Origin of the sequence: Lactococcus cremoris subsp. cremoris NBRC 100676 (assembly GCF_001591705.1) — a bacterium.
Taxonomy (GTDB): Bacteria; Bacillota; Bacilli; order Lactobacillales; family Streptococcaceae; genus Lactococcus; species Lactococcus cremoris.
Map to the genome: position 1 here is coordinate 1 of NZ_BCVK01000001.1, position 57,671 is coordinate 57,671.

Sequence of the window (57,671 nt, forward strand, 5' to 3'; positions counted from 1 at the left end):
GTAAAGATTTCACTGACTACTCTGTCAGTAAGTTCTGAAAGAACCGACATATCTGTCAGTTCGACTTTTTTAGCCGCTTTAGTCAAAGCATCAAAAATTTTCTCACTGTTAAATTTCACTGAGCGTCCGTCACGCTTTATCACATTAATTTCTTCTAGTGTTACATCTTGATATTTTATTTCACTTTTCATATTAACCATCCTCTTCAATTACATCATCTATTTTATCAAATTCTCGGAAATGACACAATATATAGAATAAATTATGTAATGACACACAATATCTTGTGTTGCTTGCTTTCATTCAGCTTTTTCTTATTATTTGACAAAATATAAGTTTTTTGTATCACAATTGTAATGTTTTTGTTTTAAATCAGATTTTTTAGATTAAAGGCAAAAAGTTTTTACAAATATAAATCCTTAACGAAAAAACGTTTACAAACCGCCACCAAATTGACATCTTTTTTTAGCTTGAGGCGTGGTAGAATAAAGATAGTACTTATTATATTTTGTAATCTTTAGAAAGGTAATTATTTATGCCAGTATCACGTGTTAAAGTTAAAAATAGACATTTAAAAAAGAAAACTAAAAAACCACTCGCTTTTTATAAACCAACCACAAAATTTGTTGGCGCTGTTCTTATTGCCGGAACATTGACAACCACACATGAACTTCTTCTGCAACAGACAAGTCCAATGGTTCAAGCAGCAACTAACTCATCAGAGGCTTTTATTGAAAGTATTGCCGCATCAGCAAAACCTGTGGCAGATGCTAATGGCTTATATCCTTCGGTCATGATTGCCCAAGCTATTTTGGAAAGCAACTGGGGCTCAAGTCAGCTTTCACGAGCACCTTATTATAATTTATTTGGTATTCAAGGCACTTATCAAGGAAAGAGTGTCGTATTTAAAACTCAAGAGTATCTCAATGGTAAATGGGTGACTAAAGATATGCCCTTTAGGGTCTATCCTTCCTTTAATCAAAGTTTTCAAGACAATGCTTATGTCCTAAAAACAACAAACTTTGGGAATGGTCCCTATTACGCTAAGGCTTGGCGGGCTAATGCTGCCACCTATCAAGACGCTACTGCTGCTTTGACGGGCAAATATGCTACCGACCCAAGTTATGGCGCTTCACTAAATCGCATTATTTCTCAATATAATTTGACTCGTTTTGACGGAGCTTCTTCAGCTGGAAATACTAATTCTGGTGGCTCGACAACCACAAATACGAATAATAATTCTGGAACCAATAGCAGTTCAACTACTTATACCGTCAAATCTGGTGATACTCTTTGGGAAATTTCACAAAGATATGGAATTAGTGTCGCTCAAATTCAAAGTGCGAATAATCTTAAAAGTACCATTATCTACATTGGTCAAAAACTTTTACTGACAGGTTCAGCTTCTTCTACAAATTCAGGTGGTTCAAACAATTCCGCAAGCACTACTCCAACCACTTCTGTGACACCTGCAAAGCCAGCTTCACAAACATCTGTTAAGGTTAAGTCCGGAGATACCCTTTGGGCGCTATCAGTAAAATATAAAACTAGTATTGCTCAATTGAAAAGTTGGAATCATTTAAGTTCTGATACCATTTATATTGGTCAAAATCTTATTGTTTCACAATCTGCTGCTACTTCAAATCCTTCGACAGGTTCAGGCTCAACTGCTACCAATAACTCAAACTCGACTTCTTCTAACTCAAATGCCTCAATTCATAAGGTCGTTAAAGGAGATACTCTCTGGGGACTTTCGCAAAAATCTGGCAGCCCAATTGCTTCAATCAAGGCTTGGAATCATTTATCTAGCGATACTATTTTAATTGGTCAGTATCTGCGAATAAAATAAATTATTATTAATGAACTTTTAGCTAATAAAAAAAAGAATGAAATTCAATTCATTCTTTTTTTAATTCTTGTAAAACCGCTTGAAGATGGATAGAACGGGTCGGTTCTGACATTCCAACAGTCATTTCCCAAGGAGTTGTTTCTTTTTCAAGAGCCAATTCAAGAAAAACACGTTGAAATGAAGTTAATTCTTCACAGTTCGTTAAATAGTCAATCTCTTTTTTAGAGAGCAAAATTTTGTCACGTTGAATCACTTTGTTTAGGTAGCGAACCCAAAGTTCTAAATTCCATTTGGACTTTTGGGCAGCCTGCAAGAGATATTCAATCCACGTCATTGTAATAACCTCAGTATTTTTGGATTTTTTCGTAAATAATTTTTTAAAGCTTCTTCACCATAAGCCAAACTATAAGCTTCTAAAATAACCGCTGGGTCTGCCGATCCATCAGTATACTTAAAACGTTCTAAAAGGATATCCGGACTTTCAATTTTCAATTTCTTCATCAATTTTGCAATGTCTGGCACATCTTTGGTACGTCCGACTTGAATTTTATCAATCAAAATCGCTTCCAGTGGTGAGAGCCCAACAGTCAAATGACTTCCTTCAAAAATAATTGTTTCATCTGTTTTTGAATGAGACATAACTTCCCCAACTGCTTGACTCAGCCAAGGTTCATTAGCAGTTCCCACATGATATTCTTCACCAATTTCTTCAATGATTTTATCTATTTTTTCAGTAGTCTCATAAAAAGCATCAATATCCTCTGTCGCCTTCATTCCATAGTATTCAAGCACAAAACCGCCAACACAGTGTAAATGAAGTTGCAAATTCTCTTCTGAAAGTTTTTCATTCAAGCGGGAAAATAATTGATGATAATTCAAATTTTTAACCTCTCTCACACTTCCAAATTTTTGTCATTTCTCTTTCCATTATCAATGATAGATAAGAATTTGTCAAGTTGAAATTGCTGACAGAATCAGTAATTTTGTTGCAACTTATGCATTTATAATTTCTATTTGACAAGAAGACATTGTTTCAAGAGCAGCCAAGTGTTTTTCTGGTGAAACGCCCGCACAACAAGAAGCATCGACTGTCAACTTCACTTCGGGAGCATAGGCTTTGATTAACAAGGCATTAGAAACCACACAAATATCCGTACAAATTCCGATGAGTTCAACCTCATCAAAGTTTTCATCACGGATAAATTCCGCTAAACTTCTTGAACCAAAAGTTGTTTTTTCAAAAATTTTAGCAAAGCCAACTTGTGCTTCTTTGCGAATTTCCCAACCATAAGTCCCATTTTGACAGTGAAGAACCGGCAAATTCTTTCCTTCTTGTGTTGATAAATAATCTTCAAAATGCGTGTCTTGCGTGGCAAACCGATTTTCTTTAGGATAGTGAGAAAGTTTTTCAATGACATTAGGAAGAATAGCTTGCGCCTCTTTTGTTCCCAAACTTCCATCAATAAAATCATTTTGAAAATCAACTAAAACAAGTGCTTTTTTCATCTTTTCTCCTTGGTATTTGATAATTTTTTCTTATTATGACCGAGCATTATTCTTCGCAAGGTGAGCGTGGATCGACTAGGCAGTCTAGCGTTTTATAGTTAGAGATAATTATAGCAAAAATCTAAAAAATCTGTCAGCAAAATTCTACTGACAGACCTTTTTTAATTTACTGACCAAATTCTCTGCTGTCTTGTAAGAAAGGTAAACAATCTGTCAGTAAAATATTTCATTATTATTCTTTAGAAATCAACTTCATCAGGATTTTTAGCCAATCCGGCTTTACCATGAAGACTGTCAATAAAAGCAATATCTTCAATACTTAAATCAAAATCAAAGATTTCTGCATTTTCTTTAATTCTAGCAGGGGTTACTGATTTAGGAAGTGGGAGGTATCCTTTATGAAGTGACCAACGAAGTACCACTTGGGCAATTGTTTTATTATATTTATTTGCCAAATCAGCAAGTTCTGCAACTTCAAAGATTTTACCAGTTCCAAGCGGGCTATAAGCCTCAGTCAAGATATTATTGTCCACATTAAAACTTACAATTTCTTCTTGTTGGTCACTTGGATTGACCATGATTTGGTTAACTGCTGATTTGATTTCAGCAAATTTCAACAAAGGTTTCAAATGACGTGGATGGAAGTTTGAAACACCAATCGCACGAGTTTTCCCAGCTTTTAATCCTGCTTCCATTGCTTTCCAAACAGCGAGATTGCGTTTTTAAAAGTCAGGACGAAAAGCCTTTGGATTTGGCCAATGAATGAGATATAAATCGACATAATCAAGCCCCAATTTTTCCAATGACTCGTCCAATGCTTTTGCTGCATCTTCTGTCGTTCCTACGCCCCAAAGTTTAGTAGTAATGAAAAGTTCTTCACGTGGAATTCCTGAGTCAGCAATTGCTTTACCAACGGATTCTTCATTTTTTAAGCAGCCGCTGTATCGATATGACGATAGCCTGCTTCAAGGGCAGCTTTTACTGCATTATAAGCTTCTTCTCCACTTGCTGATTGCCAAGTCCCAAAACCAACTTTTGGGATTTTAATGCCATTGTTTAATGTGTAAGTGTCTGTTAATGTCATATTTTTTCTCCTTAGTAATTTTAAAAATACATGAGTTCGTCACCAATCAAAACTCTTTTTTACTTCTTAAATTCTTTCAATGGGAAACCAAAGTTCTAACTCCTCTGGATTTTCAGCTGAAATCGAATGATGCTCCTGTACGGCTCCAACTAGTTCCAAATCCTGTTGAGCCATGAAGTTTTCTATCTCTGAATATACTTTGTGCATTTCATAAGTTGCTGTTTCAACAACTAAATACCGAAAGCTTGGAAAGGTCCATTTTGTCCAATTTTCAGGAGTTTTCGTAGTATTTTCAACTTCAGCACCTGCCAGATAAAGTCCACCATCGGACCAAGCGCTAAAAGTTCGTGCCTCATCAGACATGGCTCCCCACACGGCAAGAGGTTGTTTAACTAAATGAGCAATTTCGTCAAAAGCATTTGTAGCTTGCTGCCAGAGCGGCGGAATCCAAATGTCAGCTTCTTGCGATTTACCTAAGCCTTCTTTTCCGATAACCGAGAAAGATGACTTTTCAACTTCTCTGATGTTCACTTCCCCTCCTCACTCTTTTGAAAGTATCGTATAATACTTCCTTAACTAGGACTACAAACGCTTTACTGAAAACGCTATAAAGTCATTTTACCACTTTATAATAAAAATAAAAAAATATTTCGCTTAAAAAATGATAGAATAGAATTAGAATTTAAAATAAAGGAGGAGATACGACAAGGCTGACTTTTATCGGCTGAGTTTTGTATCATATATTTTATGGCTGAAGTAGAATCTTAATGTCTTCAAAGCTTAGATATCAATGCTTCCCTAAATTACCAGTTAAAAAAGCACAATAAAAAGCACAAATCAAGAGCGAAATAGGTAACAAAAATCAGTCCAAACTACAGATGGACTGATTTTTTTCTTTTTAACTTATATTCTTCAATCTAAATTTTTTATAATCATCTTTATCACTTAGATACTTTAAATAATCAATCTCAACTGAAAATAAAAATTAATTTTTATTGATAAAATATTTACTTATAGATAGAAAATTTGGGAAAAGTTTTATTGTTATATTAATTAATTATTTAGTTCCTTTTAATTGATTAAAAATTATTGCTCTTAGTAAATCATCTAATAAACAACAGGTAACTAAAAATATCCAATTCAATCTGCTATATTCAGAATAATCAAAAGTATAGTTTGTCATGTATTTTTGTGCAAATTTTTCTGCCTTATCATTAACTGCTTTAAAATCACCATGCGCAATTTTATTTCGTATTTGTCTTAAAATCATTGCGACATCTGTGGAATCATCACCATAATTTTTTTCTAGATAGGGAATTAATAAGTGATCAATATTAGTTTTTTGATTAGAAGCTACTAGTAATAATTCTAATAATGAGAAAACTTTCAAAAAGTGATTTTTATTATAACTATTATCTTGGTATATACTATTTATAATATAATCTAATTTATAATAATCATTTTCTGAATTTAAGATACCATCTATACGCTTTCCCATTTTTTGCAGTTCAATTATATAATCATCTTTGGATTTCCAATTATTAAATTTAGAATCAATTCGAAAATTTAAATTTCTAAGTATTCTGGTATGTTCTAATGGATTCATATTACTTGTGTAAATACAATTCATATGAATACCATTTTGGACTCCCTGATTTACAAAATTACTAAAATACATTACTTTTTCTGCATAATCTTCTTCGCAAAAGCGTCCTTCAAAACAATTTGTTGTCCAATCAAAGAATGGCATATCTTCATCATCATAATCAAAAAATAAACATACCATATTATCGGCTAAATAATCTAAGCATTTTTCGATTGTTTCCAAGCCATGATCTGGACATTGTTTTATATTTGTTTCAATAATTCTCTTTAGCGAAGCTACTGTATATTCACTTTGAAAACTGTCCCCATACCTTCGCAAATTATCTTCAATATCAACTTTTTGTTGCCGAATTTCCTGCATCATATCTTCAACGATTCCCTCTTTCCAATCACTGGGGACATTAGATATATATAATTTTAACTTATCCGATATTTTTGTTTTTGCTATTTTTCCATAAACATCAATAACTAGCAATTAAATTTTCTCCTCTTAACTATAGGTTGGAGGAAGGCGCATCACGCACGATTCTCACTTAGATTAATACTGGGTCATACTATTTATATAAATTCTTTTCTTCTTTGTAAACATTAATTTCTTCTAATAGCAGACTTTTTTACCATATATTCCCTCCCCTTAGATGTCAGATTAATAAATTCTGCTGTTCCCCCTTGAGTAGTTCTAGCCTCATAATATTTTATGAGGCCTAACGCTGAGTATTGAATTTTAATCGTATGAAACTGATTATCATTCAATTTTATATATCTGCCCATATAATCTTTGAGTGCGTACTCCAGTTCACTTTTTGATTTTCTACAATTTAATGTTACAGTTAATCTAGGAGCCCATAATAAAAACATTTTATCCCATGTGATACTTTTTTCTATGTTTCTATCATGATAAATAGGAGACATACTCTTGGATTTTTCAGAATATGTCGCCTGAATAATCACTTCTTCCCCTTCAAATGCTAGGTCTGACTCAAATGTATCTTGCATAGAATTTATTTTTTGGCTAAGCATATTACTCTTTTTTATCAATTGTTTATTTTCGATAGATAGTTCATTAACCTGTGTAAGTAATGCTGTATTAACTTCTGAATCATTCGCCCTAACCCAGCCAACCATATCATATTCATCCAAAAAATCCACTAAAGTTGAATGAACAGCTAGCATAATATCTTTTGGATCACTCACCATGCGAACAATTCTAGACAGGACAAGTTCTTTAAATTCCTTGTACTTGTCTATGTTATCTTGTTCATAAATTTTATCTACACCAAGTGTAGATTTTTTTTCTTTTAAAAAGTCATCGGTTAAAACTACAGAGAAAATAGGAATTCCTTTGCTAATTGCGTATTCATATTCAAGACGTGTGTAACTTTTTTGAGATTTTTCCTCTACACTGCCATACCTACCACCAAGAATCAACATATATACATCAGAGTTATCTATCCATTTATATATAGTATCTAATTGAGTCTCATTTCCAGCTCTAAAAAGTTCCATTCCTGCAGGTATATGTCCAGAATCTAAAACCGCTTGAACAGATGACTGACGTTCATCAATTAAATCAATATATGTTGATGAAATGAAAATTTGAAGTTTTTTTTACCAAGATACCATCTCTCCTTTATTTATGCTAATTTTATCATAGCGTTAAGCAACAAACAATATATTATTTTTTATGTTGATTATGCTTTTGTTTTAATCGCTGATTAATCAGTGGATTTCTCTGTGTTAATATATCAATCGATCTCAGAACTACCATATAGGTTCACGGTAGTTACTGCATCTGAAATAGGATTCTCCAATTCTTCTTCTGATTCATAATAAAAATTTTTTATTTTGACTTCATCAAGCAAAACAGCAAATACCATCTGCTCACTATATAATAGAGTTTAAGTTATAACAACATAAAAAAAGTTGATTTGCCATTGACAAGACATTACTCAACTTTTCTCTCACCTACATATTCCAATGTTCCAAAAGCCATTAACGCATTAGGAATACTTTATTTTAATTCCTTAATCTCTATAACGCAAAAAAATTATATATATAAAATTATGTGTAGCCTTTTTCATTACTATCAATCAATCAATCAATCAATTAATTAATTTACCTTCTCAATAAGAGAAACAAGCTGTAAAATAGGATTCTTCTGCTCATGATCTTATATTTTGTAACTTCATTTGCTATCACCCCAATAATCTTGAAAATATATTTCATCCTCTTTTTTACAAAACAATCATAGATAATATCATTTTTTCGCTTCATTATGATTATTGAATTGCTCTACGATAGCGATGAGTTGAAAAAACAACTGCATTTGTTCATCTGTTAATCCCCCCATCTCTAATGGCATCTTATCAGATATCCCCAAAAGATAATCTGCAGATATATTCAGAGTATCACATAGCTTTCCAAATATTTCTAAAGATGGATAGGCACTCCCCTGTTCATATGATGCAACTGTTCTTGTCTTCACTCCCACCTTTTCGGCAAGCCCCTTTTGAGTTAAATTTTTACTTTTCCTAGCTGCTTTTAACTTATCGCCTAAATACTCAATATTCATTTTTTTCGTCCTTTTTTAAAGATTATCAAATATAGGTATTTTGTAAATGACAATACGCTCATTTAAAATGTTGTTTTTTGGTTTTTTTGGTATAATAAATAGCACAAAGAACATTTTTAATGTTAATTTAGGAGGATAATTTGAAAAAACTAAGTCTTGCTCTAACCTTTGGGATGAGTTTAATATTGCTAATTGGATGTACTTCAGAAAAAAATCCCACTTCTAAGAATCATGAAACCATACAAACGTCTTCTTCCACGACATCAAGTCCGACTATTGATGAAATAAAAGGAGGTAAAGAAAACAGCTATGATTTTGTAGATTTTTGGGGGATTGACTACAAAGCGCCTCAGAATATCAATGGTATTGTTGGGTATTACGAGTTACCCGACTCTCCTGAAACTCCCATTAAAATTTACTCTGACGGTCGATATACTCGTATTTTACGTGCATCTCAAGCACCTATAGATGAAGCAGCTCACTCATCAAAAATAGAGTTTTATTTTGATGAAAATAATAAAGTTCAAACAAACCCCTTCTATACCAACAATGGCGAATATAACACCCTTTCTCAAGGAAGAATTGTGGAAAAAAATGGAATCTATTTCTTAGTCCCATTATCCTACTCAAGTGAGTTATACCTTAACGATAAAGCTGAAGCAACTTATGTCTTTACCGACGCTCAACAAAATAAAGATGAAATGAGTAGTATTCTCAAAGACACCTCTAAATTCAGTGAATACAGTTTCATTAAAAATGGATTATTCTTCAACTCTGCTAATGGAGAAACAGATGAAGCTGGCATAAAAAAAACAGGCAATCCTGATTTAGAAAATCTTCTTGACAGTAAGCCTCTATTACTTCATAACAAGCCATTTCCCATAGCTACTATAAATCAACTTTACTCAAGGAGGAACAATATCAATGTGAGTGATTTAGTTGCTCTAACACCAAAGGAACTTGATTCTATTGACTTTGATAAAATATCTAGAGACACAAAAGAAAAATTAAAATTTGGTTTTAAATATTCTACTTCTGTCGTTGATAAAATTTTTGTAACTGATGGCGATTATATTTATGATGTTTCACAAGATCAGCTAGGAATGCATGCTGAGCGTCAAACAGTTATTCCAAAATAAGTATTACTTACATAAAAAAACAGATAGAATTAAATTCTATCTGTTTTTCAATTTTTATTACCCCTTAAAGATGACTTTTACTCATGTAAATACCATTTCCCAACGCACTGATAACCTAACATTCTAAATTCAGCCTCTCTCCTATTAGCTAAGCTGATAGCCAGAGAGACGAGGGAATATCCTGTGTCATTCTTTCTCAAATTTAGCAGATAAATATCCTACCAATCAAAGTATCCAGTGGCACATCCAGTTTATTTATTATTTAAAAATTCTTTTTTAATAGGAATTCTAAGGTGTTTAGGGAGAATTTGATTAAGTTCTTCATCTGTAAAAAATTGTTCTTCTTCAGTTTTTAAAGCTTTTTGAGCCATAGCATAACTATCTGCATCTGTTTTAGGCGAAGTTTTATAAACATTGTGAGTGTCATCTTGTAACATATCTCTTGTGGCTATTATTTGATCAATTGTCATATCATCCATATCTGTCAAAAGAGAAATATACTTTTCCCTAATTAACCAAAGATCATTAGCAGCAATTTGATGCTCTTTTGACAAAGTATCCAACTCAAAATTCTTCAAATAGATATTCAATCCTAATGATAATACAGAAGCTAGACCAGTCACAAATTTTAGAAATCCTTCATTGAAAATAAATGTAGATAAAAATCCACCAGTAGTAATCGCTGAAAGAGCAATTTGACAACTTTTCATTCTATTATTTTTCAAAATTAGTTTATCAACAGCCTTTAAATGAGTAGTATTGGAATAAACTATTCGTCCATAAGCTTCTCTTAGTTGTGCTCTAAGTTTTTCTTTTTGTTCTGGGCAGCTCATGAAAATCCTCCTTATTATTTAAGAGTTTATTTTATTTAATACCTTACCGAGACATTCGAAACTGTCTGTCGTATCAACAAGTTGACCACTACCAGGAGCGTGTAATGTTAAGAAGTTTACCCCATACATAACCTTATTATTATAATAGTTTAATAGAATTTGTTCATAACTCTCAGAGTTTGAAATACTGGTTCCTTTTTCTACATACCTCCAATTATTCATAGCGGCGTATACAAAACTATCTATTACTATTCCTGATAATTTATAACTTTTATAATAAGTGTCTCTGATATATCGGAGGTGTCTACATGTAGCAATGAGTAATCCATTACTTTGAGATTGACTATTTTTTGACTTCATAGCCTCTTGTTCTGCTTTAGGATTTGTAGATTGCCAAGATCCTCCCATATTTGAATTAGGATATATATAACTTGTTTCTTTTGTCCAATAATTTTCCTCTTTAAACGCAGGTAGTAACTCGAATTGAATACCATCATGAAAATTGATTTTTATAATTTGACCATCTGCTCTTACATCACTCATTGGGTAGGATTTTTTAATAGCAGTTCTGACCGCTTGTAGTAACCTAGAGGGTCCATTACCAGATATAGTTTGAAATCTATTATACTCACTTATAGGGAGTTCAACTAATATATCAATATCACTTGTATTGATGGCAGTTCGTCTTCCATATGAGCCAACATAAAAACTGTGTAAAGTGTCACTTTCTGATTGCCAAAACTCGCGGTTAATAGCTCTAGTAACGATACGGTACCTTTTTGAAATTGTTTGTCTTGTATCTAAGGTAATGGCACCAGAGTGACGAGCGACTGAATAATTCATACTTTTTCCCCCAAAATAGTTTTACTTTTATATTAATTATACCATATCAAAAAAAATGGAATGTTTTTAATAAATTGAGAGTCTTTTGAGCTTTTACAAATCTAGTAAATTGTCATTTTAAATTCCTAGATGTTTTAACTAAAACACCTCTATCGAAAAATAAACCTATGGATGAAATTAAGGTAAGTCACTTCATTTTTGCTAACTCGCTATTAAATAGCGGCAGAATTTCTATAAAAAGGAATATCATAAATAACACTAGTTAGATAAAATATTTTTCTGCAGATTTTTAATTTGTAAGATAGACTGGGGTGCCTAGGAGTAACTATGAGGCAATAATTATAGATGTAGTAGCTACTCAACAAACAGCAAACTGTCCCATACTTTTAGCGCAAAAAGTCCCTGGGACAGAAAAGAAACAAAAAAAGCCAAGCGCTAGATAGCCGGCGCCCGGGTTCAAACTGGCACGATCGTGAGATCACTGGATTTTGAGTCCAGTTGTGTCCTAACATTCTATATTTCTCGAAAAGAAAAGTAGCATAAATTACTATTTTTTACCGAATATCTTTTCTACTATTGAGGGCACTAATAAATCATCAAAGAACGCTAATAAATCGCAATAGGGCAAATCAATATTACTTCTAAGTTTTTCAACCGCATACCTTTTTACTTTTTCTTTTAATTCTTGGTTATTATTCAGAAGAGCTAAATTGGCAAAATCTATAACCTCACTGGACTCTTTATCTGACAAATTTTCAAAAGAATAGTCTGAATGAAACCACTTGAATACACTTGGAACCGTTAAAAATAAAGCCAGCCCTTTCGCTATTTCTTCAACATCCTCTACACTATGATTATCTGGGGAATACAAAAATTTAAATTTAAAATAAGGAAACTTTATGCCTTTCCCATTTTCAAGAAGAGAAACAAGCTCATCTAGCTGTTCTTTCTGCTCTTCAACGAAGCATCTATTTTCACTTACTTCTTTTAACAGATCCACATGCTCTTTTTTAAATATCCGACTTAACAATGTTTCATCTTTTCTAATTATGTAATCAACCTGTTGATCACTCATATCAAGATAAGAAGCTAAATTTGGCAAATTTTTATAAGCCTCCTCATTTGGAATAATTTCACGTACTACTTTCAGATTATGGAATTCTCTAAAAAATTCAGTTACTACATTTTCTTGTACTTCCTCGGTCAAGCTATTTTCCATATCATCTTTTAATTGCTTGATAACCAAAGACTTACCACAGTAGAAAAACAGAACCTGAGTAAAAAATTCTAGGGTTTCGTAATAGAGAAAATCTTCATCTTTTTTTCTTAATTTTTCATCTATGTCTGGTAAAAACATACCTTCAAGTTGCCATTTTGGAAATTCATAGCCTAAAAATGCCATCTTACCATTCAAATGTAATAGCTTCTTCAATTTAGATAAGTTTTCTTCTGTTGGAAAGTCTTTTCCAATTTTCCAGTTTCTGATTTGAGTTTTGCTTACTTTTAATTCCTGTGCAAGCCAAAATTCCGCAATAGATGAAATGAAAGAAATCCCCTCAAGTTCTTCATAGTCTTCTTCATGTGGAAGATTGTTATAAAATTGCTCAGCGCGTTCTCTCGTCCAGTTTTCACAAAGTAAAGCTTTAACATTTTTCTCTGAGTTATTATCAATAAAATCAATCAATAAATTAAAGTTTAAAACAAACATGGATTGATACTGTTTTTTTATTTTTCGCTCAATCTGTCTTTTATGATCAAGATTAAAGCCACTCCTGCTATTAAAGTTTATGTATGAATCAAACAGTCCAAAATCCAATGATGGTTTTAAAAATCGGAGCGCTTCTTGATTATCTGCATGATCTGACAGAATAGTTGCTTCCTTATTATTATTTCTTGGCATTTCTTGTAAAACTTCTTCCGTATATCTATAAAAATTTTCAAGTGGCTCCCTATATTCTTTTTTTAGGGGGAAATTAAAGTCATTTTCTGTAAGGACTTCCAAAGTAAAATTCCTCAATTTTAACAAGTTGTCTTGATTGGGCTTACTCTCTCCATTTCTCCACTTCGATAGATTAAGCTTCGCTATTCCTGTTCTTTCATGAATCTTATTGTAGGTAAATCCCATTTTACTCAAAATATTCAAAAGTTCATTTATAAAATTATCCATCTACTTTTTGCTCCTTTTTTCACAAAGATATTGTTTCTTCCATTTTGCCTTTTTGTTGATTTTATATTTTGAGATGATAAGTATATCAAGAAATAGTAAGTCTTGATAAATTCTAAAAGTCCAAAAATGGTGGCGCCATCAAAACGGACGGATTGAAACACAGAAGAAGCGAATAAATGTTTGCCAATTCTGATTTTCTCCAAAGTTTTGACACCTTTTATCAAAATTAGAGATTGTTTCTTTCCTTCCTTTTGGCGGAAAGAAGCCCAATGAGTAAAATTGAAGAACGTCATGATAAAGAACTCATCGAAGCGATCAATCGCGGAAATTTGAAAGCTTTAGAAAATAAATATCATGATTTACTAAAAAACGCAACAGTTGACGATGCCAAAGCTTTAGAAAAGCTTTACGAAGAAATTGTTGAAGCCGCACAAAATATTAATACCAAAGCTTCAGAAGCATTAGATAAAAAAATTGAAGCTAATCATCAGCGTAAGCTTCGCTATCATCATATCCTCAGTACCAATTACAAAGTCGGAGCAACAAAATCGAACGAGCTAGAAGAGTTTCTAACCAGTAGTGATTTAAACCCAGAAGAAGCTCTGATGGCTAAGGAAAAGCAGATTGAGCGTAAATATAAATTAGAAACCGCTTTGCAAACTCTGAACCCCATAGATTCAATTATCTTTACAACCTATCAAGAGTCTGGATTTTATCCCTCTCACCAAAATTGGAAAGAATTATCTGAGACCCTCCTTACCAAAGGGATTCAAATGAGTGATAAAACGGTTAAAAAACACTTTACAAAAACATTTATACAGCTTCAATCACTTATGAAATAGAGCTAAAGCCAATTAAGAATCTCTTCTTAATTGGCTTTTTATATTATCGGTCACATTTTCCTTTTATTTTAATTTTACCACAAAGAGTTTAGTAAAAATATTTTGTAGTAAGCTCTTTTATAAAAAACTCCGAAATTTCGATTTATTTCTCCTGATAGATAGAAAGGTAATAAATCCAGCTCAGGATATAAATCGAGCAGTCATACACTACTATTTAGATTCTAGAAAGGAATCCTACACATGAAATTTAATACACGTCGTCAAACTGGTTACTCATCATCACTCGCTCATTCCATCATAGATAAGAGCAAGCCTGTTCATTCTATATCTGATTCACTTACTCCCCAACAAAAATTTGAAGATAAGAAGCCGACGGGAGAAATTATCGCTTATAAAGCATGGTTTACACAGGTTGGTTTACCTCCTTTTGAGATCAAATTTTCTAATGAAGTTCAACTTCCACCATATTTGTCAGTAGTGGAGTTTATTAACCTTCAAGCTGTGGAAGTATCTTATAATGTCTATTTCAAGGCAGATGGAATAAAAGAGGTCAAATAATGACAGACTCACAACTCAATCTCTACATTCTCCAAAGCTTAAACATGGCCCTCGGATCACAAATGCAAGGGGAAACAAGCTATACTAATTCTTTCGATGTCAAGATAAAGAAAGAGGGATTTTATTTTATCCCTCGCCTGCCAGCAGGCTACATCATTGATGACGAATTATATCAGAAGATTTTTCTAATCGCCAGTGCATCTCTTTATCCACGCTACACTTTGTTAAAGCAAACCTCTGCTTATTTTGTCCCACTTAATACAGATGATATTCACATTCAACGTGCCTTGTTCTTTCCTTGGAAAATAGGAATTTCAAAACGGCTCATTATTTCAAATTTAGAACAATTCACATCTTCACAAAGTGGAACAAGAATCCCTCTCATGGAAAATCTCACCATTGATTTTGATAAGGTAACCAGTATTGCCATCGCGGGGAACTCTGGAAGTGGAAAATCTTATGCTTTAACATACTTCCTAACGATGCTCAAACCTATCTCAGATTTGATTTTAATTGACCCAAAATTCGATACTCCCTCTCGCTGGGCAAAGCTCAATGATGTGAAAGTAATACATCCTGCAATGAACCGCAGTAAATCCGACTTTGTTTCTGAAATCAATGAAGCACTTGCCAAAAGTTTGAATCTCATCAATCAACGTCAAGCAATTCTTTACGAGAATCCCGAACATCAGTTCACTCATTTAACAATTGTTATCGATGAAGTTCTCGCTATTTCTGAGGGTGTGAATAAAGCAATTAAGGAGTCCTTCTTCTCACTACTTTCTCAAATTGCCTTGCTTGGTAGAGCTACAAAAGTTCATATGTTACTTGTCAGTCAGCGCTTTGACTATCACTCAATACCTATAAGTGTACGTGAGCAGTTAAACGTACTTATGCAAATCGGTAACATCAATAGTAAGACCGTTCAATTCTTATTTCCTGATTTGAATCCCGAAGGTATTGTTATCCCCAATGGGAAAGGTACAGGCCTCATTCAAGTCATTGATAATGAGCACCCCTACCAGGTATTGCCTCTTTTGATTCCCACCTATTATACTAGAAAAGGTATCTTATGAAAAAATCGTACTTCATCAAAACATTCAATTTTAACTTAAATCTGTTTATGTACTCAATTTTGGGATTATTCCTTGTTTTATTATCTGGAGTATTCGCTTCAAAAATGGGAACTTTACGAAATTTTTCTCCATTGAGCAAGATTCCTGATTATTTTGACAAACTTCATAATTCAATTGTCATGGCAACCGTCCCCTTGGTTCTTTTACTTATGTTTTCTATAGTATTTGAAATCATCTCACGTTTGAAAAAAGATGCATTATCAAATTATCTCAAATCTATCATCGAAACCTTCAGCTTAAGACGGTTTGCCTTACAAAGCGAACACATTGACAAAACACTTCCTGAACCACAGTCAAAAATAACTGTTAATCCAATTTATCATGATTTTAACCGAGCAGTAAAAAAATCAGTGGTAGATATTACAGAAAATCAAGTGCTTGTGTTTTTCAAAATTCCACACTCACAGCAAGCTCAAAAAATCCTAAAAGAAATGGAAGAGTTATTGAGAGAAGAAATTTCAAGTCGTAATCCTGATTACATCTTCTCAACACCCGAACGTATTAAAAACCAGCTTTGGTTTACCGGTACTAAAAGATAATCTAAGTGGTGCTCGCCTTGCAACGCAAGAGGTGAAGCACCACTTTTATATTATCCTATATTATTGAACTAATGGGGTGACTACGACCCCCATTAGTTCAATAATCAATAATCACATCAATGAGATAAAAACTCCGAAAATCTCGATAAATTCTCCTGATAGATAGAAAGGTAATAAAATATGACTAAAAAAATCAAAAAAGAACAGCGTACCAATAAATGGGCGTTTCTCATCTATCAGGAATCTGCGCCTAAAGATTATCTCAACATACTTGAAGAGCTACATGTTCCTTTCATTCTCAGTCCATGGCATGACAAAGACGTCAATCGCTCAACTGGTGAGTTCAAAAAGTCTCACAAACACGGTGCACTGTTCTTTGAAACCTTGAAAAGTTATAGTCAAGTCTCAGAACTTTTACAAGATAGATTAAACAGCCCATCACATGTAGAGGTAGTCATGAGCCCAAAAGGTATGTTTGATTACTTCACACACGCAGAGAATCCAGATAAAACACCCTACAACATCGAGGATATTGAATCTGGGGCAGGATTTGAATTAGACAAATTTCTTTGCGAGCAAGCTTCTGGCGAGTTCCTAAATGAAGTCATTGACCTTATTGAGAAAAATAACATTACAGAGTTTGAAGAGTTGATTTATTTTGCAAGAGTAAACAACTACTTACTATTAAGTTTAGTAATAGATAAAACCTATTTCTTTGCAAAATTTCTTGACTCTCGTCGTTATAATCCAAGACGAAAAGCTCCAAAAGATATCACAGATAAAGAGGATGAGGAGAATAATAATTGATAAAAAAATTTATGACTAAAGATGAGATTTCTGAATACTTTTCTGTTAATAAAGGAACGCTTGGGAATGATTTAACTGCTATGCGACGTTTGTCTAAGTTTTCTAACTATATTATCAACCCAACAGTAAAACGTGTTCTAATTGACCCAGTAGGCTACGAGAAATATCTCCGTTGGAAACAAGAACAACGTTAAAATCGACCAAGGCGGAATATGGTATAATAAGAATACCTATTTCGCCTTTTACTTATGAAAGGTTAGACAAAATGTATAATAAAAAATTACCAAACGGAAAGGTTAAATTTTTCGATACTTATAAATCTTTAAATGGAGAACGCAAGCAAGTAACTATAACATTAGAAACCGCTAGCGCACAAAGTCAAAGACAAGCTAAAAGTTTAATTGCTCAAAGGATTGAGAAAAAACTTACCGCTGAACGTGAAGCACTTGATATTCTTCATAATGCCACTGTATCCCAAGTTTTTGAGGTTTACTGGAATATAAGAAAACAAGAAATCGCTGAGAGTTATGCTTTATGTGAAAAACAAAAGTTTGATACATTTTTAAATGATTTTGATTTTGGAAACAAAAGGATCAAATCAGTCACCAGTATTGAACTTCAAAAATTTGTGAATTTCTTTGATAAGCCACATACTAGAAGAGAGTTCAAACGTCACTTAATACAATTCTTTGACTTTGCTTTTGCTATGCGATATATTGATGTAAATGAAGCACAACGTATTAGAATACCAAAAGTTAAACAAACTATTGAGCAAAAAGAAAAACATGATTTGAAATTCTTTACAGTTAAAGAATTTAATGAATTTGTAAAGTCAGCAAAATGTTATATACAGAATTTACGCTCTTCTTATCATCGAGAAATGGGGATTAGGCGTCTACTCTTATTACAATTTATCTTTTTAACTGGTTGTAGATATGGGGAAGCGGCAGCACTTGAATGGAAAAACGTAGACATTCTAATGCGTGATGTTTATATTCGCCAAAGTTGGCAAATTAATCTTGGAAAAGTTGGTCCAACCAAAAACATTCAATCTGTTCGTCATATTGCAATAGATGAACGGACTGCGGAAATCTTGGAAGAGATGAGAACGAAATCAGATTGTAGTTTCGTATTTCCAACTATCCATAAGCAACCTTTTCCAAATAGCGCACTAAATAAGTTCATGAAAAAAGTCGGAGATTACGGTGGAATGGCAAAGAATCCCAAGTACTTCTCAACCCATATGTTGCGACATTCTCACATCACCCTTCTTGTTCTTGCAGGCGTTCCACAAAAAGTAATTATGGATAGAGTTGGACATTCTAGCCCACGAACTACAAGTGAGATTTATACACACTTAATTTCATCTCAAAAACAACAAGCTGTAAAGGTTTTAAATGATTTACCCCGAATTGCCTAAAGTATATTTTAGGCACAACAAAAAGCACAACTTTTCAGTTAAAAATGATGATTTTTAATGAAATAGAAAAACAACAAAAATGCTTATGAAGCTTGATATTATAAGCTTTATGAAGTATAATGAAAGATAAAGAAATGGAGAATTTTAAATGGCTGAAGTAGAATCTTTTCAATTAGATCACACAAAAGTACTTGCCCCTTACGTACGCTTAATTGGTAGCGAAACTGGACCGAAAGGTGATGTTATTACTAACTTTGACGTTCGTTTTGTACAACCTAATGCCAATGCCATTGGTATGGCTGCTTTACATACTATCGAGCATAGTATGGCAAGTTTGATTCGCGATAGAATCGATGGTATGATTGACTTTTCACCATTTGGTTGTCAAACTGGTTTCCACATGATTATGTGGGGTGAACATAGTTCCGAAGAAATTGCGAAAGTGATTAAATCTTCTCTAGAAGAGCTTTCAAGTGATGAATTTGGTTGGGACAATGTTCCTGGTGTTGCGGAAAAAGAATGCGGAAACTACCGTAATCACTCACTTTTCGGTGCTAAAGAATGGTCTAAGAAAATCCTCGCTGAAGGAATTTCAACTGACCCTTACGAACGTAAAGTCATTTAAAATTCGCTCACTTACCGCACGAAGTAATTTTAAACTATCAACGTTTTTAGATTACAACACTTAATCATTTCCTTTTGTAAGGAATTTAATAGGTTAATTTTTACTGACAGTTCTGTCAGTAAATTTTCGTACGTCAAATCTACTTAGAAAGGAACTGAATTCAGTGAGTAATTTACTTGCTGAATCGTATTTAATCTTATGGGAAAATATCAACTTGATAATAAGGGACAGAAATCTGTCGGTAAATTTCATGAAAAAAACTCAACGGTAGGCGGAAAAGGCATCAATACCAAAAATGCTACTCAGGCTAAAATCGAAGCCCTCCGTGCCAAAATGGAGAATAAAAAATATGACAAAAAAGCTTAATATTGCTTATGTTGGTTTTGGTAAATCAACTAATCGCTATCATATCCCTTACGTGAAAGAACGTGAGAATATTGTGATTAAACGAATTGTCAATCGGACTTTAGGAAAACGTCCGGAACAAGCTGAATTAGAAGCGACTGGAACTTTATTTTCAACTGATGTCGCTGATATTATCAATGATGACCTGATTGATTTAGTCGTTATCGTTACACCAGCTTTTGCTCATTATGACTACGCTAAGCAATTGCTATTAGCAGGGAAAAACGTGCTCTGTGATAAGCCTCTTGTGGAAACTTTAGAACAAGCCAAAGAGTTGGTAGATATCGCTAAAGAAAAAAATCTTTTCTTCATGCCTTTCCAAAATCGCCGCTTTGATAGTGATTTCTTGACTGTCAAAAAAGTGATTGAGCAAGGTTATTTAGGTGATTTAGTGGACATTACCGTCAATATGGATCATTTCAGACCTAATGATGCTAGTCAAGGTGGAAATTTTGATGGCGCTTGGTATGGTCACGGCGTTCATTTAGTAGACCAAATGGTATCGCTTTTTGGAACTCCCGAAGAAGTTCAATACGACATTCGTGCGACCAGAGATTATGACAGTGTTGATGATTACTTTTCTGTCAATCTCATGTATCCAAACTTAAGAGCAACCGTCGCTGCTACCGAAGTTGCTGCGATGCCCCACCCCAAATGGATTGTTTATGGAACAAAAGGAACTTTCATCAAAATGGATGTTGACCAACAAGAAAATGATTTAAAAGTTGGCATGTTCCCAGGTGATGAAGGTTTTGGCCAAGATAGTCCTACTGATTTTGGTAAGCTTACTTATTTCAATCAAAATGGTGACCGGATTGTGAAACATATCCCAACTGTTGCCGGTGATTATGGAAGAGTTTATGATTCTGCTTATGAAGCAATCATCAATGGCGCTGACAAGTTAGTTTCTGATGAGCAAATGCTAGCTGTTATCAAAACTTTGGAAAATGGTTTTTCTAAATAATAAAAAAAAGACTGATCAACTGATGAGTCTTTTTTTGCTGACAACTTATTTTTTCTTCGTGGTTTTTTGTAATTTACTGACCAAACCTTTAAATTGCCCTTCAAAAGTAAGAACATTATTGAAAATATCCTCACCATCATTGAGCATTTTGACGGTCACCCAACCCAAGGCTTCAGTAATTGTTGTGGCTACTGTCGCATTAATTGCTCCACCTGCAATTGTTCCTACTGCTGGTACAAATTTCAAGACATTTCCTACGAGGCTGCGTCCCAGACCAACGACTACTAATTCCTTTGTGACTCCCTTCGCCAAAGCTTCTGACCAAGAAGCCCCAAATATTTTATAAAGTCGCATCATCATGGTCAGTTGAATCGGAACAAGCAAGACGGCATCCGAAAAAGGAATGGGTGAAAAGCCAACAATCGCTGCTGTCAAAGTTGCAAAATGAATCGTTTCATGACATTTTCTTCGTGTTTGACTGTCCACTCCGACTAAAAACTCATCAAAAAGCTGATCAAATTTTTGAGAATTATTAGCCAAAAACTGTTCGGCCTTGGCCTTTGAAACCACAAATGAAGATTTTATTATTTTAGCAGAACGAGCTGGCATATTTTTGAGAACTTGATTGAAAAATTCATCAAAGCCTTCATTTTTTGCTATTTTATCTTCCTTTGTTCTATCCTTTAATTTCTTATCTGATTTTCTAATCATCTACGCTCCTTTCAGCCTATTTTTAACTCATTATAACAAAATAGTCTCTTAATACACGAAAAAATCAATCAAAAATTTGATTGATTTCTTTTATTTTGCAAATTGTGAATTGTACAAACTTGCATAAAGTCCTTCTTGTTTTAGTAGACTTTCATGATTGCCTGTTTCTACAATATTTCCCTTGTCCATGACCAAAATCTGATTAGCATCACGAATGGTCGATAAACGGTGCGCCACAACAAAACTTGTCCGCCCGATTCATTGCCGATTGAATCAAGCGCTCAGTCCTTGTATCTACGCTAGAGGTTGCCTCGTCCAGAATTAATATCTCGGGATTTGCCACAAAAGCACGCGCAATGGTTAACAGCTGTCTTTGTCCCTGAGAAATATTTGTAGCCGTTTCATTTAAGACGGTTTGATAACCTTGAGGTAAAGTCGTGATAAACTCATCAGCATGGGCCATTTTAGCGGCCTGAATCACTTCATCATCTGTTGATTCAAGACGTCCATAACGCAAATTATCCATGATTGTTCCTGAAAATAGCCATGTTTCTTGCAAGACCATTGCCATTCGACTTCGCAATTGTTCTCGTTTTGTTTCCCGAATGTCTTTACCTTCAAGTAAAATCTTCCCTGAGCTCACATCGTAAAAACGTTCTAGCAAATTAATCATAGTTGTTTTCCCAGCACCGGTTGGTCCGACAATGGCAACCATCTGACCGACTTCAACTGAAAAATTAACATCTGTCATGAGTGTTTGATTTTCATTGTAAGAAAATGCCACTTGTTCAAAATGAATAAAATCAGTCCTTTCAGCAGTTTCAAAGTTACTGACAGAATTTTTGGGTCTTTCGTCAGTCCTTTTTTTCTTGCTGTCAGTAACTTTTTCAATGTCCGTTATCCGCTCAGTCATTTCTTTTTCATCTAATACTTCAAAAATACGCTCAGCCGATGCGACTGTTGCTTGAATGGTATTAAGCATGTTAGAAATATTCGTAATGGGTTGCGCAAATTGATTGGTATATTGCAACATGGCTTGAACATCTCCGAGATTGACTGACCCTGAAATCACTTTAAGCCCACCAATCACTGCCATGGCTAAATAATCCAAATTATTGATAAAACGCATGGTTGGGTAAATCAAAGTAGACACAAATTGTGCTTTCCATGCGGATTTATAAAAATCATCATTTCTTCTAGCAAATTCTTTTTCAGCTGCTGCTTCATGATTAAAAGTTTTAATGACCGTGTGCCCTGAGTAATTTTCCTCAATTTGATCATTTAATAAGCCCAAATTCTTTTGTTGTTCAGAAAAGAATTTTTGCGATAAAGGAGCGACAATTCTGACAGTAATCATTACTAAAGGAACTGTGATAAAGGCAACTAATGCCAACTGCCAAGAAATCGTCAGCATGAAGTAGATGGTTCCTACAAATTGCAGGATACTTGTAATCAGTTGAATCAATGTTTGGTTTAAAGTCCCCGAAATATTGTCCATATCATTAATCATTCGACTCATGATATCGCCATTATTATGACTATCATAATAAGAAATGGGCAACTTTTTCATTTTATTTTTAAATTCGCGGCGCAAAGTATAAACCGTTCGCTGTGAAATTCGAGTCATGATGCTTTGTTGCAAGACTCCAGAAACAAATGAAATTAGATAAATGACCAAGACATAAAGCAAAATAGATTCAACTTTTGCCATGTCAATTCGAATAGCTTGATGATTTTTTAGACTTTTTGTCACTCCATCAAAAATCACCGTTGTCGCCGTCCCTAAGATTTTAGGGGCTTGAACTGATAAGATGACTGACAGACCAGCAATTACCCTTGAAAATATCAACCCCCACAAATCGCGACGCATATATTTAAAAAGACGAATAATGGTCGGAAAGAAATTTTCAGCTCGCCGTCCTTTTTGGAAACGGTCAGCTCCCTTCCCCCCACGATTAAGATAATTTCCTCTCATCATTGGACTGGGCCTCCTTTGTCAGTTGAATTTGTAATCGAAAGACCCATTTTCACCAAATCCTCATCTGAGAGTTGTGATTGCATGGTTTCTTGATATTGCGGACATGATTTGGCCAGACTTTCATGTGTTCCAAGACCCACGGCAAGTCCATTCTCCAAAACTAAAATTTTGTCAGCTGACATGACTGTGGCAATCCTTTGGGCGACAATCACTTTGATTTTATCATGATGTTTTTCTGACTTGTTAATCGCCTCGCGAAGTTTCCGGTCTGTAGCGAAATCTAAAGCAGAAAATGAGTCATCAAAGAGATAAATTTCAGCCTCCTTAATCAATGTTCGAGCAATGGCAATTCTTTGTTTTTGGCCACCAGAAAAGTTGGCACCATTTTGTTCCACTGCCATCTCAAGACCACCTTGTTCTCGAATAAAATCTGCAGCTTGAGCAATTTCTAAAGCTTGCCACATTTCTTCATCAGTGGCATCACTTTTCCCAAATTGTAGATTAGAACGCAGGCTTCCAGAAAAAAGAACTGCTTTTTGTTGAGTTAAGGCGACCTTCTCATGCAAATCATGTTTAGACATTTGCCGAATATCAATCCCATTTATATTGACACTTCCACTTGTTGGGTCAATCAATCTAGCAATCAAATTCAAAATCGTTGATTTCCCAGAACCTGTCCCACCAATAATCGCTAAAGTTTGACCAGCTTTCACATTTACTGACAAATCTGACAGTGCTTGTCTTTTAGCCTCATCAAATTTGAATGAAACCTGATGAAGTGCTAAAGAATTACTGACAGACTCATTTAGCTCCTTATTAACTTGCTCATCCGTGATTTTGTCTTGTCTTTCTAAAATTTCTCGAACGCGGACAGCCGAAACTTGAGCTCGGGGCACCATAACAGCGACTGCCGACAATTGCATAAAGGACATCAAAATCTGTGATGCATAAGTCAAAAAGGCAACCAATGAGCCCATTTCCATCATATCTTTACCGATGAGTTGTGCACCAAACCAGACAATTCCGATATTTGTAAAACTCAAAATAACGGTCATGATTGGCATTAACATGGCAATGGTGGTTAATACTACTCGGCTAGTATGCGTCAAATCTCGATTTGCTTCATCGAATTTATCAATTTCATATTGGTCTCGCCTAAAAGCACGAATCACCCGTACTCCAGTTAGTCCTTGTTGAAAGATGAGATTAATCTTATCAACTTTTGTTTGCATTGAACGAAAGCGGGGCATGGCAATTGCGATATTTATCACCACAGCCAAAGTCAAAATAGGCAAAGAAATTAAAAAAACAAGCATCAAATCATGTGATAATTTCCAAGCCATAAAGATTGAACCAATCAACATCATCGGTGCCATAAGCATCATCCGAAGCATCGTCTGAAAAACATTTTGCAGTTGAGTCACGTCATTTGTTGTTCGGGTGATTAAAGTTGCATCACCAAAATCTTGAAAATTACGCTCATCCATAAATAATACTTTATTAAATAAGTCACGACGTAATTTCATCCCCAAACCTTGCGATTGTTTGGAAGCAAAATAAACATTCCCAATCGCTGAAATCCAGCTAGCAAGGGCAACGATTAGCATTATTAAACCCATAAACCAGATATATTTCATATCTGATTGACCGATTCCTTTATTAATAATGTCCGCTGTAATTGTTGGCAACCAAAGATTAGTCACCACTTGAATGACAAGCAAAAAAAGTGCCCAAAAAACAGGCCAAAAATTCAAATAGCGTCGGCCGATTGTTAGCATGCTTTCTCCTTTTTTAGCGAAACTACATTTAGTAGTTTTTCTTTATTTTTATTAGTTCTCATCGTCAATATTATATTATTTTTATTTCAAAAATTACGAAAGAAAAAATCACTGACAGAAATTATCCAATCTCTTGCTGATATTTTTTAGAAATTATCATTTGTCTACTAAGGCTTGTGATTAATCCTATATTCGTCTCTAAAATAAAAAAGCACTCTATCATCATGAGTGCTTTTTTATAACGAACTTTCCTAAGCAATGGTTACCGCAGGGTAGGCTTCAACATATTCCTCGCCCTGAGCTCCACGATAAGTAACAATCCTTTTCTCAAAATTAGCTTCATAGTCAATCACACCAGCCTCCCAAGTTGCACTTAAAAACTCAGGAAAAGTCGTTTTACCCGCTTGGTCAGCTCGTAAAGCTTTAATCAAGGCTTCCCTATCAAAAGTTGCAACTTCCTGAAAGCCGGTAAGCATTGGCGCATTAGTCAGGCTAATTACTCCAGCAACCGTCCAAAAAGTGCTCTGTCCCGCTGGTAAGGTCCAGACGTTTTTCAAAACACCAGCTTCTCTCAAACATTCGGCAAGATATGGAAAACCGCCCACTTTTGGACGAATGGTCTCAGCTTTTTTCATGGCTCCTTCTACAAGTTCTATTGCATTCATTTTTTCACCTCATTTCGCTTATTTGATGATTAATTATAACAAAGTTCAAAGAAAAAAATGCTGACAGAATTTATCAGCATTCATATTTTTTCATAAATAATGGGATTTCTTCAATCAATCGACTGGGTAAGACCACATAAGCTTTTTTAGCTAAATGACTTGCTATTAAACTGTGTAAATAGGTTGCAGCAGCTACTGTTTCTCTTGTTTCTCCATGAAATTGGGCCAAAAATCCGCCAATCATTCCAGCCAACGTATCACCCATTCCTCCCGTTGCTTGAGCTGGGAGACCTATTTTTAAAATAAAGTTCTCTTGATTTGGACTGAAAATTCGCGTTTCTGAGGATTTTGAAACGATAATTGCTCCTTCTTGATTAACAAAATCTTGAAGAGCTTCTTTAGTTTGCTGACCAATTTTCAAACTAGAAAGTCGTTCTAACTCCATTTCATGCGGTGTGAAAATCGTATTTTGCGGATAAGGCAAGCTTAACTGTTCTTTAGCAAAAAGAGTCAGTGCTGAACCATCAATGACCAACTTTTGTTTTTCTGTCAGTAAATTCAAAAATTCTGTCAGTAAATCAAGTCTCTCTAAACCCAGTCCTGGACCAATGACAATGACGTCAGCAGATTTTGCTACTTCTCTTAGAGCTGACAAATCATCAAAATCAATTGTCATTGCTTCTGGGAGTCTTGCATGTAAAGCGCCATGGTTCTCTTTAGCCAATGCTACAGAAACTAAACCAGCTCCAGAATAAACTGCACTTGTCGTTGCCAAAATAGCCGCGCCGCCATATTGAGCATTTCCACCAATCACTAATAAACGTCCATAAGTTCCTTTATAAGAATCTTTTTTACGTTTTTTAATCAATTTTCTTAAAATCTCATCAGTCAATTCAATCATACTGCTATTTTACCGCATTTCGTGTTAAAATTAAACCATGACAAAATCAGCAAAAACATTTGACGTTATCGTTGTTGGTGCAGGCCCGTCAGGAATGATGGCCGCCATTTCAGCAGCAGAAAATGGAGCAAAAGTTGCTCTTATTGATAAAAATAAAAAAGTCGGAAAAAAATTATTAATGACCGGTGGCGGGCGCTGTAATGTGACCAATAGTCGCTCTGTTGATGAAATATTAGCAAATGTTCCTGGTAATGGACGCTTTCTTCATTCGGCCTTTTCTCAGTTTTCTAATCTTGATATTATTAACTTTTTTGAAAGTAATGGTGTTAAATTAAAAGAAGAAGACCATGGACGCATGTTCCCTCTAACTGACAAATCTAAAACAATCGTTGATGCGCTCTTCAACAAAATTTTAAGCCTTCATGTTTCTTATTTTCCAAGTCAAGCTGTCAGCCAACTTATCATTGAGAATGGGGCCATCGTTGGACTAGAAACTGATAGTGAAAGCTATTTAAGTCCAACAATCGTTCTCTCTACGGGTGGTCGTGCCTATCCTTCCACAGGTTCAACCGGCGATGGTTATCGCTTAGCCCGCTCAGCGGGACATACGATTTCGCAACTTTATGCTACCGAAGCTGCGCTACTCTCTGATGAATCTTTCATTTTAGATAAAAGCCTTCAAGGAATTTCTTTACGTGAAATCAAGCTGTCAGTCGTTAATGCTAAAGGAAAAACAGTGATTTCTCATCAACATGACTTGCTCTTCACTCATTTTGGTTTGTCTGGTCCGGCTGCTTTACGCTGTTCAAGTTTCATTAACCAACTTCTTGAAAAAGGTGAAACTCCTGTCATGGTCAGCTTAGACCAATTCCCAGATAAATCGGCTGGGTTTTTAAAAAATGAACTGACCAAGCTAGCTTCAAGTGATAAATCAATTAAAAATGCCTTCTCTGGGCTAACCCAAGAACGCATGCTTCTCTTTATTCTTGAAAAAGCTGGCATTAATCCTGCCTTACCAGCCAAATCTTTATCTGAACAACAAATCGAAAAACTCGTTCAACTGTTTAAAAACTGGCAAATCATAATAAATAAAACTCTCCCAATTGAGAAGTCATTTGTCACTGGTGGCGGTGTTTCTTTGAAAGAAGTGAATCCTAAAAGTATGGAAAGCAAAAAAACACAAGGCTTATTTATGACTGGGGAACTGCTAGACATTAATGGATATACTGGTGGTTATAATATTACTTGTGCCTTTGTCACAGGTTTTGTCGCTGGAAAACATGCCGCCGAAATTGCTTCTTATTTCCAATAAAAAATCAGCCCTAGTTCATACTTGCACAATTAATCTAGAAATGGTACTATATTAAAGTACTGTTTTGCGGTGGTGGCGGAATTGGCAGACGCGCAGGATTAAGGATCCTGTCGGGAATTTTCTTGGTGCGGGTTCAAGTCCCGCCCACCGCACTAATATTAACTCAGCTAAGGCTGAGTTTTTTTATTGCCTTTTTATAGAAAATAAGGAGTACCAAGAAAGGTACTCCTTTTAATAATCTTCATAATGCTCAAAAAGCACCTCTAAATCTGCTATTTCACTTAGCAAAGTTTGCCCAACATTAGTATCTTTGACCCGCTTTCGTTCGTCAACTTCCGCCACTAAACGTTTCAAGCTAATAATATCTGTTCCTTTTTCGACCGCTGCTTTGACTGTCGAAAAAGGTTGGTGAGCAACCAATTGAATGCCAAAACTATTGTAAAGAAGAGTATACCCAGCGATACCTGTTTCTTTTTGATAGGCTTTAGCAAAACCTCCATCAATCACAATCAACTTTCCATCTGCCTTGATTGGATTCTCGCCATTTTTTTCCTTAATTGGAGTGTGACCATTAACCAAATGTCCATTTTCATCTAAACCAAAGTTTTCTAAGATTTTTGTAATGATTTTAGGTTGTTCACGTAATTGATAATATGGATTTTTCTTTTCTACATGAGTGGATTTATCCTTGATATAATAACGTTCAAAGGTTGTCATTGCTGTTTTGCCAAACAAGGAAGAACATTCTCCCACCCATAAGTACCACATCAAATCTGTTGCTAAATCCTCTGATTCTTCAGGATGAGCAAGACATTTTCTAACCTCACTGTCAAAAAAATCAAGTAAATCTCGTCCAGCATAAGCCTTCTTATCAATCGTAAATGATTTAAAATCTCCATTTTCATGTAAGGGAAGGCAACCATGAATCAATAGATTGCCATTGTAAGAAAGATACATGGCCCCTTTTTCTTGCAAGAATCCAACATGGCGCTTGAGCTTATCTGAAGTTTTAAAATTATTTAACAAGTGAGCAATTATTTTTTCTTCTTCCTCAGTTAGACTTGCGGGCTGTTCAGGATTAATTATAGGCGCCTGAAAATCAATTAAATCCTAAGTTTCACCTGCTAATTCTATTTTATTTTGTGAGAAATCAATAAAATGGAGGAGGTCCCGATGTTCAAGTTGGAAATCTGGCCGTCTTTCAATTAGTTGACTTTCTAACTTAAATTGTAAAATAGCCGTGGCTTGCTGTAATTTATTAAGGAGTACTTTTTCATCAGCTGACAAGCGAACCCCATCAACTAATCGTGGACGAAATGCCTCACTTGGTTCATAATAACGTTCAGCATATTCTAAAATAGCACGCAAATTAATCCCATAAGATTCTTCAAGAATATCTAAATTCCCGTAACGGGCACAAATTCTTATCACATTCATCATGGCCAAAGGTGAGCCACTAAAAGCCGCCATCCACACAATATCATGATTGCCCCACTGAACATCAACTGAGGGCATGTTTATCAAACGATCAATAATTTTGTCTGGATATGGTCCGCGATCATAAATATCCCCAACAACATGTAGATGGTCGACCGTCAATCTGCGAATTGTATCTGCAAGTGCAACAATTAAGCGAGTAAGTTCTCCCAGATTTTGTAGTTGCGAAAGAATTGAATCAAAATAGTCCTGTTTGTCAGTCGTCGAATCCACTTCATTGATTAACTCTTCTAAGATGTAGCGAAATTTTTCTGGAAAAGCTTTACGAACTTTTGAACGCGTATATTTTTGTCCAACAAATTTAACTGTTTTCAATAGATAGACTAGGTTTAGACGGCAATAGTGCTCAAAAAGCTTTTTATCTTGAAGTTGACATTCAGAGTCTAGTTTTTCTTGTGGATAATAAATCAAGGTTGCCACTGATGAAATTTCTGCTGACGAAAATTGTGGAAAACAATCCCGTAATTTTTCTTTGATACTGCCGGAACCATTTCTTAGGACATGATTAAAAGCATCATATTCACCATGCACATCACTCATAAAATGCTCTGTTGCTTTTGGTAATTCACAAATTGCACTCAAATTAATAATTTCTGTAAGTACAGCCTCCTTTGAAGAAAGCTGCTTTTTTAATAACTGATAATATTTTTTATCCATAATAAAAATAAAATAGGTTTCTATCCCTATCTCACCAATCTGCTTTCTATTTAAAAAAATGAGAATAATTAAGCTTATGCTTGCATTTTATCATATAGAAAGCAGATAGTAAAGCGCTCACATTTTTAAATTACTGACAAAAAATCCTGTCAGTAACTGACAGACTATTTTTTGATTTTAATAAATAAAACTTTAAGATAATTTCCTTCTGGAAAGCTGTCAGCAATCTGAAAATCAGCTGGTAGTTTTTCTTCTTGAAAAATGGTAAATTTCACTCCCTTATTTTTGAGAGATTCTTCAACCATTTGACGGAATTTCTTATCAGAAACATTTGCTGCATTCGTTGAAGCAATCAACGTTCCATTATCTTCGAGGATATCCACAGCTTCTTCCACAAGTTCCCCATAATTTTTGGCCACCGAAAATGTCTTTTTACCATTGCGAGCAAATGACGGTGGGTCAAGCACAACAATATCATAAGTCAAATTCTTTTTCTTGGCATAATTAAAATAGCCAAAAACATCCATCACATAAATTTTTTGACTGTCTGGTTCAATTCCATTGACCAAAAACTGTTCTCTTGTTTTATCAAGTGATCGTTTTGCCAAGTCGACCGAAGTGGTTTGACTTGCTCCACCAACGGCTGCAGCTACTGAGAAAGCCCCTGTATAACTAAACATATTCAACAAAGTTTTACCAGCCACAAGGCCATTTACAAGCGCTCCACGGACATTTTTTTGGTCAAGAAAAATCCCTGTCATTAAGCCTTCATTCAAGTATGTCGCATAAGTCACCCCATTTTCCATGACTAATAAAGGTTCTTGCGCTTCTTCACCGAACAGATATTGGCTTTCCAATTGACTGTCAGCAAAACGCAGCTTTTCATAAGCCCCTTTAATGTCAGGAAAAACCACTTGGAAAGCTTTGACAATTGCTTTTTTTTGACTATAAATAAATGGATTATACCAAGAAAAAACAACAAAACCATTATAAAAATCAATGGTTAAGCCTCCTAAACCATCACCTTCGCCGTTAAACAGACGGAAGGCTGTCGTCAACTCATCTTGGAAAAAAGGAGCACGTAAGCTTCGTGCTTGAACAAATTTTTCCACATAAAAATGATGGTCAATTTTTGCTGATGAGGTACTCAACAACCAGCCAATTCCTTTATTTTGCTTTGAAAGATAGCCTGTTCCAAGAGCTTGAGCTTTTTCATCAAAAAACTGTGCAAAATCATCCTCTGAAATAGGTGAACTTAAATCTTCTGCCACCAAAAGTGGGTAACCCGCTCGCAGTTTTTTTGCTGCTTTTGTCCGTACTGTAATTTTTTTCATCTTTTAATTATAGCATAGCCAGTTACACGAAACAATGGTTCACCTTACTGGTCCTCCCCATCGGACAATACAAAAACTGACAGCTCTGAAAGCTGTCAGTCAATAGGATAAAAATTATTTACTTAGGTTCTGCGAACATTTTTCAAAGCTAGAACATTTGCAAGATAAAGCACGACAGCAAAAACGAACATAATCAACAAATCGAACCAAATTCCTGAAAAACCCATTCCCCTTTTAACCACTTCTTGCATGGCACTAATCCCATAATAAACTGGAATGCAGTGGGCAATTCCTTGCAGAATTGTTGGCATCGTATCGACAGGAATCAATCCCGAAAATAAAAATTGTGGAATAATGGCCAAAGGAATCATCTGCACAAATTGAAATTCTGTTTTTGCTAATGTGGATAAGAGCAAGCCGAACAACAAAGCAATGATTGCAATAAAGAAATTAATGACAAAAACCCAACCAATATTTCCATTATTATGAACCCCTAAAATCCAATAGGTAAAAATAACCATGAGTGCCGTTTGAATCATCGCAAGAATTCCATAACTCAAAGTATAGCCAGTGACAATCTCACTTCGTTTAACAGGAGTCACTAGCATCCTTCCCAATGTTCCTGATGTTCGCTCATTCACTAAGGAAATTCCTGAAATTAGAAGAACTAAAAAGAAAGCAAAGGCGCCAACTAAAATCGGTGCTAAATCATCAAAAGTAGCATTTGTACTCGTCGGATTTCCATACAAATACTTGCTTCTTATCTGAAACTGCTCTGTATTAACGCTCAGTTTGGTTGGAGCACTTTGTCCTGATACTTGAGACAATTTATCCATCAAATTTTGCAAAGCCTGCTGAGTCTCTTCTTTAGTCGCTTTGGCTTGGTTTTCTTGAATTACTTGCGTTAAAAGCATTTTTACCGCAGAACTTGTTCCATTTGACTGATTGGCATAGCTAATCTCAATATTTTTCCCTGAAATGCTGACAATTGCACTCAAATCTTTCTCATTCATTGTCAAGCGATTATTTTTAGAAACATTTACCACTTCCAAATGAGCTTTATCATCTGGCATATTTTTTAAAGCCTTCGTTAATTCTGTATTATCCGACTTTAAGCCCACTCGATAGGCAGTATTTGATGGCACTTGAAAGAGAAAGTACATGAGTGTCAAAATAAATATTGGCGCTAAAAACATCATTGCAAGTGTCCTTGGGTCTCCGCGCCTTTGAAGCATAATTCGCTTGAAAATGGCAATAATTCTCATCTCACCACCTCCTTAGCTTTCATTTCTAAAGTTTTTCCTGCCACAATAAAAGCCTCTTCCACCGAGTCTACTTGATATTTTTCTTTAATTTCCTTAGGAGAACCTTCGTCAATAAACTTGCCATTTCTAAGCATCAATACAATATCACACCGTTCTGCTTCGTCCATGACATGAGTTGTAATCAATATCGTTTTCCCCTGGTCCGCTTGATTTCTTAATTCTTCCCAGATTTCTTGACGTAATTCTGGGTCAATCCCGACCGTTGGCTCATCTAAAAGTAAGATTGGAGCATCCGTTTGTAAAGCGATGGCGAGTGATAAACGACGTTGCATTCCTCCTGAATAATTAGCAACCGATTGCTTAAGATGACTTGTAAGATTCACTGTCAGTGCCGCTTTTTCAAGTTTTTCTGTCAATTCATTTTTTTGATTCCTTGGAGCGAACCAAAAAACTCTAAATTTTGTTTTCCAGTCAACTCCTTAAATAAGGCGTCTTCTTGCGCCATATAACCTAATTGTCCTAAAATTTTTCTATCTGGTATTTTGACTTCAAGAATTTCAACACTTCCACTATCTAATTTTTGCATTCCCACAATTGACTTAATAAAAGTAGATTTACCAGAGCCCGAAGGCCCAATCAAACAAATTATTTTTCCACTTTCAAAATCATAAGATAATCGGTCTAATATTATTTTATCGCCAAATTTCACGCTCATACCTTTAACAGTTATTGGTGAGGTCATATTCTTCTCCTTCAAATAAATCTTCTCTAGCTTTAATCTTACCCTAATTCTAACACTTCCCTTTTGAACATCAAATCAATTTGCCCTCTAGAAAAACTGTATTATTCTGCATTCAAAAACAACTTTCTTTATAGTATAATAATAGTTAACTTTAAGTTTTAAATAAATTCAAAAATCTAACCTGTAATTATGCTTAGTATTTATTAATAACAGGCTATTTATCACATTTATAAAGGAGTTCTTATGGCCTGTACAACATTTCTCGTAGGTAAAAAAGCCTCATTAGATGGTAGCACTCTAATTGCACGAAACGAAGATGGGGGAGATAAACCTAATCCCCAACGTTTCGTTGTCATCAATCCTGAAAATCAACCTAAGCGCTATCGCTCTATCGCCACAGCTTGTGAATTTGACTTACCAGATAATCCCCTATCATATACTTCTACACCTGACGCGGATTCAAGCTATGGTATTTGGGCTGCAGCTGGAATTAATAGTGAGAATGTTGCCATGACCGCGACAGAAACCTCCACAACAAATAGTCGAATTTTAGGATTGGACCCCTACGCGGAAAAAGGACTAGGAGAAGAAGATTTCACAACAATTACTCTTCCTTATATCCAGAGTGCGCGTGAAGGTGTTGAACGAGTAGGACAACTTTTAGAAAAATATGGAACCTATGAATCAAACGGCATGGCATTTTCCGATAAAGATGAGATTTGGTGGTTAGAAACACTGGGCGGACATCAGTGGGCCGCTATTCGTATCCCCGATGATGCCTATGTTATTGCACCTAATCGTCTTAATATTGATTGGTATGATTTTGAAAGCTCTGACACGATTTATTCAACTGGTTTGAAAGAATTTATTGATGACAACAATCTTAATCCAGACTTTGACGGATATAATCTTCGGCATATTTTTGGTTCAAGCACGATTAAAGACACGCGCTACAACAATCCACGTGCTTGGTATGTTCAAAACTATTTTTCTCCAGAAACCACAGGAAATGATGACCCTTTTAATCAAGATTTACCTTTCATTTGCCAAGCCAATCGTAAAATTTCCATTGAAGAAATTAAGTTTGTCCTGTCAAGTCATTATGAAAATACAGCTTATGACCCTTATAGTACAACTTCAAGCGCCGCAGAACAAAAATTGATTCGACCAATTGGACTCAACCGTAATCTGGAACTTCATGTTTTGCAAATTCGAGATAAGGTTGCTGAAAATATTGCTGGGATTCACTGGCTTGCCTTTGGTGCCAACACCTTTAATTGTCTGGTTCCTTTTTATGCCAGAGTAAGCGACACACCTGCTTCTTATCGTGATACAAAGCTGGATTTTGACCCAACAAAAATATATTGGTTGACCACAATGACTGCTGTCCTTGGAGACAGTAATTTCCAAGGCTATGTCGATAAAAGAGATGATTTTGACTTAAAAACAATGGCCAAATTAAGAGCATTGCAAAATGAAACTGACAAAGGAAGTGACCAATCACTTGAAGCAGTGAACGAAAAACTTGCACAGATTGCTCTGACTGCTCAAACTGAACTTCTTGGTAAAATGGTTATTTCTGGTTCCAATCATATGAAACTTCGCTTTGATTTTAATGATTAAAAAAATACGGATGGTTATCCGTATTTTTTAGATACTATCAATGAAGCGTCAGCATCCATTGATAGAGTAGTCCAGCAATTACAGCACCAACAATCGAACCAGTTGCTGGAATCCAAGCATAGCCCCAGTCAGAAGTTCCTTTATTTTTGATTGGTAAAAGTGCGTGCATTATTCTCGGACCTAAGTCACGTGCTGGATTCATCGCGTAACCAGTAGTTGGTCCTAAAGAAAAACCAACTGCCATAATGAGAAAACCGATAATAATTGTACCAAAACCACCTTCAAGACGATAATGTCCCATTGCCATAATCAATAGCATGAGCAGCGCCCCGTCAAAAGCTTCTCCTAAAAAATTGGACCAAGAATGACGAATAGCAGGTGCTGTGGCAAAACTTGCCAAGATTAGAGAAGAATCTTTTGTTTCTTCCCAATGAGGATAATAATGTAACCAAACGGCGACAGCACCTAACATAGCACCTAAAAATTCAGCTACAATAAAAGCAAGTGCTAAGCCAATCTTTATTTTCCCTAAGACAAGAAAACCAATGACCAGGGCTGGATTGAGATAAGCGGGCGAAAAGAAGCCAACTACCCAGACGGCGACAGCAACGGCTAAGCCCCAGCCAATTGCGATAGTCACCCAACCTGCATTTTCCGATTTTGTTTTACCTAAAACATTTGCTGCGACAACCCCATTTCCTAATAATACAAGGATGAAAGTGCCCAGAAATTTTCCCAATATTTGTAATGTCATTGCTCTACCTTATTTTTCTATCAGCATTTTTTCTAACTGCTCTTTTATTGCTTCAAAAGTTGCTCCTGCTTCTAAGAGAGCACTCGCTGTGTAAGCTCCCTCAATGACCGGGACATTAAAAATGGTTAATTCTTTGTCTGTCATTTCAGAAACCAAATCTAGATTCATTCGAGCGCTTCCTAAATCAAAAAATGTTAAGAGATTGTCTGCCTCATTTTCTTCAATAGCATTCATAACTCGGTCAAAAGAGGTACCTATTTCTCCATTTTCTAAACCACCTATAGCAGTTAGTGAAATATCTTTAGCAACTTCACGAATTAATTTTTTTAATCCTGAGGCAATCTCAGAAGAATGAGAAACGATTACAATTCCATAAGTCATGCTACTACCTCCAAAAGTGTTTCAAATAAATAAGCACTTGATTGTGTTCCGGGGTCAATGTGCCCAATTGAGCGTTCACCAAGATAAGAAGCTCGTCCTTTAGTCGCTAAAAGTCCTGCACTTGCTTTAACAACTTTTTCTAAATTTTCTTTGGAAGCTGAATCTGTTTGCAGGTCTTTTAAAAATGCTGACCAGATATCAACCATCGTTTTTTCACCGACTTGAGCTTTTCCTCTTTTTTGAATAGCTTCTAATCCAGCATAAATTAATTCACTTGTATCCAAAGTTTCTGTGGCAGCCTTACTCATGGCTAGAAAGGCTGAACCATACAAAGGACCAGAAGCTCCTCCTACTTTTGACATTAAGGTCATGGCCACTTTTTTTAAGATTTCTGAGACACTTTCAAAGTTTGAACCTTCCAATGCTTTCATTGTTTCAGACATCCCACGAGCCATATTTGCACCATGGTCCCCGTCACCAATCGGTCCGTCTAGTTCGCTTAGATAAGCTTTATTTTCTTGTATTTTTTCGTTAAATTTCCCTAACCATTCAATGGTTGTATCTATTGTTAACATTCTATCTCCTTATCCCCAAGAAATAGTTTTCACGTCTTCATTAAGATTTTTGAGCCATTGGTCATCTTCCAACTTAATCATTGTAAGTGACAAGCCTGCCATATCAATTGAAGTCATATAATTACCAACTTTTTTAAAAAGAACTTCTATTTTTTCTTCTGTCAGTAATTTTGCAACATCATTCATAAAAATGAATTGCTCCATCAGTGGCGTCGCTCCCATACCATTCACAAGAATTCCATATTTTTGACCAGCTGCAAATTTGAATTCTTCTTTCAATTTACCAACCAGCTCTGTTGCCAACTCATAAGAAGTTTTCATTTTTTCCCGACGGTATCCTGGCTCACTATGAATTCCTACGCCATATTCAATTTCATCTTCGTCAAGAACAAAACCAGGTTTTCCAAATTCTGGAACTGTTGCGGCCGACAAAGCTAAGCCAATGGTCTTAATATTCTTGACGACCTTATCAGCCAAATCTTTGATTTCATCTAAAGAAGCCCCTTGATGGGCAGCTGCGCCTAATATTTTATGAACAAGGACTGTTCCAGCAACTCCTCGTCTTCCTTGAGTATAGAGCGAATTTTCAACAGCGATATCATCGTCAACAATAATTTGTTCAACTTTAATTTCTTCCATCTCAGCCATTTCTCTTGCCATTTCAAAGTTCATGACATCGCCTGAATAATTTTTGATAATCAAGAGCACACCAGCTCCTTCATCAGCTGCTTTGATTGCTTCAAAAATCTGGTCAGGAGTTGGAGAAGTAAAAACAGCTCCACAAACAGCTGCTGACAGCATTCCTTCCCCAACAAAGCCAGCATGAGCCGGTTCGTGTCCAGAACCTCCACCTGAGACTAAGGCAACTTTCCCACTTTTAGGACTTTTACGTTGAATAATTTCAAAATCTGGAACTTTTTCAATCAAATCCCCGTAAGCATAGGCCAATCCGGCTAACATTTCTGAGATCACATCTTGTGGTTGATTAATAATTTTTTTCATCGCTCATCCTCCTGAGTTTCTTATGTTATACTTAGTATAAAATAAAAATTTGATAAAAATAAGGGACAAATCGCAAAATGTGTCCGCTTTCTTTTAAAATATGAAAAAATCAATCATTACACAAAAAATTATTGCTAAGTCCTTTAAAGACTTAATGCAAAGTAATGCCTATCACCAGATTTCGGTCAGTGATATCATGCAAGTCGCAAAAATTAGACGACAAACTTTTTATAATTACTTTCAAAACCAAGAAGAACTTTTATCTTGGATTTTTGAGAATGACTTTGCCGAATTAATTAATGATAATCTGGATTATTATGGCTGGCAAAAAGAACTCTTGCTTTTATTACGTTACTTAGATGAAAATCAAATTTTTTATCAAAAAATTTTTGTTATTGATAAAAATTTTGAACACTTTTTCCTTATTCAATGGGAAAATTTGCTTGATAAAGTGCTTTTTGACCAAGAAAATAAGTCTGACTATCATTGGTCAGACTTAGAAAAATCATTTATATGTCGTTATAATGCTGCAGCAATTTGTGCAATAACTAAAAAATCAATCATTAGAGGAAATTCTTTAGAGGACCTTTATCCTCAAATAGTTAAACTCTTACTTACTCAACTGAATCTTTTTAAAGATTGATTACCAGGCGAAAGCTCCAGTTGGAGCATTCAGATAGTCCAACCATTTAAAATCTTTGACAGAACAAAGTGTTAATGAAATTCCTGACATATCACAACTTGTCATTAAGTTCCCGACTTTACAAAACTTAATGGATAATCCTTCAAGTTCTAAAAGGCGCATGACATCGTATTGAAAATGATAGAGTTCCATTAAAGTCGTTGAACCAAGACCATTTACAAGCAAAATATAATTTTTATTGGCTTTTTTTTGCCAATTAATTTCTGCTTTTAACTTATTTACTAATTCTACGGCAATACGCTCAGAGCCTTCAAATTTTTCAACACGATAACCGGGTTCTCCGTGTATTCCAATTCCAAAAGAAACTTCATCTTCAGCTAGAACAAATGAAGTCTTTTGATGAGGAAAATGAACAGGTGCTAAGGCGACACCCAAAGTATAAATTTCTGGGGAAAGTGACAGAGCTAATTGTTCAATTTCATCAATACTTGCCCCTTCTTTGGCAAAAGCACCGAGAATTTTATGAAGCAAAACCGTTCCAGCAACTCCGCGATGTCTCTTATGAAAATTATAAGTATTTACCGAAATATCATCATGGCTGACAATGTATCTGACGTCAATTCCTTCAGTTCTTGCCTCTTCAATCGCTTTTTTAAACTCTTTTAAATCAGCTTCGAAATTTTTGATAATCACAAAAACACCTTTGCCTGAATTAACTTGACGAATGGCTTTTAAAATATTTTTAGCTCTTGGCGGTACAAATAGAGGGCCATCCACAGCTGCAGCAAGCATCCCATCCCCAACATAACCAATGTGAGCGGGTTCATGACCACTTCCACCTCCTGAAATAATTGGAACTGCCTTATTATCGAATGTATTATCATAGAGAATTCCAGTTTCTGAAAGATAGGACAAATGAGTGTGAGTTAACTCCACTCCTTTTAACATTTCTTCTGGAATTTCTGTCGTTGAAGTATAGAATTTCATATAATCAAATTATAGCACAGATACAAAAAGAGCTTGATTTTAAAAAACAAACTCTTTTTATTTATCTCAACAGAAAATTTTGATCTTGTGAAGCTGCTAAAAAGTTAAGAGAACTTTGTTTAATATTTTTTTATTAGCAATTTTGATAATTCTTGTAAATCATCAGCTACAAAATTATCTTGAAATAGATTGGGCAAAGTCGCATTGCCTTGTCGTTTGATAAAAGCGGTATCAAAGTTTTCACTTTGAGCGCCTAATAAATCCCAAATATGACAAGCAATCATGCAATATTTTTCCTCAAATCCAATTAACTCACGAACTCGTCTATAAGTGGCTGGGGCTGGTTTATACTGCTGAACTTCTTCCACAGAGATGACATTTTCAAAATACTTACGTAGGCCAGAGCGTTCAAGCGAAACCTGACTGCTAAGCGTAGGTGAATTAGTCAAAGCAATCATACGAAAACCTGATTGTTTCAACATTTCAAGTCCTTTTTCTACCTCTGGATAAGGCAGGAGCTGTCCAAGCAACTGTTTGAACTCTAACAAAACTCTATCATTTAAAGAATGATTATGGAGTTCAGCAACCATTTGCAAAACTGATGTCGCAAGTTCTCCAAAATCATAATAGTTCCTACTCAAGGTTAGAGCCTGACTGTATAAAATTTGTTCAGAAAACCACTGACGTAGACTTTTTTATCATCAAAATATTTAGCGAAAAAACTTTCTAAGCTTTCGAAACTTAGCAAGGTTTCATTGATATCAAAAACAAGAATAGGGTATTTTCCTGTCATCTTAATCTCTTTTCATTGTAAAGAAAAAGCTTGTCAGAGACAAGCTTTTTTTAATTCTTATTTTTCAGTCAAAGCTGCAAGTCCTGGAAGTACTTTACCTTCAAGGAGTTCCATTGAAGCTCCACCACCAGTTGAAATCCATGAGAATTTTTCTGCATAACCGAGGTTGATAGCTGCTGCTGCTGAGTCACCACCACCGATGATTGATTTAACACCTGGTTGTTTAACGATAGCTTCCATCAATCCAACAGTACCTGCTTGGAAGTCTGGGTTTTCGAATACACCAACTGGGCCATTCCAAACAACTGTTTTAGCGCCTTCAAGTTGTGTGTTGTAGTCAGCAATTGTTTTGCTTGCTACGTCAAGTCCCATGAAGCCTGCAGGAATGTTTTGGTCAGCAGTTTCTTTTACTTCTGTGTAACCAGCAAATGCGTTAGCAACTTTGTGGTCAAGTGGCAAAATCAATTTTCCTGCTGCTTTTTCAAGCAATTCTTTAGCAAGGTCAAGTTTGTCATCTTCAACGAGTGAAGTTCCGATTTCGTAACCTTGTGCTTTCAAGAATGTGTAAGCCATCCCACCACCGATGATAACTTTATCAGCTTTTGAAAGGAGGTTTTCGATAACACCGATTTTATCTGAAACTTTAGAACCACCAAGGATTGCTACGAATGGACGTTCTGGAGCTTCAACTGCTTCTTGGATATAAGCAATTTCGTTTTCAAGAAGGAAACCAGCAACGGCTTTTTCAACATTTGCTGAGATACCAACGTTTGATGCGTGAGCACGGTGAGCTGTACCAAATGCATCGTTAACGAAGATTCCGTCACCGAGTGAAGCCCAGTATTTACCAAGTTCTGGATCGTTTTTAGATTCTTTTTTACCGTCGATATCTTCAAAACGAGTGTTTTCAACGAGAAGGATTTCTCCATCTTTAAGTTCGTTGATTGCTGCTTCAAGTTCTGCTCCACGAGTAGTTCCTGGGAAAACAACGTCTTGACCAAGTTTTTCAGAGAGAGCTTTAGCTACTGGTGCAAGTGATTTACCAGCTTTATCAGCTTCTTCTTTAACACGTCCCAAGTGAGAGAAGAGGACTGCACGTCCACCTTGTTCAAGGATGTATTTGATTGTTGGAAGCGCAGCAGTGATACGGTTATCATTTGTGATTACGCCATCTTTAATTGGAACATTAAAGTCAACACGTACGAGGACTTTTTTGCCTTTAAGTTCAACGTCTTTTACAGTCAATTTTGCCATTTGGAAAAATTCTCCTTATAAGATAATTTTGTTGAGATTGAAAAAGCACCATGCTGATTCAATTCAAATCGATAGGTTAATTATATCACAAATTCGGATATTTTGGCTTTGAGAATTTTACTTTTAGCTTGTAAAGGGTTACTTTTACAAGATTCTTGATTTTATTTTTACTGACAGATTTTTTGAGCTTTGCTAAGCAACTTAGAGTGAGCTATCAGTAATATATTTTTGAATTCCATAAGCTACACCATCTTCTGTATTACTTTTTGTAATCACTTTTCCTATTTTTTTCAAATCATCAGAAGCATTTGCCATGACAATTGGTAGACCGACTGCTTTTAACATTGACAAATCATTTTCATTATCACCAAAAGCTGCAAGTTCTCTTTGTTCTAATCGTTCTCTTTGAGCGATAAATTGAACTGCTTTAGCTTTTTGAGCTTCAAGATGTGTAATTTCCAGATATGTTTCCCAAGTTTTTTGGATTATTATATCTGGAAAATTCAACTTTTCTAAATGTCTTTTGATTTCTTCTAGCTTTATTTCGTTTGGTGTAATCAAAAGAATTTTAAATATTTCTAGTCTTGGCCGCTCAGTTACCAATGCTTCCAAATTTACTAACTTGGGAACTTGTGGAGTAAATTGCATTTCTTGTTTGATGTCTGCATCAATCTTTTCAACGTACCAATCGCTTAAACTGTACAGGGATAGATTTATTTCAGGATAATCTTTTTTGATTGTCTTAATCAATTTTTGAGTGCTAGCATGAACCAATGGATTTGTTTTAATGACTTCATTTTTAGCAAAAATAAGCCCACCATTAAATGCAACTTGTGCGCTTTTTAAATTCAACTGATTAATCAGTTCTTCCATCGCTTGGGGCGCTCTTGCTGAAACCAGAGAAAATGGAAGATTAGAGTTTTCAATCACCTCTTGAGTCTTTTGGGAAATTTTACCTTGGTCATCAAGCAAAGTGCCATCTAAATCAGAAAAAATATGTTTAATCTTAGTCATTTTATCCCCCTTTAATCTCCATTTTAACAAAATTTACTGACAGCTTTCTTAGTAAAAGCTAATAAATAAAAAAATCACTGACAGAAGTCAGTGATTAAAAATTCTAATTAGTATTTTTTACGTTTACGAGCTGCTTCTGATTTACGTTTACGTTTTACAGAAGGTTTTTCGTAGTGTTCACGTTTGCGGAGCTCTTGAAGAGTTCCAGCTTTTGTTACTGAACGTTTGAAGCGACGGAGTGCGTCGTCAAGTGATTCATTTTTGCGTACAAGTGTTTTTGACATAGATTTTCACCCCATTTCCAGCTCGAGAGTTCGTGGTCTTTCACACGACCTTTCTATTATATCAAATGGATATAGCCTTGTCAAACTAGACTAGCTTTAGCTGCAGCTTCTTCATTCATGCGTTCTTGATGAATATTTATTTTTTTATCCAAATAAGCCATTGATTTTTCCAGTTCGGCTAATTCTTTTTCCATTTCCTTTTTACGAACTTTTAAAACCTCGATAATCATCTCATGTTTGTCTGTATTGGCAAAAACTTCTTTAATCTGTGCTAAACTCAAACCGGCACAGCGATAATGGCGAATGGCATTAATTCTTGATTCTGCTGCTTCATCAAAGTCTCGAATTCCAGCTTTGGTGCGTGGAACCGAAATCAAACCTTCTTTTTCATAAAATCTTAAATTGTAGGCTGAAATCCCTGTTCTTCCTGCGACTGTCGCAATAGTGACCATTTGTTCTCCTTTGAACTTATAAAACCCATCTTTTGGGTCATTTTACATTTTTTATTCATTAATTAATAAAAAGTCAATTTTTTCTCTTGACTTAGAGTAACTCTAACTTGCTATAATATAGCATGTTGATTTCAAAGTGTCAACCACCGCATTTTGAATCTTTATTTTAATATAGAAAAGAGAAAAATTGAATAAAATACAAGAAAAACGCTCGATACGAGCCTTTATGCTTTCCAATGTCATGGCAGGTTTGGAAGGCTCAATTGTGGCTACTGCTCTGCCAGCAATGATGGCAGAATTACACGGCATCAAGTTGATGAGTTGGGTTGTAACTATTTATATGCTCCTCATGGCTGTTTCTTCTCCCATTTGGACAAAACTGGCCGAACGTTTTGGTTATAAACAAATGTTTGTGCTCGGCACGCTTTTATTTACCATCGGCTCTCTCGGCGAGGGATTGGCCGTCAATATGTTGATGGTCATTGTCGCCCGCGCCCTCATCGGGCTTGGTGCTGGTGTGATGATTCAACTTCCTTTTGTCATCTATGGAATGATGTATCAGGCTGATGAGCGGAGACGCGTGATTGGAAATACTGTCGCTGCTTATTCATTTTCAACTATTGCAGGACCAATTGTCGGAGGTTTGATTGTAACCTTACTTGACTGGCGCTGGGTCTTTTTCATCAATATTCCGATTGGGATTTACATGGCTTTTATTGTTTGGAAAAATTTCGATCTTAAAACTGACCATACTAAAAAATCAATTGATTTTGCTGGTTCTGCTTCTCTATCCATTGCCGTCATTGCCATTATGCTTCTTTTTCAAATGATGGGGAATGCGGTCATTAATCTTCCTTTGTTGATTGCTTTATTAGTCATCAGTTTGCTCTTTTTCACTGGATTTTATTTTGCTGAAAAAAGAGCGGTTGACCCCATTGTTCCGCTTGAACTTTTCAAAAACCCTTCATTTATCGCTAAAAATGTCATGTTTTTCATGCAATATGGTTTCTTTGGTTTTTATACAAACTATCTGCCCACTTGGGGGCAAGGCGTCATGGGCGCAACGGCATTAGTCGGTGGAATGGTTTTGATTCCATCAGCAATCATGCTAGTTATCGGAACGAGAAATGTCAATCATCTCATTCAAAAAGTCGGCGAAAAAAGAACGATTTATATCGGTTTTGCTATCATGGTTTTAGGTGCACTTTTCTTATTTAGTTTGCCTGAACATGCCTCAATTCTTATGCTCTTTGTGGCAACAGCAATTCTTGGCACCGCCTTTGGGATTGTCAACATTACCTTGCAGGTTGCAGTTCAAGAAAGTGTCGCTAAGCATTTGATTGGTGCAGCGACTGCCGTTAATGCTTTACTAAGAACAATGGGAACAACACTTGTCTTATCTGGCTTATCAATCGCTCTCAACCGTACATTTACTGACTCAACTGCACATAATCCAAAACTTACGACGACACTTCTTAATCAAATTTCTGATGCTCAAGCTTTAAAAAATATTCCAACTGCACTCGTTGCCCCTTTGCGTCACACCTTATTTAATGGTATGCACTTGCTTGCGCTTATCTCCGGCTTACTTCTTTTCATTGCGCTTTTTGTCAATTGGCTCGACCCTTGGAAAAAAGGACTAGAATAAAACAAAAAAACTGCTGACAACTCTGTCAGTAGTTTTTATTTTACTGACAAGACTTCTGTCATAGGATAGCCGTTTGCGCTTTAGCGCATTTACGGATATGCTAGTATTTCCGTCAGTAATTTTTCAAATCATTATAAGAGCCAATAGCCTTTTCTAATAGTTGACGTAAACTTTCCGTCTCATTTTCTAACCATTCTTCCCATGCTACACTGTATATTGCACGAGCCAAACGAACCGCAAGTCTTGCTGTTCTTTCCTCATAATCTGTCAGTAAGTATTCGACCAAGAGTCCCTCAATTTTACTTTGTTTAAGGAGTTCACGCTCTTCCAAATCAGGGTGGCTGGCAATTATTTTTTGTCTTTTGACTGTTCTTTCTCGATGTTCATCAAAGAAGTCTGCAGCATAGAAATAACCATCAAGTACGATAAATAAAGGATTTGTTTCTTTTGATTCTCGCATTTTATTCAGTAACATTTCGCTGTATTGCTCGCCTCCGGCAAAGAAAATATCCGCTTTATTTTTAAATTTGCGAAAGAAAGTTCGCTCAGTTAGGCCGGCTTTAGTTGCGATTTGTAAAACGGTGGTATTGTCATAGCCTTGTGCTGTAATCAGCTCAAGCGCTGCTTCATATAATTTTTCTTGACTTGATTTTTTCATTTTTTCTTCCTAAACATATCCAAAAACCCCAAAATGTCAGTTTATGACATTTTTCTTGACAATTACTTTCCAAAGGATTATACTATTCTCAAATGTCAGTTACTGACATTATATAAAATTAAGACTGAAACTGTCAAGAGAAAGCTATAAAATACGATTTCATCAGTCAAGTCAGCACTTGAAGCCAAAGTCCAACGTTTTATTTTTGCAAGTACAACTAATGTTTATCTCGGAAATACGCTTAATCGCCCGGCCACAGAAAACGATGAACCGACTGGAAAAGCGACTTATCCAGCAAGTAAAATTGCTGCCGAAAAAGGACTTCACAGCTTATTAGCTGGGACAGCTACCGAACTTGTCATTACTCGCTTTGGCTTAGTCTATGGGGATAAGGACCCTCATCTGAACGAACTTGCCCCTTATCTGACAGAACGTCATCCTGATAAGCTAAATTCGCTGGTTCATCATACAGATATTGACCGCGCGCTCCTCCAAATCGTTCACACTAAAGACTTGAAACATGACCTTTACAACATCGTTGATGATTCTGAAACTTCTATCGCTGACATTTTATCCATTGAAAATATTGCTCAAGAACGTCCAACTGACAATGACCACAACAAATGGGAGTCGGTTTCTTCAAATCATCGTTTGAAAAAAGATTTTGACTTCAACTTCCTCTATCCGTCTATCACTGACGCAAAAGACGCCAATGCCCTTTAAAAAATAGAAAAGAGAACAAGTATGAAAATTACACTTTTAGGTTCATTAGGAAACATCAATCGACATTTTATCCCCAGATTAATCGCTGACGGACATGAAGTCACTGTCATTACTTCACGTCCAGAAGGAGCTGCGGCTATTGAAAAGCTCGGTGCGAAAGCTGCGGTTGGATTAAATACTGACCTCGACTTTCTCAGCCGAACTTTCACTGGTTCTGATTTGGTTTATCTCATGATTACGGGTATCGCTTTTTCGTCAGCAACATCAATGTCTGATTTGGCAAAAATTTACAGTCAGGCCATCAAAAAGGCTGATGTCAAAAAAGTCATTAACCTTAGCTCAGTCGGTGCCCAAAGCCCAGAAGCTGGGATTCTCTACGAATATCATGCCATGGAAGATGGGCTTGATGAACTCACTGGTGTTACCGTTAAACACATTCGTCCCGTTGGTTTTTATACCAATTTACTGACAGAAATTGCGCTACTTAAGGCTCAAGGAAAAATTTTTGAAGCCATCAGTCCTGAAACAATGCGAGCTTGGGTTCATCCAAGTGATATTGCTGATGCTGTTTACAATCGTATCAATGATTTACTGACGGACAAAGCTGTCAGTAAAATAAAATATGTCGTTTCTGATTGGGCAACAGGTACTGATTGGGTCAATGCCTTGGGAACTAATAACATTTCTGCCCAATATGTCACTATTTCTGTGGAAGATTTGATAGAAAACTTTGTCAAAGCAGGTCTTCCAAAAGTTGTGGCAGATGGATTTGGTCAAATGAATCAATTTCAAAGGAGAAAATAAATGGTTAAAGCACTACAATACAAAAGATTTGGGCAACCAGAAGTTCTTGAACTCGTTGACCTCCCAAGCTTAGAACCTAAAGCCAATGAAGTTTCTATTATAGTCAGTCATGTCGGACTTAATCCAATGGATTGGGCAATTATGGGACATCCAGAAGTCGCACCAAATTTTGGAGTCAAACTTCCACAAACTTTTGCTTATGATTTTGCTGGGCAAATTGACCAAATCGGTGCAGAAGTGACCGACTTCAAAGTTGGCGACCGTGTTTTTGGAACGACGATGAAAGGGGCGGCCACCGAGCAACTCATTGCTTCAACCAAAGAACCTGGGCTCTATCACACCCCTGATTTTATAGAAAATGATGTTGCCTCTACCCTCGCTGTCGCCGGTCTTACAGCTGCCGTCGCCTTACGAAAAGCACATGTTAAAAATGGAGATACTCTCTTAATCGGTGGAGCAGCAGGAGGAGTCGGCATTTTCGCTGTTCAACTTGCTCAATTATGGGGAGCAAAAGTTATCGGGACAGCTTCTGACTCAACTGCCGACTTTTTAAAGGAGCTTGGAGCTGAACAAGTCGCTTATGGCGAAGGTTTGACTGACCGTCTAAAGGGCAAAGGAATCACTGCCGCCATTGACTTACATAGTTTTGAAAGTTTAAATACCGCTCTTGAATTAGGAGTCAAAGCTGACAAAATGTCCACTGTCATCATGTACCCAGAGCCTCCGGCTGGTGTTCCAACGGCTACAGGTGGCGAAGCGATTCCTTCTGATATGGAGATGGTTTTGACTGCCATTGGTAGCCATAATTAACTGTCCCAATCGCTGCTAAATTCCCCATCAATGACTATTTAGAAGCAGTCAATTTACAAATGAGCCGTCACACTCACGGAAAAATCGTTCTTTACTTTTAGATAAATAAAAAAAGCTGTCAGATTACTGACCGCTTTTTATTTGCTCCAATCAATCGGACTTTGACCTGTTTGAACCAGAAAATCATTGGTTTTTGAAAAAGGATGCGAGCCAAAAAAACCACGACTTGCTGATAAAGGTGACGGATGAGCCGCTTCTAGTATGAGATGCTTACTTCCATCAATTAGTTTGGCTTTCTTTCTAGCAAAACCTCCCCAAAGAATGAAAACTTTTGGTCGCTCATCATCTGAGGCAATTTTGATAATTTCGTCTGTCAATGGTTCCCAAATTTTCCCAGCATGGGCATTTGAAGCAAACTCGGGTACGGTCAAGACCGCATTTAAAAGCAATACGCCTTGCTCGGCCCAAGCCGTCAAATCACTATCTTCTTTAGAAAAACCTTCCTCACGCAATTTTTTTTGGATATTAACAATCGAATCTGGGCGATTCACTTTGAAAGTCGCTGGATAAGAGAAAGCCAAACCTTGAGCTTTCCCCGGCTGAGGATAAGGGTCTTGTCCAACAATAATAACCTTTGTTTGTGCCAAAGGAGTCAGTTCAATTGCCCGAAAAATTTGATTTTCTGGTGGATAAATTTTCCCCTCTTGATAAGTCTGATTGATAAATTCAATCATTTTAGGGAAATAATCTTCCGCTAATCGGTTGCGTAATGGCTGTGACCAATCTGTTTTTTTCATTTTTCTTGTCCCTTCTCCACAAAAATTCGGACTGTTGTTTTCAATTTTTCTGCTGCTGTCTTTCTAAAATCACTGATATAAATTTCTCGATGATGAAACTCTTTGTGGATAGCTTTTAAATCATGTTTTTCAGCATAAGCAAAAAGCTTCTCAAAAGTTTCTCCCTCTTGGTCAAAGGATCCGACATGAAGTGCTTGTAAACATAAGCCATCTTCAACTTTTCCAAATTCAAGTCCTGATAAATCCAAGCCTTTTTTAACTTCAACCAATTTTTTCGCTTTGTCAATCACTTGGTCATTGACAAAATCAGGCATTCTAAGCATCAAGCGCCAAATAAAGTCCTTTTTATCTATTTTTCCATCAATAGGTTCATTTTTACTTGTCCACAATCCTTCAAGTGGAGGAACCACAAAAGGCTGAAAATTTTTAATTGTAAAATTTGAATTTCGATAAGACATTGAAAACATATAAGCTGTCGCATATAAAAGGGCAATGGCTTCTTGAAAAGCTGGACTTGTTGGTGCTCCTTTACCATCTATCATCAGATAATTCAGAGCAGGCAGCTCAATTAAAGAAATTCCTTTTGGTAAATAATAGTTTTTATCACTTTTTTTATAATCAATTTTTGGGCTAGACATGCTTTTATTATATCAAATTTATAAATAAAAAAAACTGCCTTTATAACAGATTTTTTCTCATAATTAGAGATTTGCCACGTTGTGATAAACTTTTTGAACATCATCGTCGTCTTCGAGAGCATCGATAAGTCCTTCAAAAATTTCCAAATCTTCTGGTGAAAGTTCTACTTCTGATTGAGCAATCATTTCTAGTTCTGTTGTTGAGAATTCAGTAATTCCAGCTGCTTTAAGGGCTGCAATTCCTTTGTGAAGGTCAGTTGGTTCAGTGTAAACAACGATATTTCCTTCTTCTTCTGTCACATCACGAACGTCAACCTCAGCATCAAGCAAGATTTCAAAAATATGGTCAGGGTCTGTTCCTTCAAAAACAATGACTCCAGTATTGTCAAACATGTAGCTGACCGCACCGGCTGCTCCAATATTTCCACCATTTTTATGGAAAGTAGTACGAACATTAGCAATCGTGCGGTTAACATTTGAAGTCAAAGTTTCGGCAATCACCATTGAACCGTTTGGTCCAAATCCTTCATAACGTCCTTGAACAAATGTTTCATCTCCGCCACCTTTAGCTTTATCAATCGCTTTATCAATGACGTGTTTTGGAACTTGTGCTTGTTTAGCGCGTTCAATAACGAATTTTAATGATGAATTTGATTCTGGATCTGGTTCACCTTGTTTGGCAGCAGCATAGATTTCGACACCGAATTTTGCATATACTTTAGAAGTTGCCCCATCTTTAGCGGTTTTTTTAGCAACAATATTGGCCCATTTACGTCCCATTGGAATAGTCTCCTTGAAATTTTATTTAAATTATTGGCAGATTAGTGATCTACATGATTTTTTCTATCATATTATATCACAATTTGTAAAGGCTCGTCTATGAGAAATCGAAAAAATCCCGTTTTTACGCTTTCAATTTAAGCAAGTCTTTTTTATTTTTCTCTTTTAATAATTGGTTTTCGCCCAAAATTTTGTTCTTTAAAATTAACATTTCCTAATTGATAGATTTCATCAGCTTTCTGCGTCAGCTCATCCCAAGGTTTTTGACCAATTTTACTGATGATTTTTCCTCTATTTTGAGCTAAAATTTCTTGTCCAGCTTTTGAAAAACCAAGAATATGAATCTCTTTTGGTAAATTAAACTCTTTTGGAATATTTAACAAAATATATGTTAAGAGCCTACGAACACGCGCTTTGGTATAACGTTTAGTATATACAAGTTCTACTAATTCATCAAAATTTTTAGCAGATTTGACCGCATTTTTTAAGCGAACAGAAAGTTCTTGATTTACTTGGAAAATATTTTCCAAGTGGTCATCAAGCCTGATTTTATATTGCAAAAGTGGAAAATAAGCTGCCCAATTGGTTTTTGGACTTGCATAAGTTTCTAAAATCACTGATGGGACATGATTTTTTATTGCTGACAAGTCTAAGATCGCAGGTTTTTGACTGACCGATTGATGAGTTTGCTCTGTCAGTAAATTTTTCCTTTCTGTCAGTGAAAACAATGACTGACGGAGTGCCGTCGCGCTGGCAAATCCCTCTGTCAGTTTGGTCGAATGGAATTTTCCAACACGTTTAATCGCTTGCAAATTAATATTTTCCCCCGCAGCAGCTTTTGCATAAGCGAGAGCAAGAACATGATTAGGCGTGTTCCCATCAAATTTAATTCCTGTAAAATGTTGCCACATCATTTGTGTTTTTTCGGGATAAGAGAGTTGCTCAGGCAATGCTTTGATAAAACTTTCCATTTCCGTCTCTTTTGTTTCATAAATATCAGCAATCTCATTATAATCAATTGCTGATTCTGAACCAAAAGCAAGGTCAGTAATGCCAAGATTTTTTAAGATATCCACAGCCCCACTTGCAAAAAAATCGGCAGCTTGCACAGAAACAGTTACTGGCAATTCAACGACTAAATCTGCGCCACAAGACAAGGCCATCTCTGCTCTTGTCCATTTATCAAAAATAGCTGGCTCGCCTCGCTGCATCCAATTTCCGGACATAGCGACAATTTTTGGACCATCAATTTGATTCAAAAGATACTCATGTCCCTTATGAAAAGGATTAAATTCAGCAATAATACCTGTAATTTTCGTCATTTTATACCTCTAAAAAAATCTGTCAGTAGCTGACAGATATGGATTTACTTTACTTTTTACAAACAAAAAACCAACGTGCGCTCTCTTTGCTAGGTGCTTCATCAGTAAAATCTGCACAGACTATTGCTTCTTTAAAGCCTGCCGTTGCTAGATGCGCGAGATAATCATCTATCGGATAAGTCCGTTCTTCATGAACTTCGTCTTTTCTTGTAAAGCGTCCATCCTCTCCTTGAATGAAAAAGCTCAACTCATGGACGATTGAATGAGGCACTTCCCCTTCAAAAGAATCCCACAAGAAAGCGAAATCTTCCGCATTTTCATGGTAAGAGTAGTTAGGAAAAACTTCGTCTACTTGATGAGTTGAATGAACATCAAAAATAAAAGTCCCACCCTCATTGAGTATTTCAAAAACACCATCAAAAGTAGCTTGTACTTCATTCAAATTTTCCAAATAACAAAGTGAATCAGAATAACAAGTCACTGCATCAAATTTTCCAAGACCAGAAAGGTCACGCATATTACCAGCAGTAAACTCAAGTTTATGACCTGCCTGACGCGCTTTTTTACTGGCTAAAGTTAACATTTCTTCAGAAATATCAAGACCAGTCACTTCATAGCCTTCTTGAGCCAAGCGCACTGATAAAGCCCCAGAGCCGCAAGCTAACTCAAAAACTGATTTTGTTTCTTTTGGTAGATGTCTTTTTGTAAAATCAAGCCATTGCTCATAAAGTTCTTGGTCCATGACCTGATCATAGACTCTTGAAAAATCTTCGTAAAATGCCATTTCAGCCCTTTCTTGAATTAGAGACAGTCCTTTTTGCCTGACTGTCAGTGGATAAAAAATAAATAAGAGCTCTGTCAGTAAAACCGACAAAGCCATTAATTATTCAGCTATAAATCCAGAAATATCAACCATTGGTGCATCTGACCAGAGTTTTTCTAAATTAAAGTGTCCACGTTCATCATGTCCAAAGACACTGACCACGATGTCCCCAAGGTCAATCAAAACCCAGCCTGTTTTTGCGTCGCCTTCAATATGACCTGATGCTTTTGCTCCAGCAAGTTCAGCCGCTTCAGCAATATTATCAGCAATGGCATCTAACTGACGACTATTCATTGCTTCCATAATCACAAAATAATCTGCGACAAATGTCACATCAGACATATCCAAGGCTACAATATCAAGTGCTTTTTTATCATCGGCTGCTTTTACAACCACTTCAAGTAATTTTTTTGAATCCAATTCTTTCCTCCGAGACTATTTGTCTCTCTTTATTATTAAAATCTTTTTTAAGATTTTTATTCATTTTTCTGAGTCATTTACAATCAAATCTTATCAGCTGTAAAAACTAGACCCACTTATTTTAACATAAAATGTCACAGCAACCAAAAGTTGCTTGTTATATCCCTTATTTTTCCAGAACTTTTAAAAAACGCTTCTGAGAATGATTACTCGTATATCCTTGGTGTTCATAAAATTGATGAGCCTCATGCCTTTGCACTCCTGAGTTAAGTCGGATAACATTAATCCCTCTAGCTTTGGCATTTTCTTCTAAAGCACTAAGCAATTGTGCACCAATCCCTTGCCCTTGCCCTTGCTCTTGATCATCAACGACCAGTCCTAGAACATTGAACATGATTTCCTTGCTATAAACCGTATCATAAGTTTCAGCTTCAATAAAGCCCACCACTTGATTTCCATTATCAAAAACAAGAAATTCCTGTTTTTCATCGTTCAAAATACGACTCATATTATTCTTTACAATTGATTCAGAAATTGGATAACCAAGTACGCCAGCAAGTCTTGTGATGTCTGAAACATCTCTCATCTCAACTTTTCTAATCATGAACTTTTCCTCTATTTTTACTGACAAGCCTATCAGTAACTATTTATCAAGACAAATAAGCAATAAAAGCATTATAAGCTTCAAAAGTTTGGGGATAAATGGTCAAACGACGTTCTGCCAAATACTCAACCAAACGCATCGTTTCAAAAGCAACCGCCTGATTTAAATCTTGAACAGCGACTGCCCGGGCTTCAATGACTCCAGGAAATTTCCGTCCCTCTTCAATGTAATCTGCCACATACAATACCTTAGCAAGACCAGACATTTCTTTATCTCCGACCGTGTGAATCTCAATAGCACGCAGAATTTCTTCGTCTTCAAGCCCAAAATCTTCACGTATTTTATAAATACCGACTTTCCCATGCCAAATATTATTATCCCAATTTTTCAAATCAGCATCCAAATGATATTTGTCAATTAAAGCCAGAAAAATCTCATCGTCTACCTCTTTACAATAATCATGCAAAAGTCCAGCCAAGCTTGCTTTATGTGGGTCAACCTCATATTTTTCGGCTAAAGCAATCGCTGCTTTTTCCACACCAAGCATATGTTTAAAACGTGATTCTTTGACTGCACCAGCAATTTTCGCTAGCAAATCTTCTCTTGATAAATTCACTTCTGGATAAAAATCAAACATATAAGCCTTCTTTCAAGATATAATCTAAAACCTTCGGTGCCAAAAGAAAATGTGGTTTAATTCCACGATGCAATTGTTCCCGAATCAAATTTCCGGAAATATCCATCATTGGAACGTCCACCCACATAATCGGATAAGAAGTCCCTGCCCGATAGCGGGGTCTGCGAATCCCAACGAATTGAACTAATTCTAATAGCTCATCAATATGCGCCCAATGAGCTAAACCAGAAATCATGTCTCCACCGATAATAAAATAAAAATCACAATCTGGATTTTCTTCATGAAGCTCAAGCACCGTTTGATAGATATCAGCGCCATCTTTAGCTTTCAGACGACAAGCATCTACTTCTAAACCAGGACAATCTTCAATAGCTGCGGTCAGCATGGCCGCAACGTGCCCATCAGTATTGTGTTCTGGCAAAAAGACAACTTTTTCCAAATTAAGTTCTTGGCGCACTTGGTCAGAAATTGTCAAATGGCCAACATGAACAGGATTAAAATTCCCCCAAAAAAGCCCGATTGCACGTCGTTTCTCGTCTTCTTTAGTTTTTAATTCTACCTTTGTAAAAGGAGTCAATAAATCTATTGCCATTCGTTCACCTATTATTTTTTACTCTTTGATTATTTTTTGAATGAAACCATTAATAGTTTTTTATTTTTTAAAATTTATTTCACAATATTTTTTACTTCAACCGAAATCTTGCGATTTTCTTTACGGTCAGAAACTTTGAAAACAATAAGATTTCGACCAATGATTTGGACCACATCAAGTCCCATTTCTTCTATTGCTTCTGCTACATCAGTTGCGACTTCATCTGAGTTTTGCAAAATACTGACTTTAATCAACTCACGTGCATCACAAGCCGTACGAATGCTGGTCAAAATTTCATTAGACAAGCCACTTTTCCCAATTTGAACAATTGGTTTAATATTAACTGCCAAAGCACGCAAGTATCGTTTTTGTTTTCCGTTTAATTCCATTATTTATTTTTTTCCGTTTCTATTTTTTTAACTAATTTTGCTATTTTTAATCACTTTAAGCGCAAGATGTGTTTTACTTCATTTCTCATTAAGAGAAACAAAGTAAAATGATATCATCATCAAACGAAGACGTTCCTTTGATGAAATAAGATTGAGAATGAGGTAACGATTATGTCTATTACAGCAACTATCGCAGCTGGCGCTACAGCACTAACACTTTTAGGAGCTGGAGGCGCAGCAGCAGTAAATGCCGCAACCCCTAGCACAAACACTAGTCCAACAACAACGGCAACTACTGCCACAGGCTACTATTGCAAAAACAAAGACAGCAGCAGGTGACTACGGCGGACCAAAAACTGGCAATGGTGTCGGCAAAGGTCCCACAGTTGATCGATCTGACATGAGTTCCGCTCAACTTGCCCAAGTCCAAAAAGACGAAGCTAATGGCGCACCTCAACAAACAGGTGGCCCCTCAACAAATACTTTGGTTGCCAAATAAAGAAAACCATAGCAGAGAATTCAAGCGTCATGCCTTAGATTCTCTGTTTTATTTTTGATTTTGAAAAATTAATAAATATTTTAAGTCTGACAACCAAATCTTTAGCAAATTATTCATATTGGTCATTTCTAAAACTCATTCAATTTCCAACTCAATTCAGGCGCAATCAATCCCTTAATCTGATAAGCATTTTCGCCCTCAACCACCGATTGAACCAAGGCACTCTTTCTTAATTCAGGCAACTGATAAGCTTTTTCATAAGGGAGTTCTAACTCAAAAGCTTCAAAAAGCTCATGCAATTTTTCTAAAATTGCTGTTTTCAGCCATTGAACACCATTCTCAGATTTAATTGAGAGTTGTAAACTTGGCGACAAAGTTGGCAAGAAGTCACTTGGGGCAATATCCATTTTATTATAAACATTCAGCACAGGAATATTTGTCAGCTTCAAATCTTCCATGATTTTCAAGACCGTTTGTTCATGAATTTCATGATGAGGATTGCTAGCATCAATGACATGAATCAGTAAATCAACATTTGCAGATTCTTCTAAGGTTGATTTAAAAGCTTTAATCAGCTCTGTTGGCAGATTTTGGATAAAACCGACAGTATCTGTCAGTGACACCGTAAAATCTTCAACCAATTGAACGGCTTTTGTTGTGGCGTCCAATGTCGCAAAAAGTTCATTTTGCTCATATTGTTCTTTATCAAGACCAACTAAAGCATTCATAATGCTGGATTTTCCGGCATTGGTGTAACCAATTAAGCCAATCCGAAAAATTCCTGATTTTGAGCGTTTTTGGCGGATATTTTCCCTTGTTTTTTCAACTTTTTTGAGGGCTTTATCAATGTTTTCAATTCGAGTGCGAATATAACGTCGATCTGATTCAAGCTTGGTTTCACCTGGTCCTTTAGAACCAATTCCCCCACCTTGACGGCTGAGCATAATTCCTTGCCCGACCAAACGCGGCAAAAGATAATTGAGCTGGGCTTCTTCCACTTGAAGCATTCCTTCATGTGAGCGAGCCCGCATGGCAAAAATATCCAAAATCAATTGCATTCTATCAATGACTTTGACGCCCAAAGCTTCTTCCAAATTGACATTTTGTCTTGGGGATAGACGGTCATTAAAAATAACCGTATCAATTTCGCCCACTTCAATCGCCCAACGCATTTGTTCCAATTTTCCAGAACCAATCATTGTCCGACTATCTGGACGTTCTCTTTTTTGAGTAAATTGGTCAATGACCAATCCGCCAGCCGTTTTTGTCAATTCAGCCAGTTCAACCATTGATGACTCAAAAGCCTGAAAGTTTTGGGCTGTTTCTACTCCCGCAAGGAGTACTCTTTCTTGTTTTTCTTCTAGATCTATCAAATTTTTAGTAAAATTTTCCTTTTTATTTTTGTCAGCTGAGTTTAGACTAAAAGTATTATAAAACTAAACTCTATTTTTGTATTTATTCATTTGTCACAATTCTTTTGACTTGAGAATTCACTGACAGATTTGCAAGTTCGTCAGCAAAGAAGCTTGGAAAAGCCTTGTAATTTCTGTAATCAGCAATCGGAATCCATTTCAAAAATTCTTTGCTACCGTCTGTCCCAAAACTCTCCGATGTTACTGCCAGATTTTCTGTCAGTGGTTTCATCAGAAAATAAAAACTCAATTCATGACAATTTACCTCATTCAAAAAATCATTTTCCTGACCTGTAAAAAAATTTTCATGGATAAAAGCTAAATGTTCAATTTCGAGATTTAATCCCGTTTCTTCACGAATTTCACGCAGACAAGCCTCCTCGGCCGTTTCACCCAGTTGCACGGCACCACCAACCGAATAATAATAGTCATTGTGGTTATTGCCAACCATTAAAACAGCATCATCTTTAATAATAATTCCAGCTGCCCGATAGCGAAACCACTGATTACCACGCGTAAAACCAATATCCTGACTCATATCTTCCATTTTAATTCTCCAAAATTTTAATGATAAGGCTGTCGGTAGTTTTTTTAAATATTATTCATTAAAAAGTTTCTT

60 protein-coding genes, 1 tRNA gene and 5 pseudogenes are annotated in these 57,671 nt (G+C 35.9%); 22 read left to right on the forward strand and 44 right to left on the reverse strand.

The window, feature by feature from the left end:
• On the reverse strand, positions 1–191 hold a 191-nt coding region (locus LLA01S_RS00005; RefSeq protein ID WP_155719837.1), incomplete at its 3' end, for an ATP cone domain-containing protein.
• 344 nt (positions 192–535) lie between these two features.
• Here LLA01S_RS00005 and LLA01S_RS00010 point away from each other — a divergent pair.
• Positions 536–1,849, forward strand: coding sequence for a LysM peptidoglycan-binding domain-containing protein (locus LLA01S_RS00010; protein ID WP_061777637.1), 1,314 nt, complete (start codon positions 536–538; stop codon positions 1,847–1,849).
• Positions 1,850–1,898: 49 nt separating this feature from the next.
• Here LLA01S_RS00010 and LLA01S_RS00015 read toward each other — a convergent pair whose 3' ends face one another.
• From LLA01S_RS00015 to LLA01S_RS00050, 8 genes and pseudogenes are all read right to left on the reverse strand, one after another.
• Complete coding sequence (locus LLA01S_RS00015) at positions 1,899–2,183, reverse strand: hypothetical protein (RefSeq protein WP_011675299.1); 285 nt, start codon at positions 2,181–2,183, stop codon at positions 1,899–1,901.
• Entirely contained in the window at positions 2,180–2,728 is a 549-nt protein-coding gene (locus tag LLA01S_RS00020) for a DUF6036 family nucleotidyltransferase (protein WP_061777665.1), read from the reverse strand. The genes LLA01S_RS00015 and LLA01S_RS00020 overlap by 4 nt, the downstream gene beginning before the upstream one ends.
• Before the next feature lie 114 nt (positions 2,729–2,842).
• Positions 2,843–3,355 (reverse strand): cysteine hydrolase family protein, encoded by a 513-nt coding sequence (locus LLA01S_RS00025; RefSeq protein ID WP_011675297.1) that lies wholly within the window; start codon positions 3,353–3,355, stop codon positions 2,843–2,845.
• Between the two features lie 239 nt (positions 3,356–3,594).
• Positions 3,595–4,439 (reverse strand): annotated as a pseudogene (locus tag LLA01S_RS00030) (aldo/keto reductase).
• Between the two features lie 66 nt (positions 4,440–4,505).
• The gene (locus tag LLA01S_RS00035; protein ID WP_061777638.1) at positions 4,506–4,970 is read right to left on the reverse strand and encodes a GyrI-like domain-containing protein; all 465 of its coding nucleotides are present in this window, start codon (positions 4,968–4,970) and stop codon (positions 4,506–4,508) included.
• Positions 4,971–5,496: 526 nt separating this feature from the next.
• The gene (locus LLA01S_RS00040; RefSeq protein ID WP_021215080.1) at positions 5,497–6,519 is read right to left on the reverse strand and encodes a hypothetical protein; all 1,023 of its coding nucleotides are present in this window, start codon (positions 6,517–6,519) and stop codon (positions 5,497–5,499) included.
• Positions 6,520–6,632: 113 nt separating this feature from the next.
• Positions 6,633–7,640, reverse strand: a complete 1,008-nt coding sequence (locus LLA01S_RS00045) for a DUF4062 domain-containing protein (RefSeq protein ID WP_081106854.1) — start codon at positions 7,638–7,640, stop codon at positions 6,633–6,635.
• 661 nt (positions 7,641–8,301) lie between these two features.
• Positions 8,302–8,616: a helix-turn-helix domain-containing protein gene (locus LLA01S_RS00050; protein ID WP_021215076.1), complete on the reverse strand. Its 315-nt coding sequence runs from the start codon at positions 8,614–8,616 to the stop codon at positions 8,302–8,304.
• A gap of 140 nt (positions 8,617–8,756) precedes the next feature.
• Here LLA01S_RS00050 and LLA01S_RS00055 point away from each other — a divergent pair, with 140 nt between their 5' ends.
• On the forward strand, positions 8,757–9,755 hold the full coding sequence (locus LLA01S_RS00055; RefSeq protein ID WP_032951022.1) for a hypothetical protein: 999 nt from the start codon (positions 8,757–8,759) through the stop codon (positions 9,753–9,755).
• Positions 9,756–10,006: 251 nt separating this feature from the next.
• Here LLA01S_RS00055 and LLA01S_RS00060 read toward each other — a convergent pair whose 3' ends face one another.
• The 3 genes from LLA01S_RS00060 to LLA01S_RS00070 all read right to left on the reverse strand — a co-directional run bounded on the left by LLA01S_RS00060 (position 10,007) and on the right by LLA01S_RS00070 (position 13,598).
• Positions 10,007–10,588 (reverse strand): SLATT domain-containing protein, encoded by a 582-nt coding sequence (locus tag LLA01S_RS00060; protein WP_021215071.1) that lies wholly within the window; start codon positions 10,586–10,588, stop codon positions 10,007–10,009.
• A gap of 18 nt (positions 10,589–10,606) precedes the next feature.
• Entirely contained in the window at positions 10,607–11,431 is an 825-nt protein-coding gene (locus tag LLA01S_RS00065; RefSeq protein ID WP_021215070.1) for an SMODS domain-containing nucleotidyltransferase, read from the reverse strand.
• A 547-nt stretch (positions 11,432–11,978) separates the two neighbouring features.
• Positions 11,979–13,598, reverse strand: a complete 1,620-nt coding sequence (locus LLA01S_RS00070) for a helix-turn-helix transcriptional regulator (protein WP_021215069.1) — start codon at positions 13,596–13,598, stop codon at positions 11,979–11,981.
• Positions 13,599–13,867: 269 nt separating this feature from the next.
• Here LLA01S_RS00070 and LLA01S_RS00080 point away from each other — a divergent pair, with 269 nt between their 5' ends.
• The 10 genes from LLA01S_RS00080 (at position 13,868) to LLA01S_RS00120 (ending at position 20,894) form a co-directional block, all read left to right on the forward strand.
• Entirely contained in the window at positions 13,868–14,440 is a 573-nt protein-coding gene (locus LLA01S_RS00080) for a hypothetical protein (RefSeq protein WP_021215067.1), read from the forward strand.
• Between the two features lie 240 nt (positions 14,441–14,680).
• The gene (locus LLA01S_RS00085; RefSeq protein WP_021215066.1) at positions 14,681–14,998 is read left to right on the forward strand and encodes a hypothetical protein; all 318 of its coding nucleotides are present in this window, start codon (positions 14,681–14,683) and stop codon (positions 14,996–14,998) included.
• A complete protein-coding gene (locus LLA01S_RS00090; protein WP_021215065.1) occupies positions 14,998–16,074 on the forward strand; it encodes an ATP-binding protein in 1,077 nt (358 codons plus the stop codon). The genes LLA01S_RS00085 and LLA01S_RS00090 overlap by 1 nt, the downstream gene beginning before the upstream one ends.
• Entirely contained in the window at positions 16,071–16,673 is a 603-nt protein-coding gene (locus tag LLA01S_RS00095; RefSeq protein WP_021215064.1) for a hypothetical protein, read from the forward strand. Before LLA01S_RS00090 ends, LLA01S_RS00095 begins: the two co-directional genes overlap by 4 nt.
• Positions 16,674–16,865: 192 nt before the next feature.
• Complete coding sequence (locus tag LLA01S_RS00100; protein WP_031287734.1) at positions 16,866–17,480, forward strand: replication protein; 615 nt, start codon at positions 16,866–16,868, stop codon at positions 17,478–17,480.
• Complete coding sequence (locus LLA01S_RS00105) at positions 17,477–17,674, forward strand: hypothetical protein (RefSeq protein WP_021215062.1); 198 nt, start codon at positions 17,477–17,479, stop codon at positions 17,672–17,674. Before LLA01S_RS00100 ends, LLA01S_RS00105 begins: the two co-directional genes overlap by 4 nt.
• Complete coding sequence (locus LLA01S_RS00110; protein ID WP_133265046.1) at positions 17,653–18,900, forward strand: tyrosine-type recombinase/integrase; 1,248 nt, start codon at positions 17,653–17,655, stop codon at positions 18,898–18,900. The genes LLA01S_RS00105 and LLA01S_RS00110 overlap by 22 nt, the downstream gene beginning before the upstream one ends.
• A 148-nt stretch (positions 18,901–19,048) precedes the next feature.
• Entirely contained in the window at positions 19,049–19,525 is a 477-nt protein-coding gene (locus LLA01S_RS00115) for an S-ribosylhomocysteine lyase (protein ID WP_011834348.1), read from the forward strand.
• Positions 19,526–19,723: 198 nt separating this feature from the next.
• Positions 19,724–19,891, forward strand: a complete 168-nt coding sequence (locus LLA01S_RS12585) for a hypothetical protein (protein WP_011675293.1) — start codon at positions 19,724–19,726, stop codon at positions 19,889–19,891.
• Positions 19,875–20,894, forward strand: a complete 1,020-nt coding sequence (locus tag LLA01S_RS00120; protein WP_011675292.1) for a Gfo/Idh/MocA family oxidoreductase — start codon at positions 19,875–19,877, stop codon at positions 20,892–20,894. Before LLA01S_RS12585 ends, LLA01S_RS00120 begins: the two co-directional genes overlap by 17 nt.
• 45 nt (positions 20,895–20,939) lie before the next feature.
• Here LLA01S_RS00120 and LLA01S_RS00125 read toward each other — a convergent pair whose 3' ends face one another.
• From LLA01S_RS00125 to LLA01S_RS00145, 5 genes and pseudogenes are all read right to left on the reverse strand, one after another.
• On the reverse strand, positions 20,940–21,605 hold the full coding sequence (locus LLA01S_RS00125; RefSeq protein ID WP_011675291.1) for a YcjF family protein: 666 nt from the start codon (positions 21,603–21,605) through the stop codon (positions 20,940–20,942).
• 90 nt (positions 21,606–21,695) lie between these two features.
• A pseudogene (locus LLA01S_RS00130) lies at positions 21,696–23,583 on the reverse strand (ABC transporter ATP-binding protein).
• Complete coding sequence (locus tag LLA01S_RS00135) at positions 23,580–25,361, reverse strand: ABC transporter ATP-binding protein (RefSeq protein WP_061777640.1); 1,782 nt, start codon at positions 25,359–25,361, stop codon at positions 23,580–23,582. Before LLA01S_RS00135 ends, LLA01S_RS00130 begins: the two are co-directional and overlap by 4 nt.
• Positions 25,362–25,612: 251 nt before the next feature.
• Positions 25,613–26,026: a DUF1398 domain-containing protein gene (locus tag LLA01S_RS00140; protein ID WP_011675288.1), complete on the reverse strand. Its 414-nt coding sequence runs from the start codon at positions 26,024–26,026 to the stop codon at positions 25,613–25,615.
• 73 nt (positions 26,027–26,099) lie between these two features.
• A complete protein-coding gene (locus LLA01S_RS00145; protein ID WP_061777641.1) occupies positions 26,100–26,927 on the reverse strand; it encodes an NAD(P)H-hydrate dehydratase in 828 nt (275 codons plus the stop codon).
• Between the two features lie 37 nt (positions 26,928–26,964).
• Between LLA01S_RS00145 and LLA01S_RS00150 the strand changes: the two genes are divergently transcribed.
• Entirely contained in the window at positions 26,965–28,239 is a 1,275-nt protein-coding gene (locus LLA01S_RS00150) for a BaiN/RdsA family NAD(P)/FAD-dependent oxidoreductase (protein WP_015081961.1), read from the forward strand.
• Positions 28,240–28,305: 66 nt separating this feature from the next.
• A tRNA-Leu gene (locus LLA01S_RS00155) sits at positions 28,306–28,391 on the forward strand.
• A 79-nt stretch (positions 28,392–28,470) separates the two neighbouring features.
• Here the strand turns inward: LLA01S_RS00155 and LLA01S_RS00160 are convergent.
• The 4 genes and pseudogenes from LLA01S_RS00160 to LLA01S_RS00175 form a co-directional block, all read right to left on the reverse strand.
• Positions 28,471–30,393: pseudogene (locus LLA01S_RS00160) on the reverse strand (fructose-1,6-bisphosphatase).
• Between the two features lie 164 nt (positions 30,394–30,557).
• Positions 30,558–31,727: a class I SAM-dependent rRNA methyltransferase gene (locus LLA01S_RS00165; protein WP_011675285.1), complete on the reverse strand. Its 1,170-nt coding sequence runs from the start codon at positions 31,725–31,727 to the stop codon at positions 30,558–30,560.
• Positions 31,728–31,849: 122 nt separating this feature from the next.
• Positions 31,850–32,992: an ABC transporter permease gene (locus LLA01S_RS00170; protein ID WP_021165799.1), complete on the reverse strand. Its 1,143-nt coding sequence runs from the start codon at positions 32,990–32,992 to the stop codon at positions 31,850–31,852.
• Positions 32,989–33,734, reverse strand: a pseudogene (locus tag LLA01S_RS00175) (ABC transporter ATP-binding protein). The gene LLA01S_RS00170 and the pseudogene LLA01S_RS00175 overlap by 4 nt, the downstream one beginning before the upstream one ends.
• Before the next feature lie 243 nt (positions 33,735–33,977).
• Here LLA01S_RS00175 and LLA01S_RS00180 point away from each other — a divergent pair.
• A complete protein-coding gene (locus tag LLA01S_RS00180; protein WP_015081959.1) occupies positions 33,978–35,357 on the forward strand; it encodes a C69 family dipeptidase in 1,380 nt (459 codons plus the stop codon).
• 37 nt (positions 35,358–35,394) lie between these two features.
• On the opposite strand, the gene LLA01S_RS00185 is transcribed toward LLA01S_RS00180, so the two are convergent.
• Genes LLA01S_RS00185 through dhaK form a run of 4 tightly spaced genes read right to left on the reverse strand, consistent with a single transcriptional unit; the run spans position 35,395 to position 38,069 of the window.
• Positions 35,395–36,111, reverse strand: a complete 717-nt coding sequence (locus LLA01S_RS00185; RefSeq protein ID WP_061777642.1) for an MIP/aquaporin family protein — start codon at positions 36,109–36,111, stop codon at positions 35,395–35,397.
• Positions 36,112–36,120: 9 nt separating this feature from the next.
• Positions 36,121–36,492 (reverse strand): dihydroxyacetone kinase phosphoryl donor subunit DhaM, encoded by a 372-nt coding sequence (dhaM, locus tag LLA01S_RS00190; RefSeq protein ID WP_021165795.1) that lies wholly within the window; start codon positions 36,490–36,492, stop codon positions 36,121–36,123.
• Positions 36,489–37,067 (reverse strand): dihydroxyacetone kinase subunit DhaL, encoded by a 579-nt coding sequence (dhaL, locus tag LLA01S_RS00195; protein ID WP_015081957.1) that lies wholly within the window; start codon positions 37,065–37,067, stop codon positions 36,489–36,491. Before dhaL ends, dhaM begins: the two co-directional genes overlap by 4 nt.
• Before the next feature lie 9 nt (positions 37,068–37,076).
• Complete coding sequence (gene dhaK, locus LLA01S_RS00200; protein ID WP_061777643.1) at positions 37,077–38,069, reverse strand: dihydroxyacetone kinase subunit DhaK; 993 nt, start codon at positions 38,067–38,069, stop codon at positions 37,077–37,079.
• Between the two features lie 100 nt (positions 38,070–38,169).
• On the opposite strand from dhaK, the gene dhaS reads away from it, so the two are divergent.
• On the forward strand, positions 38,170–38,712 hold the full coding sequence (gene dhaS / locus LLA01S_RS00205) for a dihydroxyacetone kinase transcriptional activator DhaS (RefSeq protein ID WP_061777644.1): 543 nt from the start codon (positions 38,170–38,172) through the stop codon (positions 38,710–38,712).
• On the opposite strand, the gene dhaQ is transcribed toward dhaS, so the two are convergent.
• From dhaQ to LLA01S_RS00235, 6 genes are all read right to left on the reverse strand, one after another.
• Positions 38,713–39,699 (reverse strand): DhaKLM operon coactivator DhaQ, encoded by a 987-nt coding sequence (gene dhaQ / locus LLA01S_RS00210; RefSeq protein WP_061777645.1) that lies wholly within the window; start codon positions 39,697–39,699, stop codon positions 38,713–38,715.
• A 119-nt stretch (positions 39,700–39,818) separates the two neighbouring features.
• Positions 39,819–40,340, reverse strand: coding sequence for an HAD-IA family hydrolase (locus LLA01S_RS00215; protein WP_228764367.1), 522 nt, complete (start codon positions 40,338–40,340; stop codon positions 39,819–39,821).
• 209 nt (positions 40,341–40,549) lie between these two features.
• A complete protein-coding gene (locus LLA01S_RS00220) occupies positions 40,550–41,746 on the reverse strand; it encodes a phosphoglycerate kinase (RefSeq protein ID WP_011675278.1) in 1,197 nt (398 codons plus the stop codon).
• A 201-nt stretch (positions 41,747–41,947) separates the two neighbouring features.
• Positions 41,948–42,760, reverse strand: a complete 813-nt coding sequence (locus LLA01S_RS00225) for a Cof-type HAD-IIB family hydrolase (protein ID WP_021213074.1) — start codon at positions 42,758–42,760, stop codon at positions 41,948–41,950.
• Between the two features lie 107 nt (positions 42,761–42,867).
• Positions 42,868–43,044 (reverse strand): 30S ribosomal protein S21, encoded by a 177-nt coding sequence (rpsU, locus tag LLA01S_RS00230; protein WP_003129844.1) that lies wholly within the window; start codon positions 43,042–43,044, stop codon positions 42,868–42,870.
• An 80-nt stretch (positions 43,045–43,124) separates the two neighbouring features.
• Complete coding sequence (locus tag LLA01S_RS00235; protein WP_011675276.1) at positions 43,125–43,496, reverse strand: MerR family transcriptional regulator; 372 nt, start codon at positions 43,494–43,496, stop codon at positions 43,125–43,127.
• A 187-nt stretch (positions 43,497–43,683) separates the two neighbouring features.
• Between LLA01S_RS00235 and LLA01S_RS00240 the strand changes: the two genes are divergently transcribed.
• Positions 43,684–45,144 (forward strand): MDR family MFS transporter, encoded by a 1,461-nt coding sequence (locus LLA01S_RS00240; RefSeq protein WP_081106855.1) that lies wholly within the window; start codon positions 43,684–43,686, stop codon positions 45,142–45,144.
• A 112-nt stretch (positions 45,145–45,256) separates the two neighbouring features.
• On the opposite strand, the gene LLA01S_RS00245 is transcribed toward LLA01S_RS00240, so the two are convergent.
• Positions 45,257–45,802 (reverse strand): TetR/AcrR family transcriptional regulator, encoded by a 546-nt coding sequence (locus LLA01S_RS00245; RefSeq protein WP_021036625.1) that lies wholly within the window; start codon positions 45,800–45,802, stop codon positions 45,257–45,259.
• Positions 45,803–45,958: 156 nt separating this feature from the next.
• Between LLA01S_RS00245 and LLA01S_RS12790 the strand changes: the two are divergent.
• The 4 genes and pseudogenes from LLA01S_RS12790 to LLA01S_RS00260 form a co-directional block, all read left to right on the forward strand.
• Positions 45,959–46,225 (forward strand): annotated as a pseudogene (locus LLA01S_RS12790) (NAD-dependent epimerase/dehydratase family protein); the annotation flags it as partial.
• Between the two features lie 90 nt (positions 46,226–46,315).
• Positions 46,316–46,525, forward strand: a complete 210-nt coding sequence (locus LLA01S_RS12795) for a hypothetical protein (RefSeq protein WP_232035080.1) — start codon at positions 46,316–46,318, stop codon at positions 46,523–46,525.
• 21 nt (positions 46,526–46,546) lie between these two features.
• A complete protein-coding gene (locus tag LLA01S_RS00255) occupies positions 46,547–47,329 on the forward strand; it encodes an SDR family oxidoreductase (RefSeq protein WP_232035081.1) in 783 nt (260 codons plus the stop codon).
• Positions 47,330–48,139: an NADP-dependent oxidoreductase gene (locus LLA01S_RS00260; RefSeq protein WP_011675271.1), complete on the forward strand. Its 810-nt coding sequence runs from the start codon at positions 47,330–47,332 to the stop codon at positions 48,137–48,139.
• 137 nt (positions 48,140–48,276) lie between these two features.
• On the opposite strand, the gene LLA01S_RS00265 is transcribed toward LLA01S_RS00260, so the two are convergent.
• The 10 genes from LLA01S_RS00265 to yhbY form a co-directional block, all read right to left on the reverse strand.
• On the reverse strand, positions 48,277–48,936 hold the full coding sequence (locus tag LLA01S_RS00265) for a uracil-DNA glycosylase (protein ID WP_021165787.1): 660 nt from the start codon (positions 48,934–48,936) through the stop codon (positions 48,277–48,279).
• On the reverse strand, positions 48,933–49,574 hold the full coding sequence (locus LLA01S_RS00270; RefSeq protein ID WP_021165786.1) for a GyrI-like domain-containing protein: 642 nt from the start codon (positions 49,572–49,574) through the stop codon (positions 48,933–48,935). The genes LLA01S_RS00265 and LLA01S_RS00270 overlap by 4 nt, the downstream gene beginning before the upstream one ends.
• A gap of 63 nt (positions 49,575–49,637) precedes the next feature.
• Positions 49,638–50,354, reverse strand: coding sequence for a YebC/PmpR family DNA-binding transcriptional regulator (locus LLA01S_RS00275; protein ID WP_011675268.1), 717 nt, complete (start codon positions 50,352–50,354; stop codon positions 49,638–49,640).
• Between the two features lie 152 nt (positions 50,355–50,506).
• Entirely contained in the window at positions 50,507–51,676 is a 1,170-nt protein-coding gene (locus tag LLA01S_RS00280; RefSeq protein ID WP_061777646.1) for a nucleotidyltransferase, read from the reverse strand.
• Between the two features lie 49 nt (positions 51,677–51,725).
• Positions 51,726–52,460, reverse strand: coding sequence for a class I SAM-dependent DNA methyltransferase (locus LLA01S_RS00285; RefSeq protein ID WP_061777667.1), 735 nt, complete (start codon positions 52,458–52,460; stop codon positions 51,726–51,728).
• A 99-nt stretch (positions 52,461–52,559) separates the two neighbouring features.
• On the reverse strand, positions 52,560–52,919 hold the full coding sequence (rsfS, locus tag LLA01S_RS00290; RefSeq protein WP_061777647.1) for a ribosome silencing factor: 360 nt from the start codon (positions 52,917–52,919) through the stop codon (positions 52,560–52,562).
• A gap of 166 nt (positions 52,920–53,085) precedes the next feature.
• On the reverse strand, positions 53,086–53,523 hold the full coding sequence (locus LLA01S_RS00295; protein ID WP_021213069.1) for a GNAT family N-acetyltransferase: 438 nt from the start codon (positions 53,521–53,523) through the stop codon (positions 53,086–53,088).
• A gap of 46 nt (positions 53,524–53,569) precedes the next feature.
• A complete protein-coding gene (yqeK, locus tag LLA01S_RS00300; protein WP_061777648.1) occupies positions 53,570–54,160 on the reverse strand; it encodes a bis(5'-nucleosyl)-tetraphosphatase (symmetrical) YqeK in 591 nt (196 codons plus the stop codon).
• A complete protein-coding gene (locus LLA01S_RS00305) occupies positions 54,153–54,752 on the reverse strand; it encodes a nicotinate-nucleotide adenylyltransferase (RefSeq protein ID WP_021165781.1) in 600 nt (199 codons plus the stop codon). Before LLA01S_RS00305 ends, yqeK begins: the two co-directional genes overlap by 8 nt.
• Positions 54,753–54,826: 74 nt before the next feature.
• Entirely contained in the window at positions 54,827–55,141 is a 315-nt protein-coding gene (gene yhbY / locus LLA01S_RS00310; protein WP_011675261.1) for a ribosome assembly RNA-binding protein YhbY, read from the reverse strand.
• Positions 55,142–55,388: 247 nt separating this feature from the next.
• Between yhbY and LLA01S_RS00315 the strand changes: the two genes are divergently transcribed.
• Positions 55,389–55,640, forward strand: coding sequence for a hypothetical protein (locus tag LLA01S_RS00315; protein WP_021213068.1), 252 nt, complete (start codon positions 55,389–55,391; stop codon positions 55,638–55,640).
• 128 nt (positions 55,641–55,768) lie between these two features.
• Here the strand turns inward: LLA01S_RS00315 and hflX are convergent, their stop codons facing one another.
• Both hflX and LLA01S_RS00325 read right to left on the reverse strand, forming a co-directional pair.
• A complete protein-coding gene (hflX, locus tag LLA01S_RS00320) occupies positions 55,769–57,013 on the reverse strand; it encodes a GTPase HflX (RefSeq protein WP_061777649.1) in 1,245 nt (414 codons plus the stop codon).
• A gap of 82 nt (positions 57,014–57,095) precedes the next feature.
• Positions 57,096–57,599: an NUDIX hydrolase gene (locus tag LLA01S_RS00325; protein WP_081106856.1), complete on the reverse strand. Its 504-nt coding sequence runs from the start codon at positions 57,597–57,599 to the stop codon at positions 57,096–57,098.
• Positions 57,600–57,671 lie beyond the last annotated feature (72 nt).

What these genes read in the sequence shown, in the direction of transcription:
- LLA01S_RS00010 (WP_061777637.1), top strand. Translation starts at nt 536, where the DNA reads ATGCCAGTATCACGTGTTAAAGTTAAAAATAGACATTTAAAAAAGAAA.
- LLA01S_RS00015 (WP_011675299.1), bottom strand. Translation starts at nt 2,183, where the DNA reads ATGACGTGGATTGAATATCTCTTGCAGGCTGCCCAAAAGTCCAAATGG.
- LLA01S_RS00025 (WP_011675297.1), bottom strand. Translation starts at nt 3,355, where the DNA reads ATGAAAAAAGCACTTGTTTTAGTTGATTTTCAAAATGATTTTATTGAT.
- LLA01S_RS00050 (WP_021215076.1), bottom strand. Translation starts at nt 8,616, where the DNA reads ATGAATATTGAGTATTTAGGCGATAAGTTAAAAGCAGCTAGGAAAAGT.
- LLA01S_RS00060 (WP_021215071.1), bottom strand. Translation starts at nt 10,588, where the DNA reads ATGAGCTGCCCAGAACAAAAAGAAAAACTTAGAGCACAACTAAGAGAA.
- LLA01S_RS00065 (WP_021215070.1), bottom strand. Translation starts at nt 11,431, where the DNA reads ATGAATTATTCAGTCGCTCGTCACTCTGGTGCCATTACCTTAGATACA.
- LLA01S_RS00070 (WP_021215069.1), bottom strand. Translation starts at nt 13,598, where the DNA reads ATGGATAATTTTATAAATGAACTTTTGAATATTTTGAGTAAAATGGGA.
- LLA01S_RS00080 (WP_021215067.1), top strand. Translation starts at nt 13,868, where the DNA reads ATGAGTAAAATTGAAGAACGTCATGATAAAGAACTCATCGAAGCGATC.
- LLA01S_RS00085 (WP_021215066.1), top strand. Translation starts at nt 14,681, where the DNA reads ATGAAATTTAATACACGTCGTCAAACTGGTTACTCATCATCACTCGCT.
- LLA01S_RS00090 (WP_021215065.1), top strand. Translation starts at nt 14,998, where the DNA reads ATGACAGACTCACAACTCAATCTCTACATTCTCCAAAGCTTAAACATG.
- LLA01S_RS00095 (WP_021215064.1), top strand. Translation starts at nt 16,071, where the DNA reads ATGAAAAAATCGTACTTCATCAAAACATTCAATTTTAACTTAAATCTG.
- LLA01S_RS00115 (WP_011834348.1), top strand. Translation starts at nt 19,049, where the DNA reads ATGGCTGAAGTAGAATCTTTTCAATTAGATCACACAAAAGTACTTGCC.
- LLA01S_RS12585 (WP_011675293.1), top strand. Translation starts at nt 19,724, where the DNA reads ATGGGAAAATATCAACTTGATAATAAGGGACAGAAATCTGTCGGTAAA.
- LLA01S_RS00120 (WP_011675292.1), top strand. Translation starts at nt 19,875, where the DNA reads ATGACAAAAAAGCTTAATATTGCTTATGTTGGTTTTGGTAAATCAACT.
- LLA01S_RS00125 (WP_011675291.1), bottom strand. Translation starts at nt 21,605, where the DNA reads ATGATTAGAAAATCAGATAAGAAATTAAAGGATAGAACAAAGGAAGAT.
- LLA01S_RS00135 (WP_061777640.1), bottom strand. Translation starts at nt 25,361, where the DNA reads ATGCTAACAATCGGCCGACGCTATTTGAATTTTTGGCCTGTTTTTTGG.
- LLA01S_RS00140 (WP_011675288.1), bottom strand. Translation starts at nt 26,026, where the DNA reads ATGAATGCAATAGAACTTGTAGAAGGAGCCATGAAAAAAGCTGAGACC.
- LLA01S_RS00145 (WP_061777641.1), bottom strand. Translation starts at nt 26,927, where the DNA reads ATGATTGAATTGACTGATGAGATTTTAAGAAAATTGATTAAAAAACGT.
- LLA01S_RS00150 (WP_015081961.1), top strand. Translation starts at nt 26,965, where the DNA reads ATGACAAAATCAGCAAAAACATTTGACGTTATCGTTGTTGGTGCAGGC.
- LLA01S_RS00165 (WP_011675285.1), bottom strand. Translation starts at nt 31,727, where the DNA reads ATGAAAAAAATTACAGTACGGACAAAAGCAGCAAAAAAACTGCGAGCG.
- LLA01S_RS00170 (WP_021165799.1), bottom strand. Translation starts at nt 32,992, where the DNA reads ATGAGAATTATTGCCATTTTCAAGCGAATTATGCTTCAAAGGCGCGGA.
- LLA01S_RS00180 (WP_015081959.1), top strand. Translation starts at nt 33,978, where the DNA reads ATGGCCTGTACAACATTTCTCGTAGGTAAAAAAGCCTCATTAGATGGT.
- LLA01S_RS00185 (WP_061777642.1), bottom strand. Translation starts at nt 36,111, where the DNA reads ATGACATTACAAATATTGGGAAAATTTCTGGGCACTTTCATCCTTGTA.
- dhaM (WP_021165795.1), bottom strand. Translation starts at nt 36,492, where the DNA reads ATGACTTATGGAATTGTAATCGTTTCTCATTCTTCTGAGATTGCCTCA.
- dhaL (WP_015081957.1), bottom strand. Translation starts at nt 37,067, where the DNA reads ATGTTAACAATAGATACAACCATTGAATGGTTAGGGAAATTTAACGAA.
- dhaK (WP_061777643.1), bottom strand. Translation starts at nt 38,069, where the DNA reads ATGAAAAAAATTATTAATCAACCACAAGATGTGATCTCAGAAATGTTA.
- dhaS (WP_061777644.1), top strand. Translation starts at nt 38,170, where the DNA reads ATGAAAAAATCAATCATTACACAAAAAATTATTGCTAAGTCCTTTAAA.
- dhaQ (WP_061777645.1), bottom strand. Translation starts at nt 39,699, where the DNA reads ATGAAATTCTATACTTCAACGACAGAAATTCCAGAAGAAATGTTAAAA.
- LLA01S_RS00220 (WP_011675278.1), bottom strand. Translation starts at nt 41,746, where the DNA reads ATGGCAAAATTGACTGTAAAAGACGTTGAACTTAAAGGCAAAAAAGTC.
- LLA01S_RS00225 (WP_021213074.1), bottom strand. Translation starts at nt 42,760, where the DNA reads ATGACTAAGATTAAACATATTTTTTCTGATTTAGATGGCACTTTGCTT.
- rpsU (WP_003129844.1), bottom strand. Translation starts at nt 43,044, where the DNA reads ATGTCAAAAACACTTGTACGCAAAAATGAATCACTTGACGACGCACTC.
- LLA01S_RS00235 (WP_011675276.1), bottom strand. Translation starts at nt 43,496, where the DNA reads ATGGTCACTATTGCGACAGTCGCAGGAAGAACAGGGATTTCAGCCTAC.
- LLA01S_RS00245 (WP_021036625.1), bottom strand. Translation starts at nt 45,802, where the DNA reads ATGAAAAAATCAAGTCAAGAAAAATTATATGAAGCAGCGCTTGAGCTG.
- LLA01S_RS00255 (WP_232035081.1), top strand. Translation starts at nt 46,547, where the DNA reads ATGAAAATTACACTTTTAGGTTCATTAGGAAACATCAATCGACATTTT.
- LLA01S_RS00260 (WP_011675271.1), top strand. Translation starts at nt 47,330, where the DNA reads ATGGTTAAAGCACTACAATACAAAAGATTTGGGCAACCAGAAGTTCTT.
- LLA01S_RS00265 (WP_021165787.1), bottom strand. Translation starts at nt 48,936, where the DNA reads ATGAAAAAAACAGATTGGTCACAGCCATTACGCAACCGATTAGCGGAA.
- LLA01S_RS00270 (WP_021165786.1), bottom strand. Translation starts at nt 49,574, where the DNA reads ATGTCTAGCCCAAAAATTGATTATAAAAAAAGTGATAAAAACTATTAT.
- LLA01S_RS00275 (WP_011675268.1), bottom strand. Translation starts at nt 50,354, where the DNA reads ATGGGACGTAAATGGGCCAATATTGTTGCTAAAAAAACCGCTAAAGAT.
- LLA01S_RS00280 (WP_061777646.1), bottom strand. Translation starts at nt 51,676, where the DNA reads ATGACGAAAATTACAGGTATTATTGCTGAATTTAATCCTTTTCATAAG.
- LLA01S_RS00285 (WP_061777667.1), bottom strand. Translation starts at nt 52,460, where the DNA reads ATGGCATTTTACGAAGATTTTTCAAGAGTCTATGATCAGGTCATGGAC.
- LLA01S_RS00295 (WP_021213069.1), bottom strand. Translation starts at nt 53,523, where the DNA reads ATGATTAGAAAAGTTGAGATGAGAGATGTTTCAGACATCACAAGACTT.
- yqeK (WP_061777648.1), bottom strand. Translation starts at nt 54,160, where the DNA reads ATGTTTGATTTTTATCCAGAAGTGAATTTATCAAGAGAAGATTTGCTA.
- LLA01S_RS00305 (WP_021165781.1), bottom strand. Translation starts at nt 54,752, where the DNA reads ATGGCAATAGATTTATTGACTCCTTTTACAAAGGTAGAATTAAAAACT.
- yhbY (WP_011675261.1), bottom strand. Translation starts at nt 55,141, where the DNA reads ATGGAATTAAACGGAAAACAAAAACGATACTTGCGTGCTTTGGCAGTT.
- LLA01S_RS00315 (WP_021213068.1), top strand. Translation starts at nt 55,389, where the DNA reads ATGCCGCAACCCCTAGCACAAACACTAGTCCAACAACAACGGCAACTA.
- LLA01S_RS00325 (WP_081106856.1), bottom strand. Translation starts at nt 57,599, where the DNA reads ATGGAAGATATGAGTCAGGATATTGGTTTTACGCGTGGTAATCAGTGG.